50 protein-coding genes are annotated in these 51,426 nt (G+C 62.4%); 17 read left to right on the top strand and 33 right to left on the bottom strand.

The window, feature by feature from the left end; translation table 11 throughout:
• Positions 1 to 214: 214 nt before the first annotated feature.
• Genes VL202_RS07640 through VL202_RS07630 form a run of 3 tightly spaced genes read right to left on the bottom strand, consistent with a single transcriptional unit; the run spans position 215 to position 3,620 of the window.
• On the bottom strand, positions 215 to 964 hold the full coding sequence (locus tag VL202_RS07640) for an electron transfer flavoprotein subunit beta/FixA family protein (RefSeq protein ID WP_325463529.1): 750 nt from the start codon (positions 962 to 964) through the stop codon (positions 215 to 217).
• Positions 965 to 975: 11 nt separating this feature from the next.
• Positions 976 to 1,581, bottom strand: a complete 606-nt coding sequence (locus VL202_RS07635) for a dimethylsulfonioproprionate lyase family protein (protein ID WP_325463528.1) — start codon at positions 1,579 to 1,581, stop codon at positions 976 to 978.
• Between the two features lie 2 nt (positions 1,582 to 1,583).
• Positions 1,584 to 3,620, bottom strand: a complete 2,037-nt coding sequence (locus VL202_RS07630; RefSeq protein WP_325463527.1) for an NADH:flavin oxidoreductase — start codon at positions 3,618 to 3,620, stop codon at positions 1,584 to 1,586.
• Positions 3,621 to 3,768: 148 nt separating this feature from the next.
• Between VL202_RS07630 and VL202_RS07625 the strand changes: the two genes are divergently transcribed.
• The 7 genes from VL202_RS07625 (at position 3,769) to VL202_RS07595 (ending at position 9,681) form a co-directional block, all read left to right on the top strand.
• Positions 3,769 to 4,398: a TetR/AcrR family transcriptional regulator gene (locus VL202_RS07625; RefSeq protein ID WP_325463526.1), complete on the top strand. Its 630-nt coding sequence runs from the start codon at positions 3,769 to 3,771 to the stop codon at positions 4,396 to 4,398.
• Positions 4,379 to 5,203: a pyrroline-5-carboxylate reductase family protein gene (locus VL202_RS07620; protein WP_414692820.1), complete on the top strand. Its 825-nt coding sequence runs from the start codon at positions 4,379 to 4,381 to the stop codon at positions 5,201 to 5,203. Before VL202_RS07625 ends, VL202_RS07620 begins: the two co-directional genes overlap by 20 nt.
• A 150-nt stretch (positions 5,204 to 5,353) precedes the next feature.
• Positions 5,354 to 6,271, top strand: coding sequence for an ABC transporter substrate-binding protein (locus VL202_RS07615; protein WP_414692819.1), 918 nt, complete (start codon positions 5,354 to 5,356; stop codon positions 6,269 to 6,271).
• 231 nt (positions 6,272 to 6,502) lie between these two features.
• Positions 6,503 to 7,390 carry a proline/glycine betaine ABC transporter permease gene (locus VL202_RS07610; RefSeq protein ID WP_325463523.1) on the top strand — a complete coding sequence of 296 codons (888 nt, stop codon included), beginning with the start codon at positions 6,503 to 6,505 and terminating at the stop codon, positions 7,388 to 7,390.
• On the top strand, positions 7,383 to 8,441 hold the full coding sequence (locus VL202_RS07605; protein WP_325463522.1) for a glycine betaine/L-proline ABC transporter ATP-binding protein: 1,059 nt from the start codon (positions 7,383 to 7,385) through the stop codon (positions 8,439 to 8,441). Before VL202_RS07610 ends, VL202_RS07605 begins: the two co-directional genes overlap by 8 nt.
• Before the next feature lie 20 nt (positions 8,442 to 8,461).
• Positions 8,462 to 9,502, top strand: coding sequence for an Ldh family oxidoreductase (locus VL202_RS07600; protein ID WP_325463521.1), 1,041 nt, complete (start codon positions 8,462 to 8,464; stop codon positions 9,500 to 9,502).
• A 26-nt stretch (positions 9,503 to 9,528) separates the two neighbouring features.
• Positions 9,529 to 9,681, top strand: coding sequence for an AraC family transcriptional regulator (locus VL202_RS07595; RefSeq protein WP_325463520.1), 153 nt, complete (start codon positions 9,529 to 9,531; stop codon positions 9,679 to 9,681).
• A 48-nt stretch (positions 9,682 to 9,729) separates the two neighbouring features.
• Here VL202_RS07595 and VL202_RS07590 read toward each other — a convergent pair whose 3' ends face one another.
• Complete coding sequence (locus tag VL202_RS07590) at positions 9,730 to 11,031, bottom strand: D-tagatose-bisphosphate aldolase, class II, non-catalytic subunit (protein WP_325463519.1); 1,302 nt, start codon at positions 11,029 to 11,031, stop codon at positions 9,730 to 9,732.
• A complete protein-coding gene (locus tag VL202_RS07585) occupies positions 11,028 to 12,014 on the bottom strand; it encodes a tagatose kinase (RefSeq protein WP_325463518.1) in 987 nt (328 codons plus the stop codon). Before VL202_RS07585 ends, VL202_RS07590 begins: the two co-directional genes overlap by 4 nt.
• Positions 12,015 to 12,304: 290 nt before the next feature.
• Between VL202_RS07585 and VL202_RS07580 the strand changes: the two genes are divergently transcribed.
• The 5 genes from VL202_RS07580 to VL202_RS07560 all read left to right on the top strand — a co-directional run bounded on the left by VL202_RS07580 (position 12,305) and on the right by VL202_RS07560 (position 17,217).
• Positions 12,305 to 13,618: a sugar ABC transporter substrate-binding protein gene (locus VL202_RS07580; RefSeq protein ID WP_325463517.1), complete on the top strand. Its 1,314-nt coding sequence runs from the start codon at positions 12,305 to 12,307 to the stop codon at positions 13,616 to 13,618.
• 128 nt (positions 13,619 to 13,746) lie between these two features.
• Positions 13,747 to 14,517 carry an L-iditol 2-dehydrogenase gene (locus tag VL202_RS07575; RefSeq protein ID WP_325463516.1) on the top strand — a complete coding sequence of 257 codons (771 nt, stop codon included), beginning with the start codon at positions 13,747 to 13,749 and terminating at the stop codon, positions 14,515 to 14,517.
• Positions 14,518 to 14,528: 11 nt separating this feature from the next.
• Positions 14,529 to 15,539 carry a zinc-dependent alcohol dehydrogenase family protein gene (locus tag VL202_RS07570; protein ID WP_325463515.1) on the top strand — a complete coding sequence of 337 codons (1,011 nt, stop codon included), beginning with the start codon at positions 14,529 to 14,531 and terminating at the stop codon, positions 15,537 to 15,539.
• Between the two features lie 112 nt (positions 15,540 to 15,651).
• Positions 15,652 to 16,671: a LacI family DNA-binding transcriptional regulator gene (locus tag VL202_RS07565; protein WP_325463533.1), complete on the top strand. Its 1,020-nt coding sequence runs from the start codon at positions 15,652 to 15,654 to the stop codon at positions 16,669 to 16,671.
• A gap of 108 nt (positions 16,672 to 16,779) precedes the next feature.
• On the top strand, positions 16,780 to 17,217 hold the full coding sequence (locus VL202_RS07560; RefSeq protein WP_325463514.1) for a hypothetical protein: 438 nt from the start codon (positions 16,780 to 16,782) through the stop codon (positions 17,215 to 17,217).
• A gap of 35 nt (positions 17,218 to 17,252) precedes the next feature.
• Here the strand turns inward: VL202_RS07560 and VL202_RS07555 are convergent, their stop codons facing one another.
• The 9 genes from VL202_RS07555 to VL202_RS07515 all read right to left on the bottom strand — a co-directional run bounded on the left by VL202_RS07555 (position 17,253) and on the right by VL202_RS07515 (position 26,030).
• Entirely contained in the window at positions 17,253 to 18,383 is a 1,131-nt protein-coding gene (locus tag VL202_RS07555; protein ID WP_325463513.1) for an HPP family protein, read from the bottom strand.
• A gap of 89 nt (positions 18,384 to 18,472) precedes the next feature.
• Positions 18,473 to 19,399 carry a LysR family transcriptional regulator gene (locus VL202_RS07550; protein ID WP_325463512.1) on the bottom strand — a complete coding sequence of 309 codons (927 nt, stop codon included), beginning with the start codon at positions 19,397 to 19,399 and terminating at the stop codon, positions 18,473 to 18,475.
• A gap of 241 nt (positions 19,400 to 19,640) precedes the next feature.
• Positions 19,641 to 19,973 carry a cupin domain-containing protein gene (locus VL202_RS07545; protein WP_325463511.1) on the bottom strand — a complete coding sequence of 111 codons (333 nt, stop codon included), beginning with the start codon at positions 19,971 to 19,973 and terminating at the stop codon, positions 19,641 to 19,643.
• A 7-nt stretch (positions 19,974 to 19,980) separates the two neighbouring features.
• The gene (gene kduD / locus VL202_RS07540; protein ID WP_325463510.1) at positions 19,981 to 20,736 is read right to left on the bottom strand and encodes a 2-dehydro-3-deoxy-D-gluconate 5-dehydrogenase KduD; all 756 of its coding nucleotides are present in this window, start codon (positions 20,734 to 20,736) and stop codon (positions 19,981 to 19,983) included.
• Positions 20,733 to 21,575, bottom strand: a complete 843-nt coding sequence (kduI, locus tag VL202_RS07535; protein ID WP_325463509.1) for a 5-dehydro-4-deoxy-D-glucuronate isomerase — start codon at positions 21,573 to 21,575, stop codon at positions 20,733 to 20,735. The genes kduD and kduI overlap by 4 nt, the downstream gene beginning before the upstream one ends.
• Positions 21,576 to 21,605: 30 nt before the next feature.
• Positions 21,606 to 22,343, bottom strand: coding sequence for an ATP-binding cassette domain-containing protein (locus VL202_RS07530; RefSeq protein ID WP_325463508.1), 738 nt, complete (start codon positions 22,341 to 22,343; stop codon positions 21,606 to 21,608).
• Positions 22,343 to 23,290: an ABC transporter permease gene (locus VL202_RS07525; protein WP_414692821.1), complete on the bottom strand. Its 948-nt coding sequence runs from the start codon at positions 23,288 to 23,290 to the stop codon at positions 22,343 to 22,345. The genes VL202_RS07530 and VL202_RS07525 overlap by 1 nt, the downstream gene beginning before the upstream one ends.
• Before the next feature lie 142 nt (positions 23,291 to 23,432).
• Positions 23,433 to 24,383, bottom strand: a complete 951-nt coding sequence (locus tag VL202_RS07520; RefSeq protein ID WP_325463506.1) for a substrate-binding domain-containing protein — start codon at positions 24,381 to 24,383, stop codon at positions 23,433 to 23,435.
• 126 nt (positions 24,384 to 24,509) lie between these two features.
• The gene (locus VL202_RS07515; protein ID WP_414692818.1) at positions 24,510 to 26,030 is read right to left on the bottom strand and encodes an aldehyde dehydrogenase family protein; all 1,521 of its coding nucleotides are present in this window, start codon (positions 26,028 to 26,030) and stop codon (positions 24,510 to 24,512) included.
• Between the two features lie 137 nt (positions 26,031 to 26,167).
• Here VL202_RS07515 and VL202_RS07510 point away from each other — a divergent pair, with 137 nt between their 5' ends.
• Positions 26,168 to 26,866 (top strand): GntR family transcriptional regulator, encoded by a 699-nt coding sequence (locus tag VL202_RS07510; RefSeq protein WP_325463505.1) that lies wholly within the window; start codon positions 26,168 to 26,170, stop codon positions 26,864 to 26,866.
• A gap of 321 nt (positions 26,867 to 27,187) precedes the next feature.
• Entirely contained in the window at positions 27,188 to 29,101 is a 1,914-nt protein-coding gene (locus VL202_RS07505) for a diguanylate cyclase (RefSeq protein ID WP_325463504.1), read from the top strand.
• An 80-nt stretch (positions 29,102 to 29,181) separates the two neighbouring features.
• Here the strand turns inward: VL202_RS07505 and VL202_RS07500 are convergent, their stop codons facing one another.
• From VL202_RS07500 to VL202_RS07475, 6 genes are all read right to left on the bottom strand, one after another.
• On the bottom strand, positions 29,182 to 30,399 hold the full coding sequence (locus VL202_RS07500; protein WP_325463503.1) for an FAD-dependent oxidoreductase: 1,218 nt from the start codon (positions 30,397 to 30,399) through the stop codon (positions 29,182 to 29,184).
• A gap of 1 nt (position 30,400) precedes the next feature.
• Entirely contained in the window at positions 30,401 to 31,630 is a 1,230-nt protein-coding gene (locus tag VL202_RS07495) for an Atu1372/SO_1960 family protein (RefSeq protein ID WP_325463502.1), read from the bottom strand.
• 23 nt (positions 31,631 to 31,653) lie between these two features.
• Positions 31,654 to 32,316, bottom strand: coding sequence for an amino acid ABC transporter permease (locus tag VL202_RS07490; protein ID WP_325463501.1), 663 nt, complete (start codon positions 32,314 to 32,316; stop codon positions 31,654 to 31,656).
• Entirely contained in the window at positions 32,313 to 32,972 is a 660-nt protein-coding gene (locus VL202_RS07485; RefSeq protein WP_325463500.1) for an amino acid ABC transporter permease, read from the bottom strand. The genes VL202_RS07490 and VL202_RS07485 overlap by 4 nt, the downstream gene beginning before the upstream one ends.
• Before the next feature lie 9 nt (positions 32,973 to 32,981).
• Positions 32,982 to 33,734 carry an amino acid ABC transporter ATP-binding protein gene (locus VL202_RS07480; protein ID WP_325463499.1) on the bottom strand — a complete coding sequence of 251 codons (753 nt, stop codon included), beginning with the start codon at positions 33,732 to 33,734 and terminating at the stop codon, positions 32,982 to 32,984.
• A 72-nt stretch (positions 33,735 to 33,806) separates the two neighbouring features.
• Positions 33,807 to 34,688, bottom strand: a complete 882-nt coding sequence (locus VL202_RS07475; RefSeq protein ID WP_325463498.1) for an ABC transporter substrate-binding protein — start codon at positions 34,686 to 34,688, stop codon at positions 33,807 to 33,809.
• A 165-nt stretch (positions 34,689 to 34,853) separates the two neighbouring features.
• Here VL202_RS07475 and VL202_RS07470 point away from each other — a divergent pair, with 165 nt between their 5' ends.
• Entirely contained in the window at positions 34,854 to 35,903 is a 1,050-nt protein-coding gene (locus VL202_RS07470; RefSeq protein ID WP_325463497.1) for a GlxA family transcriptional regulator, read from the top strand.
• Positions 35,904 to 36,067: 164 nt separating this feature from the next.
• The gene (locus tag VL202_RS07465) at positions 36,068 to 36,727 is read left to right on the top strand and encodes a peroxiredoxin (protein WP_325463496.1); all 660 of its coding nucleotides are present in this window, start codon (positions 36,068 to 36,070) and stop codon (positions 36,725 to 36,727) included.
• A gap of 52 nt (positions 36,728 to 36,779) precedes the next feature.
• Here VL202_RS07465 and VL202_RS07460 read toward each other — a convergent pair whose 3' ends face one another.
• From VL202_RS07460 to VL202_RS07410, 11 genes are all read right to left on the bottom strand, one after another.
• Positions 36,780 to 37,601: a carbohydrate ABC transporter permease gene (locus VL202_RS07460; RefSeq protein WP_325463495.1), complete on the bottom strand. Its 822-nt coding sequence runs from the start codon at positions 37,599 to 37,601 to the stop codon at positions 36,780 to 36,782.
• Positions 37,598 to 38,461 carry a sugar ABC transporter permease gene (locus VL202_RS07455; protein WP_325463494.1) on the bottom strand — a complete coding sequence of 288 codons (864 nt, stop codon included), beginning with the start codon at positions 38,459 to 38,461 and terminating at the stop codon, positions 37,598 to 37,600. The genes VL202_RS07460 and VL202_RS07455 overlap by 4 nt, the downstream gene beginning before the upstream one ends.
• Positions 38,462 to 38,480: 19 nt before the next feature.
• On the bottom strand, positions 38,481 to 39,728 hold the full coding sequence (locus VL202_RS07450) for a sugar ABC transporter substrate-binding protein (protein ID WP_325463493.1): 1,248 nt from the start codon (positions 39,726 to 39,728) through the stop codon (positions 38,481 to 38,483).
• Between the two features lie 124 nt (positions 39,729 to 39,852).
• Positions 39,853 to 40,908 carry a sn-glycerol-3-phosphate ABC transporter ATP-binding protein UgpC gene (locus VL202_RS07445; RefSeq protein ID WP_325463492.1) on the bottom strand — a complete coding sequence of 352 codons (1,056 nt, stop codon included), beginning with the start codon at positions 40,906 to 40,908 and terminating at the stop codon, positions 39,853 to 39,855.
• A gap of 9 nt (positions 40,909 to 40,917) precedes the next feature.
• Positions 40,918 to 42,237, bottom strand: coding sequence for an alpha-glucosidase/alpha-galactosidase (locus VL202_RS07440; RefSeq protein ID WP_325463491.1), 1,320 nt, complete (start codon positions 42,235 to 42,237; stop codon positions 40,918 to 40,920).
• 14 nt (positions 42,238 to 42,251) lie between these two features.
• On the bottom strand, positions 42,252 to 43,196 hold the full coding sequence (locus VL202_RS07435) for an SIS domain-containing protein (protein WP_325463490.1): 945 nt from the start codon (positions 43,194 to 43,196) through the stop codon (positions 42,252 to 42,254).
• 12 nt (positions 43,197 to 43,208) lie between these two features.
• Entirely contained in the window at positions 43,209 to 44,060 is an 852-nt protein-coding gene (locus tag VL202_RS07430; protein ID WP_325463489.1) for a carbohydrate ABC transporter permease, read from the bottom strand.
• Entirely contained in the window at positions 44,060 to 44,962 is a 903-nt protein-coding gene (locus VL202_RS07425; RefSeq protein ID WP_325463488.1) for a sugar ABC transporter permease, read from the bottom strand. The genes VL202_RS07430 and VL202_RS07425 overlap by 1 nt, the downstream gene beginning before the upstream one ends.
• On the bottom strand, positions 44,962 to 46,212 hold the full coding sequence (locus VL202_RS07420) for an ABC transporter substrate-binding protein (RefSeq protein ID WP_325463487.1): 1,251 nt from the start codon (positions 46,210 to 46,212) through the stop codon (positions 44,962 to 44,964). Before VL202_RS07420 ends, VL202_RS07425 begins: the two co-directional genes overlap by 1 nt.
• 1 nt (position 46,213) lies before the next feature.
• Positions 46,214 to 47,155: an N-acetylglucosamine kinase gene (locus VL202_RS07415; protein WP_325463486.1), complete on the bottom strand. Its 942-nt coding sequence runs from the start codon at positions 47,153 to 47,155 to the stop codon at positions 46,214 to 46,216.
• Complete coding sequence (locus VL202_RS07410) at positions 47,152 to 47,940, bottom strand: DeoR/GlpR family DNA-binding transcription regulator (protein ID WP_325463485.1); 789 nt, start codon at positions 47,938 to 47,940, stop codon at positions 47,152 to 47,154. Before VL202_RS07410 ends, VL202_RS07415 begins: the two co-directional genes overlap by 4 nt.
• Before the next feature lie 109 nt (positions 47,941 to 48,049).
• On the opposite strand from VL202_RS07410, the gene VL202_RS07405 reads away from it, so the two are divergent.
• Positions 48,050 to 49,327 (top strand): D-tagatose-bisphosphate aldolase, class II, non-catalytic subunit, encoded by a 1,278-nt coding sequence (locus tag VL202_RS07405; RefSeq protein ID WP_325463531.1) that lies wholly within the window; start codon positions 48,050 to 48,052, stop codon positions 49,325 to 49,327.
• Between the two features lie 9 nt (positions 49,328 to 49,336).
• Here VL202_RS07405 and VL202_RS07400 read toward each other — a convergent pair whose 3' ends face one another.
• Positions 49,337 to 50,233 (bottom strand): DMT family transporter, encoded by an 897-nt coding sequence (locus tag VL202_RS07400; RefSeq protein WP_414692817.1) that lies wholly within the window; start codon positions 50,231 to 50,233, stop codon positions 49,337 to 49,339.
• Positions 50,234 to 50,310: 77 nt separating this feature from the next.
• Positions 50,311 to 51,327 (bottom strand): histone deacetylase family protein, encoded by a 1,017-nt coding sequence (locus tag VL202_RS07395; RefSeq protein ID WP_325463484.1) that lies wholly within the window; start codon positions 51,325 to 51,327, stop codon positions 50,311 to 50,313.
• Positions 51,328 to 51,426 lie beyond the last annotated feature (99 nt).

Below are 51,426 nucleotides of genomic sequence, written 5' to 3'. Positions count from 1 at the left end.
AGCGCCCTGGCGGTCTGGTCGGAGAGCGTCGCGTTGTCGTGATCGGCGAGAAGAAGAATGGTCATGATGTTTGATCCTCTTAAAGTGTCGGGTCGCGAAATCCGTCAGGCCCTGCCGAAAACGGTGGGGTGCGAGAACCGGAGCGGAGCGGACTTAAACGTCCGTGAGCACCGGAAGCGCAGCAACCCGCCGTTTGCAGGCGGGCCTGACGGTTTCACAGCACGCCGGCTTCGTTTTTCAGCTTGTCGACCAGTTCGGCGACAGACTTCACCTTGATGCCCGCCTTGCGGCCCGAGGGCTCCTCGGTCTTCAGCACCTTCAGCCGCGGCGCGGTATCGACGCCGAAATCGGCCGGGCTCTTCTTGTCGAGCGGCTTCTTCTTCGCCTTCATGATGTTCGGCAGCGAGGCATAACGCGGCTCGTTCAGACGCAGATCCGTCGTCACCACCGCCGGCAGCTTGATCTCGATCGTCTGCAACCCGCCATCGACCTCGCGCGTCACCGTCGCCTTGTCGGCGCCAAGCTCGACCTTGGAGGCAAACGTGCCCTGCGCCCAGCCGAGCAGTGCCGACAGCATCTGTCCGGTCTGGTTCGAATCGTCATCGATCGCCTGCTTGCCGACGATGATGAGGCCCGGCTGTTCGACTTCTGCCACAGCCTTGATGATCTTGGCGACCGCCAAGGGCTCGACCTGATCCTCGGTTTCCACCAGGATCGCGCGGTCGGCACCCATGGCCAGCGCCGTGCGCAGCGTCTCCTCGGCCTTGGCCGGACCGACCGAAACCACCACGACCTCGTCCGCCTTGCCCGCTTCCCGCAACCGCAAAGCCTCCTCGACCGAAATCTCGTCGAACGGGTTCATCGACATCTTCACATTGGCAAGCTCGACACCGGATCCATCCGACTTCACACGGATCTTCACGTTGTAGTCGACGACACGCTTGACGGTGACCAGGATTTTCATGGGCATTTTCCTCAATGGCTGGAGGGATCGGGCAGCAGGGCCCAGAAAGCAAAGAGCGGCTTCTCTCCGGAGCGCATGGCATGACGGATGCCCGGTATATTGTAGAACGAGCCGCCGATATCAGGCGAAAACCAGCCGGAATCGCCGTGCATGAATTCACCTTCGGAGAGGACCAGATAGATTTCCTCCGGTGCATGATCGTGATCCGGATACCGCACGTTCGGTGCCATCAATGTCGCGCCGAGCCAGACGTCGCGCCGGTCTTCCAGCGCGCCAGGCCCGATGATCATCGTATTGGCATGGCTTTCCGGGAAGTTTTCGCTCGCCGTGCCGTCATGGGCCGGGCGCAGCTTCCATTCGAGCGACGGTTCCAGCGCCTTGAAACGGTCGACCAACCGATCGAGTGCCGGGTCATTCATCGTCACCGCCAGTGCCGCGCCGAGATAGCGATCGCACACCGGAAGCCGTTTTCCGATATCCGGCCGCTCCGGTCTTGTCGTCTCCAGAAGCTCCGTGATCCGGGCGAGCGAGGCACGGGCCTGCGCGTCCCCGGCGCGCTCGCCGAATGCGGCGGAGGCCGCATCCAGAAAACCCTGCAAGGCCTCGCTTCGCGCCATGGTCAGAGATCCTTGGCGAGGCGCAGCGCATCATAGATGGCTGCGTGCGTGTTACGGGCGGCAACGGCGTCGCCGATGCGGAAGAGCTGGTAGGCCCCATCGGGATTGCGCTCGACCGTTTGCGGCGAACCGGCGATGAGGGCGTCATAGGCGACCTCGCCAAGGTTCTTCGAACCCGGCTTCAGCTCGAAATAGAGTTCGTCGAGCGGAATGGTACCGTGGTTCACGACGATCTGGTCGACCGTGCGCGTCTTCGACACACCGCCGTAATCGCTGCCGACATGGGCGATGAGTTGATTGCCGCTCTTTTCCGCCGCCTCCAGCTTGTAGGTGACGGTGAAGGTCGTATCGAGCTTCTGCAGCGAGCGCATGTAGGGCACGAGGTTCATGGCCATGACCTCCGGCGCGAAGGACCGGTCCGGCGTCATGATCTCGACCTTGCCGCCTGCCTTGGCAATGAACTCGGCCGCCTGCAGGCCGGCATGGTCGCCGGCATCGTCATAGATGAGCACGTTGGTACCCGGCTTCACGTCGCCGGAAATGATGTCCCAGGAAGAAACGACGAGATCGTTGCCCTTGGTCAGCACGGCAGTATGCGGCAGGCCACCGGTCGCGATAATCACCACATCCGGCTTTTCGGCAGCGATGGTACCGGCTTCCGCCCAGGTGTTGAAGCGGAAGGTAACGCCAAGCTTCTCGCACTGCCCCATGCGCCATTCGATGATGCTGATCATTTCGCGGCGGCGCTCGCTTTGCGCCGTCAGGCGAATCTGGCCGCCCGGATTGTTCGCCGCTTCGAAGACCACGACCTCGTGGCCGCGCTCGGCGGAAACACGCGCCGCCTCGAGGCCGGCGGGGCCGGCGCCGACGATGACGATCTTCTTGCGGATATCCGCCTTCGGGATCTGGTGCGGCATCGTCTCTTCACGGCCGGTCGCCGCGTTGTGGATGCAGAAGGCAAGGCCGCCCTGGTAGATGCGGTCGAGACAGTAGTTGGCACCGACGCAGGGACGGATGTCGTCCTCACGCTTCTCGATGATCTTGCGGACGATATGCGGATCGGTCATGTGGGCGCGGGTCATGCCGATCATATCGACCTTGCGAGCCGCGATCGCGTGACGAGCGGTGGCCACGTCCTGGATCTTTGCCGCATGAAAGGTCGGGAACTTGGTCGCGGCGCGAATATCGCCGGCAAAGTCCAGATGCGGCGCACTCGCCATGCCCTGGATCGGGATGACGTCGGTCAGGCCCGGGTCGGTATCGATATGGCCACGGATGACATTGAGATAATCGATCAGGCCGCTATCCTTGAGGCGGCGGGAGATTTCCAGGCCCTCGGCCTTTCCGGTCCCGCCGGGCAGACATTCGTCGGCGGTGTAGCGGACGCCGAGGATGAAATCGTCGCCGACGCGCGCGCGCATCGCCTTGAAGACGTCGAGACAGAAACGCAGACGGTTGTCGAGCGAGCCGCCATAGGGACCGTCGAGCTCATTGGTGAGCGGCGAGGTGAACTGGTCGATCAGGTGGCCATAGGCCTCGAGCTCGACGCCGTCCATGCCGCCCGCCTTCATGCGCTCGGCCGCGTCGGCGAAATCCTTGATGATGCGTTCGATATCCCAGTCTTCCAGCTTCTTCGGGAAGGAGCGATGCGCGGCCTCGCGGTGATGGGAGGGAGCGACGACGGGCAGCCAGTCGCCCTTGTCCCAGCGCGTGCGGCGGCCGAGATGGGTGAGCTGGATCATGATTGCCGCACCCGTCTCATGCACGGCATCCGTCATCTCGCGAACCCACGGAACGATCTCGTCCTTGTAGGCAAGCAGGTTGTTGAAGACCGGCGGGCTGTCCTTGGATACGGCGGCCGAACCGGCCGTCATCGTCAGCGCTACGCCACCCTTCGCCCGCTCCACCGTATAGGCGCGGTAGCGGCCCTTCGGCATGCCGTCCTCGGGATAGGCAGGTTCGTGCGAGGTGACGATGATGCGGTTACGGAGGGTCAGATGCTTCAGTTGAAAGGGCTGAAGCAGAGGGTCGTTCGACATGCGCCGGGCTCCGATATATGGGGACTTTGCCGTGAAAGCTAATCGGGAATGTACATATGTGTCAATGTTAAAAACAAGAGAGTCTGGAATATCGACATAGATGTACATTTTGCTTGTCACGCCGAAATGGATTTGTTAGGAACCAATCATGGAACAGGCGATGAACGACAGCGGCTGGCGTGGTTCCCAGGAGGGATGGCTGGAGGCTGCCTATGATGCCCTGCTCGAATCCGGTGTCGAATCGGTGAAGATCCTGCCGCTTGCCAAGCGGCTCAATCTGTCCCGGACCAGCTTCTACTGGTTCTTCAAGGATCGCGAGGAATTGCTCGGCGCGCTGATCGCACGCTGGCGGGACAAGAACACCGGCAACCTGGTGAAGCAGTCCGAGGCCTATGCGGACACGCTGGCCGAGGCGATGCTCAACGTCTTCGACTGCTGGATAAACAAGGACCTGTTCGACTCGCAGTTCGAGTTCGCAGTGCGCAGCTGGGCCCTGCAATCGCCGGAAATACAGGCGGAAGTGCATGAGGCCGACCAGACGAGAATGGAAGCGATCGGCCGCATGTTCATGCGGTTCGGACACGACGAAGCGGCGGCGGACGTTCGGGCGCGGACGACCTATCTGGTCCAGATCGGCTACATTTCGATGCAGTCCCGGGAAGACACGGCACTGCGGATGAAGCGCATCCCGGAATATATCGCGATCTACACCGGCGAAATTCCCCAAAAGCGGGAACTCGACCGCTTCTTCTCACGGCATGGATACAAACCGGAGTGACAAGGTGGCAGCAGGCAGGGGTTTGAGAATTGGCGTGATCGGCGCCGCCGGCTGGCTGGGTGGAGCGATTGCCACAGCCATGCTGGACGCCGGCATTGTAGCGCCCGAAGACCTCGCGCTCTCCTATCGCAGCGGACGCCCGGACCGTTTCCCCGGCGCCTTCTGGACCGCAGACAATCAGGCGCTGGCCGACCGCTCCGATATCATCCTCCTCTCCGTTCGCCCGGCCGACTGGACGCAGCTCAGGATCGATGTCACCGGCAAGCTCGTCATCTCCGTCATGGCCGGCATTCGCCTGTCGGCGCTGTGCGACAAACACAACACCCGCCGTGCCGTGCGCACCCTGCCGAATGCGGCGGCCGAAGTGCGCAAGTCCTATACGCCATGGATCGCTACCGGTGATATCACCGATACCGACCGCGCCATCGTTCGGGCGATCCTCGACGCCTGCGGCGTCGAGGACGAGGTCCGCTCCGAAGCGGAGATCGATTACCTGACCGGCCTTACCGGCTCCGGCCCCGCCTTCCCGGCACTGCTGGCCGAAGCCATGATGGCGGACGCGATCGCCCATGGCCTCGATCGCGCGATTGCCCAGCGGGCCGTCAACACAGTCCTGGTCGGCACGGGCCGGTTGCTGGAACAGCGAGACGACTGTCCGGCCGATACGGTCAGGACCTTCCTGGATTATCGCGGCACGACGGCAGCGGCGATCGAGACGATGAGGACGGCGGGCTTCGATGCCGCCGTCGCGCGCGGCCTGGCCGCCGCCTTCGAGAAATCGGTACGGATGGGGGAACCCTCCTGAACCCGGTCGGGCGGGGTCTGCGGTGTCCCGCCCGGCACCAACCAGCCGCACAAGATAAAGGGAACGGACATGAAGACTGTTATAGCATTGAGTGGATTGCTGCTGGGGAGTGTTTCTGGGGTGTCTTTGGCGCATGCGGAATGCGGCAGCATGACGATCGCCAGCATGAACTGGCAGAGCGCCGAGGTGATTTCGAACCTCGACAAGATTATCCTCAACGAAGGTTATGGCTGCAGCGCCGAGATCACCGTCGGTGACACGGTTCCGACCATCACCTCGATGGCCGAGAAAGGCGAGCCGGACATCGCGCCGGAAGCCTGGGTCGATCTACTGCCTGATGTCGTCAAGAAAGGCACCGAAGAGGGCCGCATCATCAAGGTCGGCTCGCCTTTGCCCGACGGCGGCGTCCAGGGCTGGTGGATCCCCAAATATCTCGCCGACGCCCATCCCGACATCAAGACCATTCCCGACATGCTGAAGCATCCCGAACTCTTCCCCGATACGGAGGATAGCTCCAAGGGCGCGATCTACAACGGTCCTCAAGGCTGGGGTGGCACGGTGGTGACTGCGCAGCTCTACAAGGCGTTCGAGGGCGAGAAGGCCGGCTTCAACCTGATCGACACGGGGTCTGCCGCCGGTCTCGACGGCTCGATCGCCAAGGCCTACGAGCGCAAGCAAGGCTGGGTCGGCTATTACTGGGCACCGACGGCCCTTCTCGGCAAGTACGAGATGGTCCGCCTCGACTATGGCGTCGAGAACGATCCGGCCGAGTGGAAGCGCTGCAACACGGTGGCCGACTGCGCCGATCCGAAGCCGAACGCCTGGCCTGTCGATACGATCGTGACGCTGGTCGCCAAACCCTTCTCCGAGAAGGCCGGTCCAGAGGTGATGGACTATCTGAAGAAACGCTCCTGGAGCAACCAGACGCTCGGCCAGCTGATGTCCTGGATGACCGACAACCAGGCAAGCGGCGAGGATGGCGCCAAGCATTTCCTCGAAGAGAACAAGGATGTCTGGAAGGCCTGGGTCACGCCGGCAGCCGCCGAGAAGATCGAGGCATCGCTCTAAGCCGGCATTCAGCCCATGCCGGTCTGCAAATGGCGCTTTCCCGCGCTTCCCGTGCTCACGTATTTAAGTACGCTGCGCTTCGGATCGCGGGAAATCACCATGTTCTACTCGGCCTGAACTGAATGCTGACGTTGCAACGTCGCATGCGGTGCGTCGCGTGGCGCACCGCATCATGATCACCGCCGATAGAATGATAAAAAACGGATCGGCTCTTTCGACAAGGGGAACGAAGTGGACTGGTTTTTTAAATTCCCGCATATGGACGACGACAGCCTGCGCAATCTCAAGAAGGCGATCGACGAGGGCTTTCGCGGCTTCACCCGCGCCTATGGAGACATGATCGAAGGGCTCTTCTACCCGCTGCAGCAGTTCCTGATCTATGCCGAACGCTTCATGCTGAAGACGCCCTGGCCGATCATCACGCTGATCGTCCTCGCCATCGCCTTTGCCGCAACGCGCAGCCTGCGCATCGTCGCAGGCTGTCTCGTCACCCTGCTGCTCATCGGCTATTTCGACATGTGGGACGACACCATGCGGACGATCTCGATGATCTTCGTCTGCACCGTCATGTCGATCGCCATCGGCCTGCCGATCGGCATCCTGATGTCCCGTTCCGACCGCGTCCAGCGCACGATCAGCCCGATCCTCGACGTCATGCAGACCATGCCGAGTTTCGTCTACCTCATCCCCGTCGTCATGCTGCTTGGCATCGGCAAGGTGCCGGGCCTGATCGCCGTCGTCATTTATGCCATCCCGCCGATGATCAGGCTGACCGATCTCGGCATCCGGCTGGTCGATCGCGACGTCTTGGAAGCCGCCGATGCCTTCGGCGCCGACGGCCGCCAGAAACTGTTCAAGGTGCAGCTGCCCTTGGCGCTGCCGACCATCATGGCCGGCATCAACCAGACCATCATGATGGCGCTCGCCATGGTCGTCATCGCCTCGATGATCGGTGTGCAGGGGCTCGGCCAACCCGTCCTCAAGGCCATCGCCAACCAGTATTTTACCCTCGGCATCTTCAACGGGCTTGCCATCGTCGGCATCGCCATCATGTTCGACCGCGTCAGCCAGGCCTATGGCAAGCGCCTGCAGAAGCACAGGGAAGTCGTCCATGGCTGATACCACCGAACACGCCTTTGGTGGCATCCAGATCCGCCATCTCTACAAGATCTTCGGACCCAATGCCGCCGCCCATGTCGAGGCGGTCAAGGCGGGCCTCACCAAGGCCGAGCTCAACGAGAAGCATGGCCATGTTCTGGGTCTCCGCGACATCAATATCGAGATGCCGTCCGGCTCGATCCAGGTGATCATGGGGCTGTCCGGCTCTGGCAAGTCGACGCTGATCCGCCATATCAACCGGCTGATTGACCCGACCGCCGGCGAGGTGCTGGTCGATGGCGTCGATGTCTGCCGGATGAACGAGACGGACCTGCGCGCGTTCCGCCGCCACCAGACCGCCATGGTGTTCCAGAAGTTCGCGCTGCTTCCCCATCGCAGCGTGCTCGACAACACCATCTTCGGACTGGAGATCCAGGGCATATCCCGCCAGAGAAGCCTCGACACCGCCATGCGCTGGCTGGAACGGGTCGGTCTCAAGGGCTTCGAGCAGAAATATCCCAACCAGCTGTCGGGCGGCATGCAGCAGCGGGTCGGTCTTGCCCGGGCGCTTGCCAACGACGCGCCGGTCCTCCTGATGGACGAGGCCTATTCGGCGCTCGATCCGCTCATCCGCATGGACATGCAGAGCGTGCTGCTCGACCTGCAGAGGGAGATCAAAAAGACCGTCGTCTTCATCACCCACGATCTCGACGAGGCGCTTCGTCTCGGCGACCAGATCGCCATCCTGCGCGACGGCGAGATCATCCAGCAGGGCACAAGCCAGGACATCGTGCTGCGCCCCGCCGACGACTACGTCGCCAATTTCGTCCGCGAGGTCAACCGAGGCCGCGTCATCCATGTCGAAGCCGTCATGGACCCGATCGACCAAGCCACAACAGGCCAAGCCACACTCGGCCCGACGATGCCCGCCGACACCACCATCGAGGACGCCGTCCGAACACTCTCCGCAGCAAACGCAACAACCGCAATCGTCACGGACCAGGCCGGAAAAACTGTCGGGACAGCGCGTTTCCAAAAACTCGTCAATGCGATGGTCACACCAAGGCACTGAACCTCCCTTCGGAGAATGGAATGTCTGAAACGGTCGAACTCGGCCAAGCCGAGGCGGAAGAGCTGGCCATGAAGGCCTGCCTTCACGCCGGAGCCAATCGGCCCAGCGCCCGCTCGCTCGTCGATGCCACCCTGTCGGCGGCGCGCTTCGGGCCGCCGACGCTCGGTTTTCCGCATATGGTGGATTACCTCAACAGCTTTCGCGAGGGGCGGATCAACGGCAACCCGCAGCCTAAGCTCGACCGCCCCTTTCCGGCCTATCTCTCCTGCGATGCGGATCGGGGCGTCGCGCAGCTCGGCTTCGATCTCGCCTTCGAGGACTTGGTCGCGGCCGCCGGCACGTTCGGCATCGCCATCTTCACCCAGACCAACAGCTATACGGCCGGCGAACTCGGTTATTTCGTGCGCCGTCTCGCCGACCGGGGGCTGGTCGGACTGGCGGCGACGAACGCCAATCCCATGGTCGTCGCCAAGCCCGGCGGCCCGAAGGTCTATAGCACCAATCCGCTCGCCTTCGGCTTCCCCCTCGGCGACGACTTGCCGCCGATGATCATCGACCAGGCATCGAGCGCGACGGCTTTCGTCAACATCGTCGCGGCCGCATCGGAGGGGCGCCCCATTCCCGAGGGCTGCGCCGTGGATTCCGAAGGCGTCGATACGCTCGATGCGCACAAGGCGCTGGCAGGCTCCCTCCTTCCCTTCGGCGGCCGCAAGGGCGCCAATGTTGCGCTGATGGTGGAAATGCTCTCGGCCGGCCTGTCCGGTGGCCCTTGGTCGCTCGACGTGGCCGATTTCCGCTCCGGTGACCGGTCGCCCGGGATCGGCCTGACGGTGCTGGCGATGATGCCCGGCACCATCGAAGAGGGCCGCATCGAGCGCGCCCGCGAACAGGCAGAGCGCCTGAAGGATCTCGGCGTCTACATTCCTGGCATGAGCAGAGGCGAACTTGCAGGGCTAAGGTCCAGGACGTTCAAGATGCCGCGCAGCATCTATGACGCCGTCTGCTTCTTTGCGTCGGGAAGCGGCACCGCCGGGAACGCTCCGCTCACCCCTCCGCGCTGATCCGCATGCCTTCGGGCGTGGCATGCATGATGGTGCTCAATGGCGATCGGTCGATCGCCCAGATCGCCTATGAATGCGGCTTTACCGACAGCGCCCATCTGGTGAACTGGTTCAAGCGCACCTATCACGTCAGCCCGGCCAAGATGCGCCGTTCGCATCGGGAATTTGGCCTGCGCTAACGCCCGCTTTTCCGGTCGACAGTTTCAGGTGGTCCAGCCGGCTGCCGATCACGTGGGCATTGCAGGGCGGCTTTGCGAGATGTCTTGATGGACCGCCCGGTCGTAAATCCCCAGCACGATATCCACCGCTGCGATCAGGATATCCTCGACGGATCGTCCGCTGAGGTCGCGCGCATCAAACTGCGGGAAGTATTGATGAATCAATGTTTCCGGGATTGGCGCATTCTCAAGCGCGCGAAACAGTGAATCGACGGCGGCGAGCGCCTCCGGCCTGTTCCAGTAGTAACGAATGCGATCGCTATAGCTGTAATGGCGCTGCAGCCGCAGGGCCGCCTCGTCGCCGTGGTAGTGACCTTGCCAGTCCTGCGGATGCCCGGTCATCAGCGCTTCCATCGCCTTGTGCAGCGAACGTTCCCCATAACCGGGGACCAGGTCACCGGCCAGCATGTCAAGAGCATAGAGCGCTTCCCGATAGGCGAAGGTGACGCCGGGGCCGACCTTCAGGATCGGAAAACCGTCCCGCACCAAGCTGGCGAGCGCCGTCTCGGGCTGGTAATCGGTCGAATGAGCCTCGAAGACCAGATTGTCGTAATTATCGAGTACCGCCGCCAGCAGCGCGGCCTTGGGCGGATCGTAGGCGATGACATTGTCGCTGCCGAACTCGACGCCCGGCTGGACGACGAAGGCGATGGTGCGGGTAAACGCATCCTGCAGGCCGGCGGCTTCGAAGATGTCGCGGTGGATGGCGATCGTCGATATCGCTGCATCCGGCGATGTCGGCTCCACCATATCGAGGACATGATCGGCGCCACCGGGAACCGGAACCTCGGTTCCGAGGACATAAACCGGAAGCGGACGCGCGCTTGTCCGTGCTGCAGCCTCCGCCACCTGACAGAGGGCCGCCGCTCGCCCGGCGATCGTCCGGTCGTCAAGCGCGGCGGGATCGCCGGCGCAGGCCATCGATGCGTCGAGGTGGATCTTGCCGAAACCCGCCGCGACATAGGCCTCGACCATCGTCTTGGCCTTTTCCATGGCGATGTCGGGTGCTTCGTTGCGCCACGGATTCGGGCCGAGATGATCGCCGCCGAAGATCAGCAGGTTGCGATCCAGCCCCTCCTCCCTGGCGATCGTCTCGACCAGACTGACGAAATCGACCGGCGTCATGCCGGTATAGCCGCCGAGATGATTGACCTGATTGCAGGTCGCCTCGATGAGCACCGGACGCTGTGTCGCGGACGCACGGCGGATGGCGGCGCGCAGCACGGTCGGATGGGCGGAGCAGACCGAGGCAATGCCGAAGGGCCGGCCTGCGCACCTGGCCTTGGTCAGATCCAAAAGAAGCGTGCTCATAACGAAACCTCCGATCGGGTCGTTGCGATGAAGTGATCGAGTTCGAAAAAGGATGACGTGCCTTCCATCGGTCCCTGCTTCGTGACATTGCGCGCGCCGGCCGCATTGGCGTAGCGCAGGGCTTGTTCCGGTGAATGCCCCTTGCGGCGGCAGGTGAGATAGGTGGCGCCGAAACAGTCGCCGGCGCCGGTCGGATCGATCTCTTCGACAGTGAAGGCCGGTGCATGAAGCGCGCCATGAGTTCGGCTGTAATGCGACGAGCCTTCGCGTCCCCGCTTCAGGACGATTTCCGAAATGCCGCGCGACAGGAGGCTGTCGATCGCCCCGGCTTCGCCGTCGATACCGGCGGCCAACGAAAGCTCCTCGCCGGAGGGCAGCAACAGGTCGGTCACCGCAAGCATGTCCTCAAGCTGCCTTTTGCCCTCCCCGCCCATCAGTTCCTTGCGAATATTGGGATCGAAGGAGACTGATCCGCCGCGCGCCTTCACGATCGAAACGGCATCGAGCAGGATCGGCGCGATACCGGGAATGGCGAAGGCAGAGCCCATGACATGCACATGCCCTGCCCGCGCGATCAGGACGCGGGCGGCCTCCGTCATGGTCGTGCAGCCTGAGGCGGACTTGGCGATGTTGAAGACGAAGTCGCGGGCGCCGTCCGGCCGGTAGCGGACGAAGGCGCTGCCGGTCGGCATGTCCGGCAACACGGCGATCGCGGAGACATCGACCCCGTCGCGCTCGAGCCGCTCGACATTCAGGCGGCCGAAATCATCGTCGCCGACGGCCGAGACGATCCCGCAGGCGCCACCGAGCCTGGCGACCTGATCGATGAAGATGGCCGGCGCGCCGCTCGGGAATGGCCCGATCAGCGACTGGGCCTCGCGGAACCCGTCGCCGACCGTTGTCGCCATGATTTCCACCAGAATCTCGCCGATCGTGATCGTCGGCCCAAAGGATTCCGGCGCGAGCGTGTGACGACTGTTCATCCATTCCTCCGAAACCACCCTGATATGAACGACGGAATTATCGCCGGCAACAAACGATGTCAATCGTTGAATTTACGCGCGTAAATTTTCTGGAAAACCGTTGGCGCATATCGCAATGCTGAAGATACGCACTTGTGGACTATGTCGAGCTAAATCGCCTTAAGTTTCAGCACGCTGCACCTTAGGCGGCAGATCGGCAACTTCGTCGCTTGACAAAGGAGCAGGCTTTTAGGATAAAAAGTTTACTCATGTAATAAAATGCGGGAACATTTGAAAAGGAGGAGATTTTCATGAGTAAATATGCACGTATGCTCTCGTCGTCCGTCCTCGGTGTCGGCCTGCTGGCCGGCATGGCCCAGGCGGAGGAGATCAATGTCGCGACCGTGAACAACGGCGACATGATCATCATGCAGAAGCTGTCGGCGGCCTGGGAGAAGGAAACCGGAAACAAGATCAACTGGATCGTGCTCGAGGAAAACGTCCTGCGCGAACGCGTCACGACGGATATCGCCACCAAGGGCGGCCAGTTCGATGTCCTGACGATCGGCGGTTATGAAGCGCCAATCTGGGGCAAGGCCGGCTGGCTGACGCCGGTGGATGATCTCGGCGACGACTACGACTACGCCGACCTGCTTGACCCGATCAAGGCCGGCCTGACGGTCGACGGCAAGCTCTATGCCGTGCCCTTCTATACCGAAAGCTCGTTCACGCTGTACCGCAAGGACCTGTTCGAGGCGGCCGGCCTGACAATGCCGGAACAGCCGAGCTACGACCAGATCAAGGAATTCGCGGCCAAATTGACGGATAAGGCCAACCAGCAATACGGCATCTGCCTTCGCGGCAAGCCGGGCTGGGGCGAAAACATGGCCTTCCTCGGCACCATGGTCAACAGCTATGGCGGCCGCTGGTTCGACATGGACTGGAAGCCGCAGCTGAATTCCGAGCCCTGGAAGAAGGCCGTGACCGACTACGTCCATATCCTCAACGAATATGGCCCTCCGGGCGCAACGGCCAACGGCTTCAACGAGAACCAGACGCTGTTTGCCACCGGCAAATGCGCCATGTGGATCGACGCCACCTCGGCTGCCGGACGCGTCTTCGATCCGAAGCAGAGCGAGGTCGCCGACAAGATCGCCTTCACGCGCGCCCCGGTCGCGGTCACCCCGAACGGCTCCTCCTGGTCCTGGTCGTGGGATCTCGCAATCCCCGCGACGTCGCAAAAGACCGAAGTCGCGAAGTCGTTCCTCAAATGGGCGACGTCCAAGGACTACGTGAAGATGGTCGGCGAATCCGAAGGATGGGTCGCGGTTCCCCCGGGCACCCGCAAGTCCACCTACGCCCTGCCGGAATACCAGAAGGCCGCTCCGTTCGCGGCAACGGTCCTCGATGCCATCATGTCGGCCGATCCGTCCAAGCCGACCAAGGATCCGGTTCCGTACACCGGCGTGCAGTTCGTCGCCATTCCGGAATTCCAGGCGATCGGCACCTTCGTCGGCCAGCAGGTCAGCGCTGCCCTGTCGGGCCAGCAGTCCGTCGACAATGCACTCAATGCAGCGCAGACGCAGACTGAACGCGACATGACCCGCGCCGGCTACATCAAGTGAACCAAATGTCCACGCCTTGAGCGTGGACCCTCCCGGGGGAGTCCGGCCATTGCGCCGGGCTCCTCGCGCATCCGCCAGATCCAATATATCATGCGGCGGCAAAGGCCCCGGCCGCGAAGGAACCCACCATGAGATTGCAGAACAAGACCGCCCTGATCACCGGTGGCGCGCGCGGGATCGGCCTGGGCTTTGCAGAAGCCTTTGTCGCCGAGGGCGCCAAGGTCGTGATCGCCGACATCAACATCGACCGCGCCGCCAAGGCCGCTGCGTCGATCGGCCCCTCCGTCACGGCCGTCCGGCTGGACGTCACCGATCTTTCCAGCATCGACGCGACCGTCGCCCAGGTAGACAAGGATTTTGGCGGTATCGACATTCTCGTCAACAATGCCGCCATCTTCGACATGGCGCCGATCAACGACATTACCGAAGACAGCTATGATCGCGTTTTCAACGTCAATCTGAAGGGTCCGCTGTTCATGATGAAGGCGGTCTCCAACGTGATGATCGCGCGCGGTCGCGGCGGCAAGATCATCAACATGGCAAGCCAGGCCGGCCGCCGCGGCGAGGCTCTTGTGACGTTGTACTGCGCTTCCAAAGCGGCAATCATCTCGGCCACCCAATCGGCCGCTCTCGCTCTGGTCAAGCACGGCATCAATGTCAACGCGATTGCGCCCGGCGTGGTCGACGGCGAACACTGGGACATCGTCGATGCCGAATTCGCCAAATGGGAAGGCCTGGCACCGGGCGAAAAGAAGGCGCAGGTCGCGAGATCCGTGCCGATCGGCCGCTTCGCCACGCCTGACGACATCAAGGGCCTGGCCGTATTCCTCGCCTCCGCCGACAGCGACTACATTCTGGCCCAGACCTACAATGTCGATGGCGGCAACTGGATGAACTGAGGGACACCGGCATGAAGGCGATCCAATTCGTTGAAAAGGGCAAGGCGACGATCGGCGAGGTTCCCGTCGGCGCCCTGCCGCCCGGCCATGCGCTCATCCGCGTGAAGGCAGCGGGCCTTTGCCATACCGATATCGACGTGCTGCACGCCCGCTATGGCGCCGGTGCCTTCCCCCTCGTTCCCGGCCACGAGTTCGCCGGCGAAGTGATCGAGCTCGCGTCCGACGTTAAAGACCTTAAGACGGGAAGCCGCGTTGCCGTCGATCCGAACCTGCCCTGCGGCACCTGCCCATCCTGCCGCAAGGGCCTGACCAATCTGTGCCGCGACCTCAAGGCCTATGGCGTTTCCCATAATGGCGGCTTTTCCGAGTTCAGCGTCGTGCGGGTCGACCACCTGCACGATATCGGCGACATGCCCTATGATCTGGCGGCGCTCGCCGAACCGCTTGCCTGCGTCCTCAATGGCCTTGGCGCCGCCGGTGTCGCCGGTCCTTCGACCGCGCCGTCCAATGGCCTGATCTTCGGCGCGGGCCCGATCGGTCTCCTGCTCGGCCTCGCGCTGAAATCCGCAGGCGTGGGACAGGTTGCCTTCGCCGATATCAACGAGGGACGGCTGGCATTCGCCGAGAGCCTCGGCTTCATGCCGATCGTCTCCGGGTCGCGGGAACTGCTTGCCAGCGAACGGGCCTATGATTTCGTGGCCGACGCGACAGGTATTCCCGGCGTCGTCGAGGGCATGCCGGATCTCGTCGCCGATGGCGGCACAGCACTTCTGTTCGGTGTGTGCGCGCCGGATGCGCGGGTTTCCATTTCGCCGTTCCAGATTTTCCGGCGCCAGTTGAAACTGGTCGGCTCCCACTCCCTCAACCGCAACATTCCCGAAGCCCTATCCGTCCTGTCCGGCGACAGGGAGCGGATGTCGCGGCTGGTCACCCACCGGCTGCCGCTTGAAGAGATGGTGCCTTATTTCCTGTCCAAGCCAAGCGATCCCGCAACCATGAAAGTGCAGTACTTCGACAACTGACGGCGAACGGCGGACAAGACCATCATTCCGGCTTTTCTAATAGAGACCGAACGTCTAAGACGTTGACAAGAAATTCGACGGAGCATGTGGATTGGCCAAGACGATAAAGACGATGGAGGACTTTTCGGGTTTCGTCGGCCTGTCGCGGCCAACCGTCTCCAAATACTTCAACGATCCTGCCTCTGTTCGCAAGAAGACGCGTGATACGATCGAGGAAGCGCTGAAAAAGTCCGGCTTCCGGCCGAACATGTTCGCGGTGAACCTCAACCGCCGCCGCAGCAACATTATCGGCATCGTCATTCCCAACACGCTCGATCCGTTCTTCATGGCGCTGACGCGGCGGATCGAGATTATCGCCAATGAAGCGGGCTTCCTCGCCTTCGTCCTGTCGTCGGACGGAAAGCCGGACATCGAGGAGGAGGCAATCAAGACCTTCCGGTCGATGAATGTCGCCGGTGCCATCATTGCCCCGATCGGACGGGAAACCGGAAGCTCGACGCTGGAACAGCTTGGGCGCGACATTCCGCTTGTCTACGTCGATACCCCGGCCGATGGCGGAGCCTCGTATGTCGGCACCGACAACCGCCAGAGCTTCGGCCTCATCGTCGATTACCTCTGCCGGTCGGGCGAGCCGCCCTGCTATTTCGGCATGCCCGAGGTCAACATCAACGCGGTCGAGCGGCGCAATGCCTATGTCGAGGCGATGACGGGCTTCGGCCTGACGCCGGAGCTGATCCCGTTGTCCGCCGTCGCCACCTGGGATTTCGAGCGTTTTGCCATGGACGAGGCCTCGCGCCTGTTCGGTACGCTTTCACGACTGCCGACCCGCACGATCGTCTGCGCCAACGATCGCCTCGCCTTTGGCGTGATAGCGGCCGCTTGGGCGAAGGGCCTGAAGGTCGGCCATGGTCCAGGCTACGACATCCGCGTCGCCGGCCATGACGATCATCCCCTGTCGCAATATACCTGTCCGCCGATCACCACCGTTGCCCAGAATTACAGCGAAATCGGTCGCCTCGCCATCGGCCTGCTGTTCAGGAAACTCGGCGAGGAAACGCAAGGCGACGATATGCTGCTGACGCAGAATCGCATCCTGCTCAAGGCGGAACTGATGCTACGGAAATCCGCCTAGGCGTTTGCCGACAGACGCTGCCGATCCGTCTTTGGAACCAAAGGCCCCGCTCTCCGTTGACTCCCATATTCAACCGGTCCGTTCCGGGCCGTGCCTCAGGAGGGTCAGATGCAAGTTATCGGCAAGCAGGTGCATGACGAGAAATCGGCTGTCATCGTCGAATTCGTCGGAGAAGGCGGCGACGTCGTGTCTGTCCACTTGCAGAAGGACGACGAGGGACGCCTGAACCGGATGAATGCCGAGGAAAAGGCGAAGGCTGTGATGATGCAGATCGCCACCTTCGAAAGCAATGTCGGGCGAGATTCCGCAGCTGGATGGAGTTCCTCCCAGGACCAAACCAGTTCTGTCGACATGGAAATACCAGCGAAAACGGAAAGCAGCGAGTCGGCCGCCGTGACATCGCTCAAAAGCGCGCGTGCCGCACAGGATACCGATACACTGGAAGAGCAGCTTGAAGAGGGTCTGGAAGGCTCGTTCCCCGCGAGCGATCCGGTGGCGGCGACCGTCAGCACAATTCCGAGCGGTCACCCGGGTACGAAGAACTGAGCGGGTGCGCTGCGGTCAGCGCGCGCTGACAGTATTCAGGCAACCGCCGGCACTGTGGCCGGATCGGTCGGCAGAAGCCGCGCGATCGCGCTCAACAGGTCCGTCTGCGAAATCAGGCCGTGGATGCGGTGGTCGGCATCGACGATGATGACCGCATGAGTGCGCCCGTCCGTCAGGATCGGAAGCAGCGACAAGGCCGGATCGGAAGCCGATGCAATCGCGGGTTTTGACAATACGGGCCGGATCCGCTCCGTCGCCTCGAACAGTTCCCGAAGACCGACGGTGCCGATCAGGCGGCCCCCGTCATCGGTGACCGGCAGGGTGCGGATATTGTGTTTCAGCAGAAGACGGCGGGCATGGTCCGGGCTATCGTCCTCATTGATGCCAATGACATCCCGCGACATGATATCGGCGCAGTCGATGCCGGCATTGGCACGGATGATCGCGTGCAACTCGACCTGCCGCAGCAGCCGGCTGAGGTCGCCCCGGTCGATATCGAAGGTCTCTTGGGCCGCCTCGAGGGCCGCATCGATGTCTTCCTCGCTGAAGCCGACGCGCTGCGACGACGGCGGGTCGATCGTCTGGTGCGTGTTTTCCACGGGCTTGGGCGCGACATGCGGATAGTTGCGCCGGGACAGCTTATGGAAGACCAGGCCAAGCCCGACAAGAATGCAGGAATTCAGGCCCACCGGCACGAACGGAAACAGGAAACCCCAGGACGCGACCACCGGGCCGCCGAGAACGGCCGTCAGCGCGGCGGCGCCGCCGGGCGGATGCAGGCAACGCGTGAACGACATGGCGCCGATCGCCAGCGAAACACCGACGCCGATCGCGATGATCGGATCGGGAATGAAATAGGCCGCGACAATCCCCATCAGCGCCGAGATCGTATTGCCGCCGATGATCGACCAGGGCTGTGCCAGCGGGCTGGCCGGCACAGCGAAGAGAAGCACCGCTGAAGCGCCCATCGGCGCCACGATCAGCGGAAGATACGGCCCCTGCCCGAACAGGTAACCACTGATGAGGCCGGTGAGGCCGATACTGACCAAGGCGCCGATACAGGCGACCAGGCGTTCGCGCAGGGTAGCGCCGGCAAGAATGGGCGAAAACAGGCGGAAGCGATGGGCAGGTTTGGAGCCCGCCTTGGAGGACACAGGAGACTGCATGATGAACCGATTGCTGGATGAAATGTTTCGGGGCGAAGCGGACGGTGACGGCTACTGCATATTTAAAGTGTTACAGTGACCTTTGCGCGTCATGTTTGACGCGCGGCGCTGTGGTGTGTCATCGCTTTGGCAGCCCCGTTCCTGGTGGTGTTGAGAACCTCGCGAAACGCCGCAAATGCGCTGGAGCGGCTATCCTTGCGGGAGACGAGCAGCGTCTCGACGGAGCCAACCTGATGCGTCTCGACATTCGTCGGCCAGTGCATGAGGTCGAGAACCGATTTCGGCATCACGCCGGCCGCCTCGCCCGTCGCCACGCTGGCGAGGATCGCGTGATAGGACCCGAACTCTCTGGTGTCGGGACCGCTTGACTGCCTCGCCCAATGTTCGGCAATCCGGCGATAGGTGCAGCCCGGCTCAAGGGCGGCCAGCGATCCCACGTGAAGATCGGCAGCGGAGTTGATATGCGGATGTCCCGATGGCAGGACGATCAGCAGGTCCTCGACGAACACCGTCTCGGTATCCAGAAGATCGAGTTCCGTGTCGAACTGCTCGTCCTGTTCCAACAGAGGGCGCGGCGGACGGGCGATCAAGGCGCAGTCGAGCGCATCGGTCAGCACATCATGCGTCAAGCTGCGGGAAGCGCCCATGGTCAGGCGAAGCGAGACATCCGGCCACATCCGGTTGAATTGCGTCAGCGCCGCCGGCAGGCGGCTGGCCGCCGTGCTTTCCATCGTGCCGACCCGCAAGGTGCCGGTCGGGGCGAGCGGCTTTACCGCCTGGCGCGCCTCCAGCGCCAGTGCGACCAGTCGCTGGCCGTAGGAGAGAAAGGTCTCGCCCTCGCGCGTCAGTGTCATCTTCTTGCCATCACGGCAGAACAGGACGACGCCCAGATTTTCTTCCAGTTGCCGGATGCGCGTCGTCACATTCGATGGCACGCGCCCGATGGCCCTTGCCGCCTTGGTGACACTGCGGTCGCGTGCCACGGCAAGGAATATGTCAATCGACGAAAGGTCCAACGAAAGTATCTCGATTTCTGAATGATGACGTCATTTCGTTCTCCATACAGAAATCAAGATCCTGGCTCAAGCGGCTTTCGGTAGTGTCACCAGCCTGCGACAATCCGCCCGAATGACAACCGCCATCGACCGGTAGCGACACGCCTGTGATGAATGGGCTGCGGGTTAAGCGAGAAACAGAGCGGCCTGGTCTTTTCGCCGTCCATGATACCTGAGCATGAAAAACGCGGCCGGAATTTCGCTACAGGAAATCATCCCGACGTGGCGTGAACGTGTCGATCAGCAGCCCCTCCTCCAGCGCCACGACGCCATGGACAAGGTTGGGAGCGACGATGAAGCTGCTGCCCGTGGGCAGGGTCGTCGTCACGCCATCGACGGTGACCTCGAAGCTCCCTTTGGCCACATAACTGACCTGCGTATGCGGGTGGGAATGCAGCGCACCAATCGCGCCCTTGTCGAAGCTGAAGGCGACCAGCATCATTTCCGGACGCTGCGACAGCACGGCGCGGCGGTTGCCGGGCGATGTTTCCGTCCAGGTCAGGCCTTCGGGAAGGCTATAGAAATCAGGCATCATAACTCCTCTATCGTGCCAGCCATCCGCCATCGACGGGCAGGATCGTACCATGCACATAATCGGATGCGCGGGATGCAAGGAAGACGGCGGCACCCGCCATATCGTCCGCGCGTGCCCAGCGCCCGGCCGGAATACGTTTCAGGATATCGGCATTGCGCTCGGTATCCGCCCTCAGCGCCGTGGTGTTGTTGGTTTCGACATAGCCGGGAGCGATTGCGTTGACATTGATGCCACGCGCTGCCCATTCATTGGCCATCAGCCGCGTCAGCCCGGCCAAACCGCTCTTGGCCGCCGTATAGGACGGCACGCGGATGCCGCCCTGGAAGGACAGGAGCGAGGCGATGTTGATGATCTTGGCGGGCATCTGCTCCGCGATCGCCATCTTCGCGAAGGACTGGCAGAGAAAAAACGCCGCTTTCAGATTGGTATCCATGACGGCGTCCCAATCCTCCTCGGTGAAATCGATGGTGTCGGCACGGCGGATGATCCCGGCATTGTTGACCAGGATATCCGGGTGCGACCGGATGGAGGAGGCACGCTCGATGACGGCGCGCACCTCCTCCATCCGCGAGAGATCGGCCTGAAGCGAATGGAAGGTTCGGCCCGTTGCCGCCACCTGGCCAGCCGTTTCGTCCATCGATGAGCGGCCGACACCGATGATATCGGCGCCTGCAACCGCGAGACCGACCGCGATCGCCTGACCGATGCCGGTATTGGCGCCGGTGACGATGGCGCAGCGGCCGGAAAGATCGAAAAGGCTCATCGCAGACTGTCCATCGGCACCTTGTCCATGTCGGTAAAGCTCATGTTGTCGCCGGCCATCGCCCAGATGAAGGAGTACCGACCGGTGCCGGCACCGGAGTGGATGGACCAGCCAGGCGACAGCACCGCATCATGGCTTTTCAGCACGAGATGCCGCGTTTCATGCGGCTCCCCCATGAAATGGAAGATCCGCGTCGATTCTTCCATGCCAAAATAGAGATAAACCTCCATGCGCCGGTCGTGGACATGCGCCGGCATGGTGTTCCAGACGGAGCCCGGCTCGAACATGGTCAATCCCACCAGAAGCTGGCAGCTTTCGCAGACATCCGGATGGACATACTGGTTGATCGTGCGGGCATTGGCCTCCTCGGCCGAACCGGTGCGCACCTTCTTGGCCATATCCAGCGTAATGAGCACGGTCGGGCAGGAGCGATGGGCGGGCGCGCTCAGCACATAGAATTCCGCCGGCTTGCCGGGGTCGTCGCTTCGGAAGATCAGATCCCCCTCGCCCATACCGACATAGAGCGCCTCCTGGAAACCGAGGGCATATTCGGTTTGGCCGACGAGAACCTTGCCGCTGCCGCCGATATTGAGGATTGCTGCCTCGCGCCTTTCGAGAAACCGGTCGGTGCCGGTTTCCTTGACCTGGCCGATCGTCAGGTCCTCGCCCGCCGGAACGACGCCACCAACGATCATCCGATCGAGATGGCTGTAGGTGAGATTGACACGACCCTTTGAGAACAGCCCCTCGATCAGGAACCCGTCGCGCAGGCCGTTGGTATCGCGCTTCGCAGCATCTTCGGGGCCAACGACCTGGCGCACATTTACGGAAATTGTCACGGATTTGCCTCTTGGCGTTTGATGGGATTGTCAGGTGAGGACGACGTATTCAGTCAACTGACTGATCGTCGTATCGGCCTTCTTCACGTCGAAAACCTTGGTTCCATGGCTCATGATCACGAACCGGTCGCAGACCTGGTAGGCGTGATAGAGATTGTGCGTGACGAGCACGCTGGAGACGCCCTCTGCCTTGAGTTTCAGCACCTGCGACAGCAGCGCCTCGGTTTCGCGGACGGAGAGAGCGGATGTCGGTTCGTCGAGCAGCAGCACCCGCCGCTTGAAGAAGACCGCGCGCGCGATGGCGACCGCCTGCTTCTGCCCGCCGGAAAGATCGCCCACCAGCTTGTCGGGGGAGTCGATGCCGGAAATATGGACGGCCTTCTCCAGCACTTCCATGGCGATGTCGCGCATTTCCGCCTGTTTCAGGAAACCGAAGGCATTGGTGCGCTCGCGTCCCATGAAGATGTTGCGGGTGATCGACAGCGAATCCACCAGAGCGGTGTTCTGGTAGATGGTCTCGATGCCTGCATCGGCGGAGTCGGACCGGCAGGTGAACAATGTCTTCTGCCCATCGACACTGAGGTGGCCGGATGTCGGCTTATGGATGCCGGAGATCAGGTTGACCGTGGTCGACTTGCCGGCGCCGTTGTCGCCGAGAAGGCCGACAACCTCGCTTGGGCCGACGTGAAAGGAGAGATCCCGCAGCGCCGTCAATGCGCCGAAGCTTTTCGAGATATTGTGCAGTTCCAGAAGATTGGGTGCGGACATCATGCAGCCCCCCGGCGTTCGATGAGATGATTGAAGGCGGCGGCGACCACGATGAGAGTTGCTATGAACATGTCAAGGTAGAAGCCCGGGGCTCGAAGCAGCAGAAGCACGTCGGTGATGGTGTGGATCAGCATGACGCCGAGGAAGATGCCAATGATCGAGCCGCGGCCACCACGGAGCGACAGCCCGCCGATGACGCAGGCGGCGATCGCCTGCAGTTCGAGACCGGCGCCTTGCCCCGGCTGGACACTGCCGACACGGGCCGTGGCGATGATGCCGGCGACAGCGGCCATGCCGCCAGCGATGGCAAACGCGATCATCTTGACGCGGTCGGTGTTGATGCCGATCGCGGTTGCCGCCGCGGGATTGCCGCCCGTAGCGAAGACATGGTTGCCGAACTTGTGACGGTGCAGCAGCAGATAAAAGCCGATAACGAACAGGACAATCCAGATGAAGGCAGCGTTGATGCCGAACAGCGTGCCGGCAAACAGGCCGGAAAAGGCAGGCTCCGGATCGAACCGCACCTGGACGGCGCCGTTGTAGAGCAGCACGGCACCCCGCCAGAACAAAAGACCGCCGAGCGTCACGATAAAGGACGGCAGGCCGAAGCGCAGCGTGATCGTGCCATTGAGCAGGCCGATCATCACGCCCAGCAGAATGCCGAGCGGCGCGGCGATGAAGGCGCTCAGGCCGCCATCGACAAGGCTCGCCATCAGCACGGCCGTCAGGGTGTAGACGGAGCCAATCGACAGATCGAACTCACCGGCGATCATCAGCACGCCGGCGCCGAGCGCCAGGCAGCCGAGCACCGGAATGGCCTTCATCAGAATCGTCAGGTTCTGTGGCGAAAGATAGCGGAAATCGTCGGGATAGGCGAGCGCACCGGCGATGCAGACGATCTGCAAGGTGGCGAAAACCAGGAGAATGGCCCCGGCCGGCATGGTCATGATCTGCTTCAGCAGCGATTGTTTTTTCGTGCGCGATTTCGGCACGGCACTGTCGGTCATGGCGTAGGTCACTGTCGTTACTCTGTTCAGGGGATCGCGGGGACCTTCCGGCAAAATGCCGGAAGGTCTTCAGGCGTCACGCTTACCGGTAGCTGCCGATCAGCGGCTTGACGGAGCTGATGCGCGATTTGTCGAGAAACGCGCCCTGACCGGTATCGACGTCCGTCGGTGTCAGGCCGTATTTCTTTGACAGAGCGATCTGGGCGATCGGATAGTAACCCTGCAGATAAGGCTGCTGGTCCATCGTCGCGAACATGGCACCGGATTCCACCGCGTTGACGATCTCGACCGCGAGGTCGAAGCCACCGAACGGAATGTTGACGCCGGCATCCTTGATGGCGCCCGCACCGACCGTCGAGGTGACGGAGCCGGTGCCGAAAAGAGCCTTGGTGGTGGGGTTGGCGATGAGGAACTGAGCAAGAATATTCTGCGCTTCGGCCGGATCGAGACCGGACTTGACCGTCTCCACCTTGATGCCATGTTCCTTCATCGCCTTTTCGATGCCGCCGCCACGCGCGACGGCGAAGCTGGCTTCCGGAATTTCGCGCGGGTTGAAGACCATGTCGCCTTCCTTCAGACCGAACTGCTCGATCATGCGATTGCCGAGTTCGTAGCCCGAGGCGAATTCGTCCATGCCGACATAGGCCTGGCGGCAATTGCCCTTGGCGCCTTCCAGGTCGTCATTGTTGAAGCCGATGACGATGATGCCGGCCTTGACCGCCTTGCAGATGCTGTCGTCGAAAGCGTCCGACGAGGAAATGGCAACGGCGATGCCGTCAACACCCGTTGCAGTGGCGCTCTCGATCAGGTCGTTCTGGCGCACCGGATCGTTGTTGGCATATTGCACGTCGAGATCGACGCCGAACTGTGCCGCGGCATCTTGTGCGCCTTTGACGACGGGGTTAAAGAACTGGACACTCGGATCAAGGTAGATGATCATCGTCGCCTTGACATCGGCCGCTACGGCGGATGATGTGAAAGCCATAGCTGCGCACGCCGCAAGCATTGCGGTTTTCAGTCTGGTCAATTTCATTTTGCGTATCCTCCCTTTGGATGTGCAATGCGGGGTCGAAAGACCCATGTCTCGGCTGGCGAGCTCCGACCAAAGATCGCGCCAGCCGAGATTTTCCTCCTCTGCCTCAGTCTCCGGTGAGCACCCTCACCCGAACCAAGGATCCGGCCGGCCCAAGGTCACGTGGATGCCCTTGAACTGCGAATATTCATCAAAGCCGTAGCGGCCGAGTTCACGCCCGAGACCGCTCTTCTTGTAGCCGCCGATCGGCAATTCCGGCGCACCATCGATCACGCTGTTGATCCAGCAGCGCCCGGCCCGGATGCGGCGGATGCTCTGCAGCGCGTTTTCGAGATTGCTGGACCAGACGCTGGCCGACAGGCCGTATTCCGAGGCGTTTGCCATCGCGACCGCCTCGTCGGCCGTCTTGAAGGTCAGGGTCGACAGGACCGGGCCAAAAATTTCCTCCCGGGCGATCGACATGTCGGCGGTGACGCCGGAAAAGACGGTGGGCGCATAATAGAGCCCTGAGCCCTCGCCGACCCGCGATCCGCCGAGCAGCAGTTCGGCCCCGGCCGACTGTCCTGCCTCGACATAGGAATGCACCTTGGCGGCATGCGCCTCCGAGATCATCGCGCCGATCTTCGTGCGCTCGTTCAGTGGATCGCCGAACGTGACCTTGCGGGAAATGTCGAGCAGGCGCTCGAGCAGCGCGTCTCGGATACCCTCCTGCACCAGCAGCCGGCTGCCGGAAATGCAGCACTGGCCGGCATTGTGATAGACACCATAGGCGATGCCGTCGGCGGCCGCTTCGAGGTCCGCGTCGGCAAAGACGATCTGCGGACCCTTGCCGCCAAGCTCGAGACCGACGCGCTTGACGCTGCGGGCGGCGATTTCACCGAGCTTGACGCCGACACGGCCCGAACCGGTAAAGGCGATCATGTCCGTACCCGGATCCTCCGCCAGGACCTGTCCTGCCGGGTCGCCGTAGCCGGTGACGACATTGAAGACGCCATCGGGAATGCCTGCTTCGCGGGCCAGTTCCGCCATGCGGATCGATGTACCTGAGGTGAACTCGGATGGCTTCAGCACCACCGTACAGCCAGCACCGATCGCCCACGGCACCCGCTCGGATGCGATGATGAAGGGGAAGTTCCAGGGCGTGATGATGCCGACGACGCCGACGGGCTCGCGCAGGACGAGGCCGAGACGGTTGTCACCGATATTGTTGTGGGTCTGGCCTTCGAGCGCGCGGGCCTGTCCGGCCGCATAGGACCAGAGATCTGCGCAGAAGGTGATTTCACCGCGCGCCTGGGCGATCGGCTTGCCGACCTCCAGACTTTCGATCAGGGCGATTTCCTCGACATTGGCGAGAATGAGCTCGGCTGTCTTGAACATCAGCCGGGAGCGCTCGGCGCCCGACATGCGCGGCCAGGGGCCGGTATCGAAGGCGCGGCGGGCGGCGGCAATCGCAAGGCGCACGTCGTCGGCAGACGCGTCGGGCCAGGTTCCGACGACCACACCGGCATGGCCCGGACTGACGCGGTCGATTGTTTTTCCCGATGCCGCATCGACAGACTTGCCATCGACCAGCATCTTGTAGCGGGATTTACTCTGCAGACGCGGATCACTAGAATCCGGGCTTATGAAATTGGAATGTATCGTCATCAACTGACCGGGATTTCACGTCCCGGCTCCTCCATCCTGGCTTGGCGTTTGACCGCCGCGCTTGTGCTGTCGTCAAGTTGTATGGTACTGTATGGTGGTTATAAACAAATGTCAACGAGACCGTGGCGGCGAAAAGCATGAACCTTGAAACTTTGAAGATCGACCCGTTGAAGATCGAGACCGGGGAAACGACGGCGGCCCAGGTCGAGCGTGACCTGCGCGAGGCGATCATTCGCCTCGAACTGGCGCCCGGCTCTCGCCTGTCGGAGCAGGAAATCGCCTCCCGTCTCGGCGTTTCCCGCCAGCCGGTCCGCGAGGCTTTGATCGCGCTTGGAAAATCAAAGCTCGTTGAAATCCGCCCCAATCGTGGAACGGTCGTGGTCCGCATCTCGGCGCGCCAGATGATGGAAGCCCGCTTCGTGCGCGAAGCGATCGAGGTGGCGGTCGCACGGCGCGCCAGCGAAAGCTTCGATACCTGGACGCGACGCAAGATCGACGACATCCTCGGCCGGCAGCGGGCCGCCGCGAACCAGCACGATCACAATGCCTTTCGACGGGAAGACGAGCAGTTCCACATCGCCATTGCCGAAGGCGCCGGCTGCGGTCTCGCCTGGAATGCGATCTCGGACATCAAGGCGCATATGGATCGGGTCTGCAACCTGCAACTCCGCAATCCCACCTCGATGAACAATCTCATCGAGCAGCACGAAAAGATCGTCACCGCCATCGATTCACGAAACGCCGATGCGGCGGCCGATGCCATGCGGGCGCATCTCAACGGCATTCTGAACGACCTGCCGCAGATCGAATCGGACAATCGCGACCTGTTCGAATAGCAGCGGCACGTCTTCGAACTTGGTGGCGGAGACGCAAAAAGGTCTGTCCATGGGTTGACTTTGAGGACGCTGGCCCGAGCCCCATGGGTAATTGGCCACATTGCCAATTGGAAAGAGGTGCGAGACCCGCGCCAAACAGCAGGTCACAATAAGCTTAAATAAGTCTTGAACCCGCCATCCCCAAATTATCCTCGCTGGCGCACGGCCGAATGCCTTGCTCCTTGGGCTTTCGGCCACATCGTTAACGGAAACTTTTCCATGCCGGGCGATGGTATCCGCACCGTTCGGCCGGTTTTCAGTTTGTGCCGGGGGAGGACTTGTTTGAGTAGCGCCTGGTATGAACTTCTCGCCAATCTGGCGATCCTGTCGATGCTCGTGCTGATCTGGAGCAACGCGCGGCTGCCGCACATCGATTGCCCGCAGATCATCCGCCAGTTCGCCTTCGGATTGCTGCTTGGGCTGGGCGCCATTATCGTCATGATGCGTCCTTTCGAGATCGGAAAAGGCGTATTCATCGACTCGCGGGCGACGCTGGTTGCGGTCTCTGGCCTGTTCGGCGGCCCAGTTGCCTTGATCGTCACCGCCTTCTGCGCCACGGCTTTCCGGGTCTATCTCGGAGGCGCAGGCGTCGTTGCGGGACTGACGGGGATCGGTATTGCCGCTGTCGTCGGTGTTCTCGGCCATGCGCTCAAGAAGAACGAGCGCCCCTCCACATTCGGCATCATCATATTCTCCGCCTGTGTCGCCGCGGGCGGCCCCTTGAGCTTTCTCGTTATGCCGCAGGCGAGCCTGTCGACGCTCCTGTCCAGCACGATCGCGCCAATCGCCATAATCGCCTTTGCGGCGACGCTACTCGTCTCGCTCGCCGTCGCCAATGAGATACGTCGGCGTGACGCGGTCATGAGGAACCACGTCTACAAGACGGTCATCGACAGCCTTCCCGATTGCCTGAACGTCAAGGACATGGAAGGCCGGTTCATTGTCGCCAATCCGGCCACCGCCATGCTGATGAAGGTAGCGAACCCCGACGCCCTGCTCGGCAAGACCGATTTCGATTTCTACCCGTTCGATATCGCCGAGGGTTTCCGGGCAGATGAACAAAACACCCTGCTGCACGGAACGTCCGAAGTGATCGAACAGCAGGTGACACACCGCGACGGTTCGACCGCGACCCTCTCCACGCTCAAATCGCCGGTTCGCGACAGTTCAGGCCGTGTGACTGGCCTCATCACCCACAATCGCGATGTCACCGCCAAGGTCAAACTGGAGGCAGCGCTCGCCGAAAGCGAGCGTGTCGTCACGGCCGCCCTGACGAACATGGCCGATGGCCTCATCATGTTCGACAAGGATCTCCGCGTCGTCTTCTGCAATGAACAATATCGCACGATGTTTCCGCTGACGGCGGACTTGCGCGTGCCCGGAACACCTGCCGCATCGATCCTCTATGCCTCGATCGCGCGTGGCGAACTGATCAACATTCCCACTGACAACGTCACTGACTGGGTGAATGCCGCCTGTTCGAGATTGCGCCAACCCGGCACCGTCCAGTTTCCACTTTACGACGGGCGCTGGATCGAATCCCGCACCAGCCCGGCGGCCGATGGCACCTGCTTCGTTGTTTGTTCCGACATCACCAAAGGCAAGCAGAGCGAACAGGCCCTGCGCGATCTGAATATGCGTCTTGCGGAATTGGCCGAAACCGATGGACTGACCGGTCTTCTCAACCGGCGCGCCTTCGATGCCGCGCTGACGGAAGAAGTAGCGCGCGTCGGACGCGGCGAAGGCGCGCTGAGCCTTCTCCTGCTTGACGTCGATCGCTTCAAGGCCTTCAACGATACCTATGGCCATACGGCCGGCGACGATTGCCTGCGGGCCATCGCCGAATGCATGCGCGCCGTGGCACGGCGTTCCGGTGACCGCGCCGCCCGCTATGGCGGCGAGGAAATGGTGCTGATCCTGCCCAATACGCCGGAGGAAGGGGCGGTCGCCTTGGCACATGAACTGCGCAACCGCATCCGCACGCTCCAGATCGCCCATACTGGCAGCGAAAAAGGCATCGTCACGGCCAGCATAGGCGTCGCGACGCTTGCCAATCATACGATGGGACCGGATGCCGGGCGACTGGTTGTCCGCGCCGACGAGGCGCTTTATCTTGCCAAGGCGTCCGGCCGCGATCTCGTGCGAACCTGGGAACCTGCCAAACCGAAACTGGTCAGCGGAAAATCCGGCGGCTGAAGAAAAACTCAGCCGCCGCCCCTGTAGCACTTTAAATATGCTGTATAATTTTAGCCTTGAACCGATTCCGATTTAAGGAATTACGCAGTAGCAACCAGGTCAAGCAGAAACTGCGCCGATCCAAGACACAGGGTCCAGCCCAGCGTGCCATGGCCAAGATTGAGATAGAGCCCCTTCATCCGGCCCGGACGGATGATCGGTCGCGACGACGGCGTGCAGGGCCTCGCGCCGGACCATGCGCCGATTTCACCGACCTTGTGCTCGAAAGCACCGCCGAAGGCCTCGATCGACGCGGATCGGAACATGTCGAACCGCTCGTCCGAAAAACGCGGGCGCGCCGCGCCGATATCCGCAAGACCGGCAATCCGCACGTCGTCGCCGAGTCTGGCAAAGACGAGCTTGCGCTTGAGGTCGGTGATCGAAACCCGCATCGCGGCCGGACTGGCCGCCGCGGTCATCGAATATCCCTGCACCGGCCAGATGCCGCCAACCGGACGATCCGTCCATGGCAATATGTCGAGCGCGGCTCCGGTCGTCGCGACAACAAGATCGCAATCAAGCTGCTCGCACGTGGAAAAGGACAGGCCGGTCACCCGCCCCTTGCAGCTTTGGATGCCACGCACCTCCTCACCAAACAGGGTCCGCAAGCCGTAGCGCCGGACAAGCCCGTCGACCAAACCGGTACAGAACCGGTCGGGTCGGCCGGCCGCATCGTCGGGACTGTAGACGACCCGGTCGATGGAATCGGGATAAAGCGTCAGCGCCGGTTCGATCGCCGTCGCTTCGGAACGATCCAGAACCTCCTGTCGGATCCCCATCGATTGTTTTAGCCGATGTACAGCCGCCCCGGCCGCAAAGGCTTTTGCCGTCGAATAGAGGATCATCTTGCCCGAGACCTGATAATCGAACGACAAGTCGAACTCGACGAGCACATCCTCCAGCAGCCTGCGCGTGGCGAAGGCAAGCTTGAGCAAATGTTGCGTATTGGCAAGCGAGCGCGTCGGCAGGCATTCGGCGAGGAACCGCAGGCCCCAGATCAGAAACTCCGGATCGGTCTGCAGTTGGACGCGGTAGGCCGGATCGCGCCGCAACAGGATATGAGGCAGATGCCGCAGCAATGACGGCGACCCGAGTGCGTCGCCATAGGCATAACTGAGCTGGGCGCCGTTGGCACGGCTCGCACCCAGGGCAGGGCCCTGGTTCCTGTCGACCAGCGTGACGGCATAGCCTGCCCGGCAGAGCAGATAGGCGCTCGCCACCCCGGCGACACCCGCCCCGACGACGGCAACGCGCTTCATCTCAGCACCCCCCCGCGATGGTCGCCGACAATTCGATTTCCACCGGCACGCCACGCGGCAGGGACGACACGCCGACGGCCACCCGCGCATGCATCCAGCGATCCGGGAAGAGATCGCGAAGCAGTTCCGAAGCGGCATCGACCACCTGGCCGTGACGGGTGAAATCCGGGGCCGCACTGACATAGCCGGCCAGCCGAACAAAGCCGGTAACGCGATCCAGCCCGCCCGCAATCTTTTCCAACTGAACCAAGCCGTTCAGGAGAGCCCAGCGGGCGCTGTCGCGTGCCTCGTCGATCGAGACCGCGCCACCCACCTGCCCCGTGCAGACGACCTTGCCGTCGCGCAGCGGCACTTGCCCCGATACGGAGACGACATTGCCGGTCCGGATCGCCCCGACAAAGGCACCCGGGGGCGTAGAAGCTTCCGGGAGGGCCAGCCCGAGTTCACTGAGGCGTGCCTCGATCAATGAATTGCGGCTCGGGCGCTGCGGTCCCGATCGGCGCTCCGCGCATTTCGCCACAAATCCCTTGAATATCTGGCGATCGAGCGCCGTCAGCCCGTATTCCGGATGCCATTGCACGCCGAGGCAGAAGGTGTCGCCCGGGGCCTCGAACGCTTCCGTCACCCCGTCGGGTGCGATCGCAAGTACGTCGAACCGGCCAGTACCCGTCAACGCATGACGATGCAGGCTGTTGACCCTGGCGGTGGTTCCACCCTGCCATGTCGCAAGCAGGCTGCCGGGCGTGAGGACAATCTCGTGCGCAAGACGATCCGGCACCACATGCGGCAGGTGCGCCGTCGTCTCGCCGGCAAGGTCAGGCAGGTCCTTCGCGAATGACCCACCGAGATATTCGCCGATCAGCTGCATTCCATGGCAGATCCCCAGCAGCGGTTTTCCCGCCGCCAGGGCCTCATGCACCAGCGTCCGTTCAAAGGTGCTGCGTCTGGCGGGAACCTCCGCGCCCGGTTGCGTACCCGTCACGAGGATGCCGTCGCACAGGGCAAGCGCGTCGGCGATCTGTTCACTGTGATACGGCAGGATCAATGCAAGCCCGCCAGCCTCGCTGATCGCCTCGGCATAGTTTGTGCGCACGGCATATTCATGCTCGGTCTCGGCCTTGTCATTCGGCAAGAAATCCGGGGTAATCAAGATTACCGGCGGGCGTGAAGGGTCGGTATCGGCAAGGGGATGGGCGCGGCTTTCACCGCCACCTTTCGGTTGCGTATCCATGTCTATGACTTTCTTTTGAAGGGTCAGCGGGCGGCGGGCGCGGCGAGGCGCCGGGAGAGAATGGAAAATGGCCAGCCGATCATGAAGTAGCAGAGACCCACCGCGACATAGATCTGCAACGGCAGGAAATATTCGGTTGCCATCGCCCGCCCGGTCAGCACCAGTTCGTTGACGGTGATCAGCGAGGCAAGGGATGAGTCCTTCAGGAGCGAGACGAAGGTCACGATCATCGGCGAGAGGATGACCCGCACCACCTGCGGCAGGATGATGAAGGTGAAGCTCTGGGCAGGCGTGAATCCGGCCGCCATCGCCGCCTCCCTTTGCCCCTTCGGGATCGCTTTCAGTCCTGCCCGCAACAGCTCCGAGACCTGGGCGGCAAAGCAGAGCGAAAGCCCGAGCACCGCCGCCGTGAAGGCATCGAAGGTGATGCCGACACCCGGCAGGCCGAAATAGAGCAGAAACAGGACGGCCAGCAGCGGCACGCCGCGCACAGCGGTCACATAGACCGCGGCAAAGCCGCGCAGCGCTCTCGAACCGGAGGTCTGGCAGAGGAGCAAGGCGAGGCCGAACACCACTGACAAGGCAAAGCCGGCGATCGAAAGCAGCGCGGTATTGAGCATCGCCTCTGCGAGCAGCGGCCACCACTCGCCACCATAATCGACATAGGGCTGTAGAAATCCGGTCATCCCTTGAGCTTTCCATAATGGCTTTCCAGGACACGCACGCCTTGCATCAGCGGCAGGCTCAGCACCAGGTAGAGGCCTGCAGCCGTTGCGTAGATCAGCGTCGTCTGGAACGATGAGGTAACCATGGAGCGGGCAAAGAACATGATTTCGGGCGCGGCGATGGCCGACACGACCGATGTGTCCTTGACAAGCTGCACGGCGTAATTGCCCAGGCCCGGAATCGCGATGCGCATGGCCTGCGGCGTGAGGATGGAGAAGATCGTCTGGCTCGGTTTCAGCCCGACGGCGAGCGCTGCCTCTATTTGCCCCTTCGGCAGCGACCGAAAGCCAGCCCGGAAGATGTCGCAGGTCACGGCTGCGCCGATCAGCCCGAGGCCGAGGATGGCGGCTGTGATCGAGGACAACCGGAGACCGAGGCTGGCAAGGCCGAAATAAAGGATGAACAGATGCGTCAGCGCCGGAATGTTGCGCAGCAGCTCGACATAGGCGTCAATGGCGAAATGCACCGCCTTTATCCGGGTAAATTCCCTGAGGAGACACAGGCAAAAACCGAGGACAAGGCCGATGACGAGTGCCGCGACTGCCACCAGCACGGTTACGCCCAGCCCCGCGAAAAGGCCTTCGAGAACGAGGCGAAAGGTTGAAAGATCGGGCATCGTCGATCCTCAATGCCTGATCTGCTTGAGGAAGCCACGGGTCCGCTCCTCACGCGGCGTGTTGATCACCGCGCCTGCAGGCCCCTCCTCGACGATCACGCCGCCATCGAGAAACATCACCCGGTCGGCAACGTCCCGTGCAAAAGCGATCTCGTGGGTGACGAGCAGCATCGTGCGCCCCTCGTCCGCCAGTTCCTCGATCACGGTCAGCACTTCGCGCACCAGTTCCGGATCGAGCGCCGATGTCGGCTCGTCGAACAGCATCAGCCTCGGTTTCTGGGCCAGTGCCCGGGCAATCGCGACACGCTGCTGCTGGCCGCCGGACAGCTCCAGCGGTGAGGCATCGGCACGGTGCGCCATATGCACCTTGGCGAGCATCTCCAGCGCCAGGTCGCGGGCTTCCTTCGCCGGGAGCCCCCGCACCTTGCGTACGGCAATCGCGACGTTCTCGGCAACGGTCAGATGCGGCCAGAGATTGAACAGTTGGAAGACCATGCCCATCTCGGCGCGTTGCGGCGCCAGTTGCCGGTCGTTCATCAGTCGTCCGTCACGCATGCCGATCCGCTCGCCATCGAGCCGGATCTCGCCTGCTGTCGGCGTTTCGAGAAAATTCATGCAACGCAGGCAGGTCGATTTTCCTGATCCCGAAGGACCGATCAAAGCGATCTTCTCTCCAGCCTTGACGGAGAAATCGATCCCCTTCAGCACCTCGACCGACCCATAGCTCTTGCGCAGGCCCGCGACACTCAAAAGTGCGTCCATCAGCATTCCCCGTCTTTTCGTTTGTCGGATAGAAGGAGGACTGCCGATCGGCAGCCCTCGCGATGCCGCGGATCAGCCCCCGGCCGCGCAGGACGGCAGCTTGTAGTCGGCGGGGCGATCAACGCCCGCCCGGAAGTTTCCTCCGGCCGGCTGGTACCAGACATCGGCGGAAAGGCCGTAGCGCTCGCCGATCGCCTTCATCTCGCAGGTCTTCCACATGTCGGCGATAACAGCGTCCATCTTCTGGCGCAGGTCGTCGTTCTTCCTGTTGAGGCCGTAGACCACCTGGCCGAGGCCGGTCAGCAGCGGAAACTGCGGATTGGTGTCGGTGAAGGCGAGGAACTGCATGTTCCAGTCCGGGTTCTGCTTGATGGCAAAAGATACCACCGGCGGATCGCCGATCACGGCATCGATACGGCCGGCGATCAGGTCACGAACAGCGGCGTCGGAAGTATCATAAAGCGAAAGCTGCAGATCCTTGATCGCCTTCAGTTCCGGTACGAAGGAAAACCCGGTGATCGTGCCGACCTTCTTGCCTTCGAGATCAGAAAGCTTGTCCCAACTGGTCTTGGTCGATTGCATGATGCCGTTCTTGAAGTAATGGATCGGCTCGGACAGGCTCATGATCTTGGTGCGCTTCTCGGTCCAGCCCATGGTGCCGAGCATGACATCGACGCGGCCGGCCTCGATGGAGGCGATCGTGCCCGACCATTCCATCAGCGCCGGTTCGATCTTGAGACCGAGCTTGTCGGCGATGCGCTGCATGATCTCGCCGTCATAACCGGTCATCTTGCCGTCCTGCCAGCCGGAGCCAGGCATGTCGCCGGTAAAGGCGACGGTCAGCGTGTTTTCCTGGGCAAGCTCGAAGGCGCCGGCCGGCGAAAATGCTGTCAGGCCCGTTGCCGCCGCCAAAAGGGCGTGCATCACCAGCCTTCTCGAAAGAGAAAGTTTCATCGTTCATATCCCTGTTTCTGGTTCCCCGATCCGGAGTTTCGCCGCCGGACTGTCGTGTTCGACAGGACAAACTGTGGCAGCAAAAGCGCTGGCTGAATTTTAAAAATCGGACATAATCTTTGAAAAATCGACGCGCGACGTCGTGCGGTCGTATGGGAGACGCCGATGGGGCAGGAAACAGAAGTGCCGAAGGAAGGCGGCGATGATTATGTCCACTGGCTGGATGGGCTGTGGAAGGAACGCTTGCTGACGGCGCGCGACCGCAAGCCGGATCTCTCCATCGGCATTCTTCTCTGGCCAACCTTCCCGATGATGTCGCTGACCGGCATCGTCGAGCCCTTGCGTCACGCAGCCGATTTCGCCGACAATTCACGTCCGCTCTATTGCCGCTGGTCGATCATGGGTGAACCCGGCCAAAGCGCGGTGGCAAGCTGCGGCATTCGCGTCCAGGCCGATGCCGCCTACACCAACCCCAACGACTTCGATTATATCGTGGTGATCGGCGGGCTCCTGCCGCATCTGCGGGCAGCGCCTGCCCGACACCGTGCCTATCTGCGCGTCGCCGCCTCGGCCGGCGTGCCGATCATCGGTGTCTGCACCGGGGTCTTCGTGCTGGCCCAGGAAGGACTGCTGGCGGGTCACAAGGCCACCGTCCATCCCTTCCACGGCGAAGACTTTCGCATGGCTTTTCCCCGGCTTGCCTTTTCGACACGCGACGACTTCCTGATTGACAAGGCGCGGATCACGGTGCCGGGCGGAATTTCGGTCCTGTCGCTGATGACCGACCTGATCCGTACGCATTGCGGACCGGACCGGGCCGCCAAGGTGGTGCACCAACTGTCCCTGACCGAACAGAAGACCATGAGCGCCTTCGATCAGGAACGGGCGACGGTCTACCGCAATTTCAGCGACACCCGCATCCAGCGCGCCGTGGTGCTGATCGAGAGCCGGAAGGGCCGCGACGTTTCGCCGGAACAGGCCGCCCAGGCCGTCGGCCTGTCGCCGCGCCAGTTCGCCCGCCTGTTTCAACAACACATCAACATGACGCCGAAGCGCTTCATTCTGGAAACCCGGCTGCGTTATGCCCGTTTCCTGGTGGAGAACACGACTATGCCGATGACCTCGATCGCCTTCGAGACCGGATTTTCCGATTCCGCCCATTTCGCCACGGCCTTTCGGACGCGCTATGGGGTAACACCCAGTACCTTGCGCTGAAATCACCGTCGCGCTGCCGATTCAGGCCGGCGCCGCCATATTTCTACAAGAATAATAGAAATTGACATCGCCAAGTCAGCGGTTATTTTTTGTCCGGATTACAAGACGATGCCGGAAATACCCGCCCGTGATCCTGGCATCGGCAACACAAAGTGGATGGAATTATGAGCCTTCGCATCAATGACATCGCCCCGGATTTTACCGCCGACACGACGATCGGCAAGGTCAGCTTCCACGACTGGATCGGCAATGGCTGGGCCGTGCTGTTCTCGCATCCGAAGAACTTCACACCGGTCTGCACGACCGAACTCGGCGCCATGGCGGGGCTTGAACAGGAATTCCTGAAGCGCGGCGCCAAGGTCATCGGCATTTCAGTCGATCCGGTCGAAAGCCATAGCAAGTGGAAGCAGGACATCAAGGTCGCCACCGGCTTCGACGTCAACTATCCGCTGATCGGCGACAAGGAACTGAAGGTCGCCAAGCTCTATGACATGCTGCCCGCCGCCGCCGGCGACACGTCGGAAGGCCGCACACCCGCCGACAATGCGACGGTTCGCTCCGTCTTCGTCATCGGACCCGACAAGAAGATCAAGCTGATCCTCACCTATCCGATGACGACCGGCCGCAACTTCGCGGAAATCCTGCGCGCGATCGATTCCATCCAGCTGACGAGCAAGCACCAGGTGGCGACGCCGGCCGACTGGCAGCAGGGCGACGATGTGATCATCACCGCCGCCGTCTCGAACGAGGACGCCATCACCCGCTTCGGCGCTTACGAGACCGTGCTGCCCTACCTGCGCAAGACCAGGCAGCCGGCCGCCTGAGCGGCTTGACCGCATCGCGGCATTGAACATGCCGACGGGAAATACTTTCCCGTCATTTCAATCCGGTCATCGCCATGCCCGACACGAACTGCTTCTGCGCCATGAAGAAGGCGATCACCACCGGTGCCATCGAGATGACGGAGGCGGCCATCATCAGGGTCCAGTGACCGGAATATTGCTGCTGGAACAGCGTCAGCCCGACAGTCAGCGTCGTCTTGTCGACATCCGACGGCAGATAGATCAGCGCCGAGAACAGGTCGTTCCAGGAGACCATGAAGGCGATGATGGCGAAGGCTGCAAGTGCGGGCTTGGCGAGCGGCAGGTAGATCGTGAAGAAGATCCGCGCCAGCGACGCGCCGTCCATCCGCGCCGCCTCCGCCAGTTCGAGCGGAATGGTGCGGAAATACTGCCGCATCAGGAAGGTGCCGAAAGCGCCGCCGAGGAAGGACGGAATATAGAGCGGCGCCTGCGTGCCATAGAGGCCGAGCGTCTTGAAAATGATGAATTGCGGGATCGCCGTCACCTGCGCGGGCACCATCAGTGTCACGATCAGCAGCACGAACAGCAGATTGCGCCCCGGAAAACGGACGATGGCGAACATGAACGCCGCCATGGAGCAGGTCAGCAGTTGGCCGAGCGTCGAGATCAACGATATCTTCAGGCTGTTCCAGATCATCAGGTGAAACGGCATGATCTCGAACAGCCGCGTATAGTTGCCGAGCGTCGGCTCTAGCGGCAGAAGCCGCATGTCGAATTGTTCGGCCATCGGTTTCAGGCTGGTCGAGAGCAGCCAGATGAATGGCCCGAACATGGCGATCGCGCCCAGACAAAGCGCCAGGAACATTGCCCAGTCGCTGCGGCGGGTGCGCGTCATTGCTCTCCCCATTTCTTCTCGATGCGGAAATAGATGAGGGTCAAAAGCAGGATCATCGCCGTCAGCAGGATGGCCTGTGCCGCGGCATCGCCCATACGGAAGAATCGGAAGCCGTTGCGATAGATGGAAAAAACCAGCGTCGGCATGGTGGAATTGCCGTTGCCGCTGCGCGTCAACACGAAGATGTAGTCGAAGGCCTGGAAGGCGTTGATGGTCGTCAGCACGCTTTGGAAGAAGATGCTCGGCGCGAGCGCCGGCAGCGTCACGAACCGGAGCCGCTGCCAGATGGTGGCGCCATCAATCCGCGTTACCTCGTAGAACTCTTTCGGAATCGCCTGCAGCCCGGCCAGGAAGATGATCATGCCGCTGCCGATCGCACCCCAGACATTGACGATGACGACCGAATAGAGCGCCATGCGGGTCCCAAGCCAATTGACCGGTTCGGCGCCGATCATCGACAGTCCGGCATTCAAGACGCCGCTGTCCGGCGCATAGATCCATTGCCACAAAAGCCCGGTCGCGGTCGGCGAGCAGACGGCAGGAAGGAAGTACATCACCCGGAACCAGCCGATGCTGGCAATGCGGCGGTTGAGCCCCATCGCCACCAGCATCGACAACAGAACCGTCAGCGGCACGTAGAGACCGGCAAAGGCCAGCGTGTTCCAGAGCGACTTCATGAACAGGCGGTCGGAGGGCAGGTTCGCGTAGTTGCTCAGACCCGCCTTTACCGGCGGCGTCAGGAGATCCCAGTCCGTGAAGCTGAGGCCCAGCGTTGCCAGGATCGAGCCGAAACTCGCCAGCAGGAGGCCGGCGAGCGTCGGTGCGAGGAACGCCAGCACCCACCAGCGTTCCGCTCCCATCGGCCTCAGCGCCCCCATCCTACTTGTTCCGGGCGAGCACGTCGTCGCCGTTGGCGACCGCCTCGGCAAGCCCGTCGGCAACCTCCATCTCGCCCGACCAGATCATCGTCAGCGCGTCGCCGACTGCGCTCGACCATTCCTCGTATCCCTTGAAGACGGGCTTCGGCTTGGCATAGTCGAGCGCCTTGACGAACAGCGAATGGTCGATCCTGGTCGCCTGCTGCAAATAAGCTGGGCTTTCGGCGATCGCCTGGCGCACCGGGATCGCCAGCCCGATTTTGGCAAGCTCCGTCTGGCCCTTTTCACCGAAGGCGTATTTGGCGAAGGCCCAGGCCTCGTCTGGATGTTTGCTGTCCTTGGCAATCACGAAACCCGCCGAATTGACCGATGTCGTGCGGCCCGCCGGCCCCTTCGGCATCGGCGCGATATCCCATTTGAAGGCGAGCGGACGGTAGTCCGGCACGGTCCAGTGACCGGAAACCCCCATGGCCGCAATTCCGGCATAAAAGCCATCGGTGCCATATTGCTGAAGCTGCAACTGCGTCGGCAGGGACTTGTCGGTCAGCCACATGTCGGAGAGGAACTGGAAGGCAGCTGTCGCTTCCGGCGAGGAAATCAGCGTCTTGCCGGCTGAGGGATCGACGACGTCGCCGCCGAAAGCCCAGACGAGCGCGCCCCAGAGCGGTTCCATGTCATAGGCTTCGGCCCAGAAACCCCATTGGTCGGTCTTGCCATCGCCGTTCTTGTCGAGCGTCAGCTTGGCGGCGTTGGCCCGCAGGTCGTCCCAGGTCCAGCTCTCGGTCGGATAGGCGACGCCGGCGGCGTCGAACATGTCCTTGTTGTAGTAGAGCACGATGGTCTGGAAATCGCGCGGCAGGCCGAAATAACCCTCGGGCGTCTCGTAGGCTTTCAGGGTGACTGGATAGACACCATCGAGAATCCCCGGTTCCTTGTCGAGATAGGGCTGAAGGTTGAGCAGGACGTCGCGTGACTGCCAGTCCTTGAAGAGCGGCGCATCCATGGCGAAGACATCCGGCGGGGTGCCGCCTGCCATCTTGACCTTGAGCTTTTCCCAGTAGCTGTCCCAGTCGGAGGCCTCGACATTGACCTTGATGCCGGGATGTTCGGCTTCGAAGGAACGGGCGACGGCATTCCAGGCCTCCACCTCCTGGGGGCTGCCCCAGAACTGATAGGTGATCTCGGTATCGGCCCAGCTCGCGGGCGCCGATAACAATAGGGAAAGAACAGTTCCATACAATAATTTCATTGCGTTACCCTCCTTCTGGTTCCGAGCGACAACCCTTTTCCTCTGGGCTGCAGCCGGGATGTTTATCGTTCCTGTGCTCCTGCCGGTTTGCCTGTTTTTTCTGGCTTGAACCCGCGATTTCGTTTCAGTCGATGCGGACGCCGCGTTCCGCCTCGAAAAGATGCTGTTTGTCCAGGCGCGGCTTGAGGTGGATGACATCGCCCCGGACGAGGTTTGGCCGGTCCGTGAACAGCGCGGTCATGGCGACCCCGTCGGCCTCGCCCATCACGAAGGTCGCATGGCCGGTGCTTTCGACGGCGGCCACCCGAAGGTCAATGGCGCCCGGAGCTTCTGCCGGGACGAGGTCGAGATGTTCCGGGCGCACGCCCCAGATGACCGGACCTGTCGCCGCGACCGGCGACGGCACCGAAAGGTTTGGCGAGAGCCGGATCGAACCATTGGCCGCCTCGCCCTTGATCAGGTTCATCGCCGGCGAGCCGATGAAGCCGGCAACGAAGGCATTGGCCGGTCTGTCGTACAGCTCCAGCGGCGCGCCGGCCTGCTCCAGTCGTCCCGACCTCAAAACCACGATCCGGTCGGCCATGGTCATGGCTTCCACCTGATCATGCGTGACGAAGATCGACGTCGAGCCGAGCCGGTCATGCAGCGCCCTGATTTCCGCCCGCATCTGCACCCGCAGCGATGCATCGAGATTCGACAGCGGTTCATCGAACAGGAAGACGGCGGGCTGGCGCACGATTGCGCGGCCCATGGCGACACGCTGGCGCTGGCCACCCGAAAGTTGCTTGGGCATCCGGTCGAGATAATCGACAAGGCCGAGAATGCCGGCCGCCTCCCGAACGCGCGTTTCGATCTCTGCCTTAGGCGCGTTGCGCAGTTTCAGCGAGAAACCCATATTGTCGCGGACCGTCATGTGCGGATAGAGCGCGTAGTTCTGGAACACCATCGCCAGATTGCGCTCCTTCGGCTCCACGTCATTGACGACCCGCCCGGCGATGGAAATCGTCCCGCCGGTAATGTCCTCCAGCCCCGCGATCATCCGCAGGAGGGTAGACTTGCCGCAGCCGGACGGGCCGACCAGCGCGACGAACTCGCCATCGGCAACATCGAAGCTGACGCCGTGCATCACCTGCACGGTGGCATAAGCCTTGACCAGATTGTCTAGCGATACCTGAGCCATGGTTTTTCCTTAGTGATAGGCTGGCAAGTAATTGCCGTGGGCGGCAATCAGCTTGTCGCAGAGGGAGCGAATTTCATCGAGGGAGAGCTCCGCCCCGGTGTGCGGATCGAGGGCGGCGGCGTGATAGATGTGGTCGCGCCGGCCGGTGAGCGCCGCCTGCACCGTCAGTTCCTGAACGTTGAGCGACATCCGCATGATGCCGGCAAGCTGCGGCGGCACCGCGCCAACGCGAACCGGCTGGATGCCGTTGCGATCGACATGGCAGGGCACCTCGACGGCGGCATTGGCCGGCAGGTTGTCGATCAGGCCATTGTTTCGGACATTGCCGTAGATCAGATAATTCGTCCCCGTGACCATGCCGTGGATGATCGCCGAGGCGTATTCGTTGGAGCGGCAGACCTCGAGCGGCTTGCCGGCGTCCTCCAGTTCCTTGCGCAAGACATGCCAGTCGGCGATCTGCTCTTCGCAGCGGGTGATGTATTCGTCCAGCGGCAGCTGATATTCTGCCAGCAGGTCCTCGCGGCCGCGCTTGATGAACCAGGGCGTATATTCGCTGAAATGGATCGAGCTTTCGGTGACGAAATGGCCGAAATGCTTCATCGTTTCCCAGCGAACGGCCTCGTCCCTGTCGTAATCGCCGCTTTCCGCCTTGGCCCGCAGGCGCGGATAGAGGTCCTCGCGGCGGCCATCCTTGTGACGCTTCTCGAACCTGGTGAAAAAAGCCACATGGTTGAGGCCGGCGCAGCGGAAATCGATATCGGCGATATCCTCGCCGAGCGAGCGGGCGAGATAGGCCGATGTATCCTGCACCGAATGGCAAAGGCCGACATAGCGAATGTCAGGGAAAGCCTCAGCCATCGCCCAGGAGTTCATTGCCATCGGGTTGACGTAGTTCATCATCAGCGCGTCCGGGCAAACCTCGCGCATGTCGCGGGCAATGTCGAAGATCACCGGAATGGTGCGCAACGCCCGGAAGATGCCGCCGATGCCGAGCGTGTCGGCGATCGTCTGGCGCAGGCCGAACGCTTTCGGGATCTCGAAATCCGTCACCGTCGCCGGCTTGTAGCCGCCGACCTGCATCATCAGGATGACGAAATCAGCACCCTTCATCGCCGCGCGGCGATCAGTGAAGGAGGCGATCCGCAGGTTCTTCAACCCGAGCGCATCGCCGATCCGCCGGGCCATGATCTCCGATGTCGACAGCCGCTCGGCGTCGATATCCATCAGGGAAATCTCGCTGTCGGCGAGATCGGGATTCGACAGGACATCGGACAGGATGTTCTGGGCGAAAACGGTGCTGCCGGCACCGATCAGGCAGATCTTGGCCATGGATCAGTTCCTCTCTACTGGAGAACGACGACTTTGCTGAGGTTGCGCGGCTGGGCCGTATCCATGCTCTTCTGGTTGGCAACGCGCTCGCCGATGATCTGCAGCGCCGGCAGCAGTTCGAGCGCCCGCGCCGGACCGGTCTGCGTGAGCGGGATCGACAGGTCGCCGGGGCCGCCAAGACCGATGACATGCGCGCCCATGGCCTGCACTTCGCGGGCAACCTTGCCTTCGTCGTCCAGCGTCTCGGGCGAATAAAGAATGACGACCACCGACTGGCCGTCGATCAGGCTGATCGGGCCATGACGATATTCAAGCGGGTGGAAGGCCTGGCTATACGTGATCGACATTTCCTGCAGCTTCAGGCATCCCTCGGTCGCCATGCCATAGAGCGGCCCGGCGCCGAGATAGACGAAATGGGTGCGATCCTTGATCAGCGGAACAGCGGCTTCGGCGGCCGCAAGGGCCGCTTCAGCCTCCGCGACCGAACCAAGCGTGACGCCGGCCATGCGCAGCCCGGCAAGCAGCATCAGCGAGGCCGACACCGTCATGACGATACCCTCCTCGCCATGAGTCGGCAGGTAGACGGCAATGTCGGCGGCCTTGAGGATCGTCGTGTCCGGTTCGCAGGAAATGGCGATCGTCTTCATGCCGGCCTTGCGCGACGCCTCGATCGCCTGGACTGTTTCCGTCGTGGTGCCAGAGCGGGAAATGCCGATGACGCAGACGTCCGAGCGATCCACGAGATAGTCGCCGGGGCGCACCGCCCATTCGGCGCCAGGCACTGCGATGGCCGGACGGCCATTCTGGTTGAAGGCGACGGCGATCGTCTGGGCGAGATAGAAGGAGGTGCCGCAACCCGTCACGACGACGGTCTTGCCGGGCACATCCGGCAGCGATTGTGTCCGCGCCTTTTCCCAGAAGGGGAATTGTTCCTTGATGACTTTTTCGGTCAGATTCATGTCTGCAGTCCTTTATTTGCTCGCACCGGCCATCAGGCCCTGCACGAGGAAGCGATTGAGAAAGAGCACCAGCAGGGCGGGCGGCACGATCGCCACGATCCCGGCCGCGTTCATGAGGCCGTAGTCCACGTAGTTGCGGGTGACGAATTCGGGGATGAGCACCGTCAGCGGCTTGGTGCTCAGCGTCGGCGAAAAGACCAGCGGCACCATGAACTGGCCCCAGGCCGACAGGAAAGTGAGGATGGCGGTCGCCATCAGGCCCGGTCCGGCAAGCGGCAGGACGATGCGCACCAGCGTGTAGAGCTTCGACGCGCCATCGAGCCAGGCCGCCTCTTCCAGCGACAAAGGCATGGCCTGATAGACACTGCGCATCAGCCACAGCGCCAGCGGCAGGAAGGCGGAGACATAGATCAGCGTCACGCCGAGATAGGTATCCACCAGCCCTGCCCCGATCATGATCCGGTAGAGCGGGATCATCACCGTATAGGCAGGCACGCCGAGCGTTGCGACGATCAGCACGAACATCGTGTCGCGACCGGGAAAGCGAAGGCGCACGAAAGCCCAGGCGCCGAAGGCAGCGATCACCACCGTCACCACGGTGGCCAGCAGCGAGGTCAGCACACTGTTGAGCAGAGCGCGCGAAAACTGCGGCCAGACGGACTGGACTTCATTGCCCTGGCTGGTCGACGTCGCGCCGAACAGCTTGCCGTAATGTTCAAGCGTGATCTGCTGCGGCCAGAGCCGCAGGTGATCGCTGACCAGCGCGTTCGGCGGCGTCAGCGACGTCACCAGCGACCAGTAGACCGGACCGAGCGACCAGAGGATCAGGAGAGTGCAACCGAGATAGAAACCAAGCCGCCGCATCAATCGAACCTCGTCTCTTTGTAGACGCGCAGCACATAGAGTGCCGATACCGCCAGCGATGCGATCATCGCCAGGATCGACAGCGCCATGCCGAGCGAGAATTTCAGGTTCTGGAAGGCCATCATGTAGACTTGAACCATGATGCTGCGGGTATCCATCGAGCTGCCGTTCAAGATCCACGCCTCGTCGAACAGATTGAAGGCAAAGACGGTGGACTGGCTGAGCGCGATGGCGAGGCCACCGGAAATCAGCGGCAGGGTGATCAGCGAGAACTGCCGCCACGCCGTCGCGCCATCGAGCCTTGCGGCCTCGTAAAGGGTTGCCGGAATGGACTGCAGCGCGGCGAGCAGGATGATCGCGGTCAGCGGCATCATGCGCCAGGCATGCACGACCGAGACCAGCACCAGTCCCGTGAAGCGGTCGTTGAACCAGACCTGGTTTTCCGAGATCAGCCCGACGGACTGCAGGAGACCGTTGAGCAGGCCGTAGCTCGGATTGTAGATCCACAGCCAGATGATGGCGTTGACGACCGGCGGCAGGCACCAGGGCAGGATGACGATGGCGAGCAGCCAGCGGCGCGCGCTGCCGGAGCTGTTGAGCAGCAGGGCTGCAGCGAGACCGCCGAGCGTTTCGATTGTGACGGAAATCACCACATAGACCAGCGTATTGGTCCAACTCTGCAGCACGTTCGGATCGGTCATCAGGGTGAAGTAGTTTTTCAACCCGACGAACGGCGTTCCCATCTTCATCGGCTCGACGCGGAAGAAACTGTCGATGACGGTGACGATCAGGGGCAGGATAACCAGCCCGCCCATGATCAGGATGATGGGGGCGGAAAGCCACAGCCCCAGCCGCGCCTCCCGTCCCAGGAAGGCGCGCTTCGATACGAAGCTGGATGTCATTACTGCTGCGCCTCTTCCGCCGCGGCGGCGATCGCCTTGACGGCGTCACCCACGGAGGTCTGGCCCTTGGCAGCGGCATTCAGGTTGGTCGCGACGGCGCCGGAGAATTCCGGGTACCAGCCGGGCGTGCCACCAGCAAACAGCGGCTCGACGACACCGGCCTGCTCGATCAGCACGTCACCCTGCTTGAGCTTGCCTTCGTCGTTGAGCTGCTTGAGCACCGACAGGCGCGTCGGCAGATTGCCGAGCTTGACGTAATTGTCGATCATCGTGTCGGCATCCAGCATCCAGTTGATGAAGGCATGCGCCGTTTCCTTGTCGCTGGCCGAAACCGGCACGCCGAGCGCGCCCGGCAGGCCGATGGTCCGCGACTTAGGCCCGACATGCGGAACCAGCGCTGCGGCAGCATCCGCCGAGACCTGCGACTTGGCGGCGTCCGTATAGACGGCGAGATTGCCCGCCCATCCGGCGACATCGAAAGAGATCTTGCCGGACTTGAACAGTTCCTGGATCTCGACGTCCTTGAGCGAGGTCGAAGCCGGGTCGATCAGGCCGTCCTTGAGGGCGGCAACCTCGAACGCCATTGCCTTGTAGCCGGCACTTTCGGGATCGACGAACAGCGGCTTGAGATCGGCATCGAACAGGTCGCCGCCAAAGGCCTTGGTCAGCAGGTACCAGGCGGTCGCCGAGCCTTCGGTGGCCGAAAGCGGCAGGCCGATCGGATGTTCGGCAATGCCCTTTTCCTTGACCGCCTTGGCGGCCGCCAACAGTTCATCCGGCGTCGTCGGCACGCTCGCAATGCCAGCCTTGGCCAGATGATCCTTGTTGTAGATCATGACGCGAAAATCATTGTTATAGGGGACACCGATCAGCTTGCCGTCAAAGGTGAAGATCGAGGTAGTCGGCAGGTCTGCCTTCATCTCATCCGTCAGGACGCCCGAAAGATCGTCATACCAGCCGGCGCTGCCGAACTGGCCGACCCAGGACCAGTCCATTTCCGTCGCCGAAGCGGGTGCCTTGCTCGCCATCATCGAGGTAACGATCTTGGTCCGGATCTCGTCCCAGCCGAGTGTCTGGATATCGAGCGCGCCGCCGGTCTTGGCGGTGTATTTGTCGGTCATCTCCTTCGGGAGCGTGACCCATGGCGGCAGGAGGACGGGGAGCGCGTCCGCGGCAACGGCCATGACGGGGGTGAATGCGGTCGTGAGGCCGAGCGCAAGCGCGGCGGAAAGCAATGTGCGACGTTTCATTTCAGCTGTTCTCCTGTTTTGGTTGTTTGTTTTCCAAGCCTGCGGCAATTGATCCGGTGAAGCGGGAATTGGCCGGCCAGCCGGCCAATGCGGCCGCCCGCCAGAGCGCTCCCCCCACGGGTGGCAGTTTCGGCGCTGCCGGCGGTCCAAGCCGTCGTTCCAGTTCGTCCCGGATCAACCGCGAGCGAAAGACGCTGCCGGCATGGGACCAGGCGAGCGACGGCTGGCCAAAGGTATGCCGGGCGGCAAGGCCGAGGTCCGCCAGGAAACGTGCCGCCTCCGTCAGGATTTCAATGGCCGTCGCGTCGTCGGCATCGGCCAGCGCATCGACCGTGCGCGCCAGATCGGCAAATCCCGCTCGCGCATTGTCCTGGCCATAGGCCCAGGCGATCAATTGCCCCTGTTCGATGCCGCAAGCGGCAAGGATCGCGGCCGCAAATTCTGGCGCATCGCGGCGCCCATCCAGCGCCTGCGTCGCCATCGACAGGGCCTGCCGGCCGATCCAGTACGCCGATCCTTCATCCCCGAAGGCATCGCCCCAGCCGCCGCTGCGGAAACTCTTGCCGCCGACCTTCGCCCAGGCCATGCTGCCGGTTCCGGCAAGCACGAGCACGCCATCTTCCCCGGCAAAGGCGCCGTCACAGGCGACCTCGACATCGTTGAGCACCAGCTGCGGGCATTCGAAAACCGAGGCAGCCACGGCACGCTGCCGTTCGCTGATGGCCTCGACCTCGCCATGCAAGGGCAGCCCCAGAACCACGGCGGCGACCGACTGCCCCTCACCCAGAACGTCTGCGACAGTGCGCAGATGCTCGACCCACTGGTCGCCAGCCATCGGATCGAAACCGGGGCCAGTCCACTGCCGGAGCAACTGCCCGCTCTGATCCGCGATCGCGGCCAGCGTCTTGGTGCCACCGGAATCGAGTCCCAGAACGACGCTCATCGCACTGCAGCTCCATTCGGCTGCTCGGCCCGGCGTACCGAAACACCCATCGTCTCGATCCGCTCCATCCATTCCGGCGACATGTCGTCATCGCTAACAACGGTGTGCAAGTCGCTGAGCGGCGCGACGCGGTAGGTCAGTCGCTGGCCGAACTTGCTGCAATCGGCAAGCAGGATGCGCTGTTCGGAGCGCGCCAGCATCACCGAATTGAGGCGCGCCTCGTTCTCGTCGAGTGAACTGAGATAACCGTCCTCGGCGATGGCGCCGGCGCCGAGAAACAGCTGGCGGAACCAGAGGTGCTGCAGCATTTCCTCCGCCAGTGGCCCGACCATCGAGGAGTTTTCCTTGCGCAACTGCCCACCCAGCACCGTCACCTTGACGCCCTCGACATCGATCAGCATCTGCGCCGCCGGCAGGCAATTGGTGAAGACATTCAGGGGGATCGGGTTGACGCGGATGCGCCGCGCCAGCTGCAGCACGGTCGTGCCGGAATCGAGGAAGATCGAGGACCCCGGCTGCAGCATTTCATAGGCGAGATCGCCGATGGCGCGCTTTGCGGAAAGCGACTGCGCTTCGCGCTGCTCGAACGCCACTTCAACCTGGAATTCCTCGGCCAGCCGGGCGCCGCCATGAGTGCGAAGGATGACACCCTGCTCTTCCAGCATCGCCAGATCCCGCCGCAACGTCGGCACCGAGGCACCGACCGCCTGGGCGATCGTCGCGATCGGCGAGGAGCCGTTGGAAAACAGATATTGGCGGATGGCCTGAGCGCGATCGTTCTTCATGTCGGGCACTCTCTTCGTTCAACTTATCACGAAGATTGCCGACATAATAATCATTGTCAATCATATTTTTGATCGTTATTGATCGTTTTAATGATCACTTCGGGAGAGTCTGATGTCCACCCAACTGCTTCGGTCCCTGTCCACCCTGTATCGCGACGGAGCCTCCATCGGCATCACCTCGGTCTGCTCTGCCCATCCGGAGGTCATCCGCGCGGCGCTGTCGCTGGGACGCGACATGGGACAGTCGGTGCTGATCGAAGCGACCTGCAACCAGGTCAACCAGGACGGCGGCTATACCGGCATGACGCCAGCCGATTTCCGCACATTCGTCGAAGGGATCGCTGACGAAACCGGCTTCGACCGGTCCGGCCTGATCCTCGGCGGCGATCATCTCGGCCCCAATCCATGGAAGAACCTGCCGGCCGAACAGGCCCTCGAAAAGGCGCGCCAGATGGTCGCCGCCTATGCGCAGGCGGGTTTCGAGAAGATCCACCTCGATTGCTCGATGGGCTGCAAGGGCGAACCGCTGGCGCTGGACGACGAGGCAACCGCCTCCCGTGCCGCCGATCTCTGCAGCATCGCCGACGCCCATTGCCCGGGGGAACCGGTCTACATCATCGGCACCGAAGTTCCGGTTCCCGGCGGCGCGCTCGAAGAAGTGGAGCACCTGCAGGTCACCTCACCGGAGGCGGCCCTGACGACAGTCGAAATCCACCAGCGCGCCTTTGCCGCTCGAAACCTGCAGGCTGCCTTCGACCGTGTCGTCGGGCTCGTCGTGCAACCGGGCGTCGAATTCGGCAACCAGAATGTCGTCGGTTATGTGCCGGAAGCCGCCCGGTCACTCTCGGCAAGCCTGGCACGGATGCCCAATCTTGTCTTCGAGGCCCATTCAACCGATTACCAGACGCTGGGTGCGCTCGGCGCTCTCGTGCGCGATGGCTTCTCTATCCTGAAAGTCGGCCCGGGACTGACATTTGCCCTGCGCGAGGCGCTCTACGGGCTGGACCTGATCGCCGCCGAGCTCGACAACACTGCCCCGCAACTGAAGTCGGCTATGGAAGCGCTGATGCAGGCGGAGCCGGGTTACTGGGCGAACTACTATCCCGGCACACCGGACGAGCAACGCATCCAGCGGCATTTCAGCTATTCCGACCGTATCCGCTACTACTGGACCCATCCGATCGCGCAGCAAGCCGTGAGCGAACTTTTCGCCCGGCTCGGCAACAGACCATTGCCGGAAACGTTGATCAGCCAGCATCTCGCCGCCGCGTGGCCAGAAGTGATGGCTGGCGTCACCCGGCCCAGCGCAACGGCGCTCGCACAGGCTGCCGTCACGAGGATGCTAAGGACCTATGCGCTCGCTTGCGGCCCCGATGCGGCTGGTTGAAGCTGCGTCCTATTTTCGTCGCGCCTGGAGAATGCCGCAAAGGACGATCGCGCCGCCGATGGCCTGCAGGACGGTGACGTCTTCATTGAGCACGATCACTCCAAGGAAGGCGGCGACAACGGGCTGCAGAAGCAGGGTCAGGGAAGAGAACGCGGTCGGCAGATAGGCGAGCGCATAGGTGATCGCCACCTGCCCGCCCGCATGGCTGATCAGCGCCAGTCCGAGCAACATGGTCCAGCCAAAGATCGTGACCGGAAAGAACTGGGTCTCGGTGACCAGCACGACAGGCAAAAGGCAGAGTGCGGCCGACAGCGTGCTCCACACCATGACGCGCACCGTGTCGAAGCGCCCGCGCAGCCGCGCGACGCTCAGCATGTAACCGGCGTAGAAGAGGGCGGCGAGAACAGCCAGCGCATCGCCCGACCGGTCTCCAGCCGCAAGGCCGCTCACCCCACCCTTCAACACGACGATACCGGCAATCGCGACGGACAGGCCAACCAGGAAGGCGCGTGTGATCGACGCGCCGAAGAACATCCAGGCGGCCGCGGTCACGAAGACCGGTGCCAGGTTGGCGAGAAGCGTCGCATTGGCGACTGTCGTCACGTGGATCGAGGCATGCCAGGCGATCAGATCCGCCGCCAGGAACACACCCGGCAAAGTCAGGGCGAGCATATCGCGCAGACCCTCGGGCCTTTTCGCCTGATCCTGCCTGGTCGCACGGAAAACGATGAACAGCGGAAGGAAGGCCAGCGCCACCCGCCAGAAGGCGGTCGCCATTGGCCCGACCTCCGAAAGCCTGACGAAGATCGGCGAACCGCCAATGGCGATCCCGCCCAAAAGCAGCGCAGTCAAGGCGAGCCTGTTGCGGGAGGCGGATGCCGTGGCGGGAAAAATGGGCTGCGGCACGGCACTGTCCAACTGGCTGCGGATCGGGGTGGCGAAGCGTTAGACTTTAATCGCCAGCATCGCAAGATGGTCCAGCGCTATCTGAACCCGGTGAGGAAGGACGTCAGGTTGGCGCTCAGCTCATCGCAGAGATAGCCGCCTTCCTGGACGATCACCGCCGGCGGGCCCAGTCTCGCGATCGCTTCGCCGATCCGGGCAAAACCCGGCGTCGAGACGGACAGCCCGCCGAAGGGATCGCCCTCGAAGGCATCGAGACCCAGCGCCACGACGATCGCATCCGGCGCATAGGCTTCGATCCGGCCGCAGGCGATTTCCAGGGCCTCGAGAAATCCCGCATCCGCCGTCTTGCGCGGCAGCGGCAGGTTGAAATTATAGCCAAGCCCTGCCCCTTCGCCGCGCTCGTCGGCATGCCCCCAGAAGAACGGATAGAAACGCACGGGATCGGCATGCAGCGATACGGTCAGCACGTCGCTGCGGCCGTAGAAGATACCCTGCGTGCCGTTGCCGTGGTGCAGATCGACATCGAGGATCGCCACCCGCTTCGAGTGACCGAGCAGGTGCTGGGCGGCAATGGCGGAATTGTTGAGAAAGCAGAAGCCGCCGGCGACATCGGCAAAGGCGTGGTGGCCGGGCGGACGGCAGAGCGCATAGGCCGACCGTTCGCCGGCCAGCACCGCCTCGGCCGCCTCGACCGCGCTCCAGGCGCTCCAGCAGGCGCTTCCCCAAGTATCGGCGGAGATCGGGCAGGCGGTATCGGCCATGTGATAGCCGGCCTGGCCGACGGCTGACGCCGGATAGCGGCCGGTGCGCGCCAGCGGATGGATATTGGGGATGACCTCGGCTGAGGCGCCCTCGATCCGCTGCCAGCGCAGGAAGATGCTTTGCAGGAACTCGATATATTCCGGCGAATGCACGGCGGCGATCGGCCTCAGCCCATGATCACGCGGCCGGACGATCTCGCTACCCGCCGCCTTGGCGCCGGCGAGAAGCCGCTCGACCCGTTCCGGCTTTTCCGGATTGGGCTGCTGGGCACCGCTGGACAGGAACATGGTGGGATCATGTTTCCGCTGCTCGTCGGCAAAGAATGTCTTCATCGCTCAAACCCCGCCTTCGTGTTGTCCTGCCAGCGACTGGAACGCATCCCCATAGGCGGCGTGAATGCGCTCGTCCCTCGACCAGGCAAGCCCCATCCG

Source organism: Pararhizobium sp. (assembly GCF_035497515.1).
Lineage (GTDB): Bacteria > Pseudomonadota > Alphaproteobacteria > Rhizobiales > Rhizobiaceae > Pararhizobium.
Note: the sequence above shows the minus strand (reverse complement) of the source record. Positions and strands in the feature narration are given on the sequence as shown.

Coding starts and splice junctions, on each gene's coding strand:
- VL202_RS07595 (WP_325463520.1), top strand. CDS start 9,529: ATGATGGTGCTCAATGGCGATCGGTCGATCGCCCAGATCGCCTATGAA.
- VL202_RS07600 (WP_325463521.1), top strand. CDS start 8,462: ATGTCTGAAACGGTCGAACTCGGCCAAGCCGAGGCGGAAGAGCTGGCC.
- VL202_RS07430 (WP_325463489.1), bottom strand. CDS start 44,060: ATGCGGCGGCTTGGTTTCTATCTCGGTTGCACTCTCCTGATCCTCTGG.
- VL202_RS07615 (WP_414692819.1), top strand. CDS start 5,354: ATGACGATCGCCAGCATGAACTGGCAGAGCGCCGAGGTGATTTCGAAC.
- VL202_RS07620 (WP_414692820.1), top strand. CDS start 4,379: ATGGATACAAACCGGAGTGACAAGGTGGCAGCAGGCAGGGGTTTGAGA.
- VL202_RS07515 (WP_414692818.1), bottom strand. CDS start 26,030: ATGACGATACATTCCAATTTCATAAGCCCGGATTCTAGTGATCCGCGT.
- VL202_RS07455 (WP_325463494.1), bottom strand. CDS start 38,461: ATGGGAGCGGAACGCTGGTGGGTGCTGGCGTTCCTCGCACCGACGCTC.
- kduD (WP_325463510.1), bottom strand. CDS start 20,736: ATGAGCCTTTTCGATCTTTCCGGCCGCTGCGCCATCGTCACCGGCGCC.
- VL202_RS07560 (WP_325463514.1), top strand. CDS start 16,780: ATGCAAGTTATCGGCAAGCAGGTGCATGACGAGAAATCGGCTGTCATC.
- VL202_RS07470 (WP_325463497.1), top strand. CDS start 34,854: ATGGGGCAGGAAACAGAAGTGCCGAAGGAAGGCGGCGATGATTATGTC.
- VL202_RS07605 (WP_325463522.1), top strand. CDS start 7,383: ATGGCTGATACCACCGAACACGCCTTTGGTGGCATCCAGATCCGCCAT.
- VL202_RS07545 (WP_325463511.1), bottom strand. CDS start 19,973: ATGATGCCTGATTTCTATAGCCTTCCCGAAGGCCTGACCTGGACGGAA.
- VL202_RS07395 (WP_325463484.1), bottom strand. CDS start 51,327: ATGAAGACATTCTTTGCCGACGAGCAGCGGAAACATGATCCCACCATG.
- VL202_RS07465 (WP_325463496.1), top strand. CDS start 36,068: ATGAGCCTTCGCATCAATGACATCGCCCCGGATTTTACCGCCGACACG.
- VL202_RS07490 (WP_325463501.1), bottom strand. CDS start 32,316: ATGACCGGATTTCTACAGCCCTATGTCGATTATGGTGGCGAGTGGTGG.
- VL202_RS07635 (WP_325463528.1), bottom strand. CDS start 1,581: ATGGCGCGAAGCGAGGCCTTGCAGGGTTTTCTGGATGCGGCCTCCGCC.
- VL202_RS07555 (WP_325463513.1), bottom strand. CDS start 18,383: ATGCAGTCTCCTGTGTCCTCCAAGGCGGGCTCCAAACCTGCCCATCGC.
- VL202_RS07445 (WP_325463492.1), bottom strand. CDS start 40,908: ATGGCTCAGGTATCGCTAGACAATCTGGTCAAGGCTTATGCCACCGTG.
- VL202_RS07500 (WP_325463503.1), bottom strand. CDS start 30,399: ATGAAGCGCGTTGCCGTCGTCGGGGCGGGTGTCGCCGGGGTGGCGAGC.
- VL202_RS07420 (WP_325463487.1), bottom strand. CDS start 46,212: ATGAAACGTCGCACATTGCTTTCCGCCGCGCTTGCGCTCGGCCTCACG.
- VL202_RS07580 (WP_325463517.1), top strand. CDS start 12,305: ATGAGTAAATATGCACGTATGCTCTCGTCGTCCGTCCTCGGTGTCGGC.
- VL202_RS07570 (WP_325463515.1), top strand. CDS start 14,529: ATGAAGGCGATCCAATTCGTTGAAAAGGGCAAGGCGACGATCGGCGAG.
- VL202_RS07590 (WP_325463519.1), bottom strand. CDS start 11,031: ATGAGCACGCTTCTTTTGGATCTGACCAAGGCCAGGTGCGCAGGCCGG.
- VL202_RS07410 (WP_325463485.1), bottom strand. CDS start 47,940: ATGAAGAACGATCGCGCTCAGGCCATCCGCCAATATCTGTTTTCCAAC.
- VL202_RS07525 (WP_414692821.1), bottom strand. CDS start 23,290: ATGACCATGCCGGCCGGGGCCATTCTCCTGGTTTTCGCCACCTTGCAG.
- VL202_RS07480 (WP_325463499.1), bottom strand. CDS start 33,734: ATGGACGCACTTTTGAGTGTCGCGGGCCTGCGCAAGAGCTATGGGTCG.
- VL202_RS07425 (WP_325463488.1), bottom strand. CDS start 44,962: ATGACATCCAGCTTCGTATCGAAGCGCGCCTTCCTGGGACGGGAGGCG.
- VL202_RS07485 (WP_325463500.1), bottom strand. CDS start 32,972: ATGCCCGATCTTTCAACCTTTCGCCTCGTTCTCGAAGGCCTTTTCGCG.
- VL202_RS07415 (WP_325463486.1), bottom strand. CDS start 47,155: ATGAGCGTCGTTCTGGGACTCGATTCCGGTGGCACCAAGACGCTGGCC.
- VL202_RS07450 (WP_325463493.1), bottom strand. CDS start 39,728: ATGAAATTATTGTATGGAACTGTTCTTTCCCTATTGTTATCGGCGCCC.
- VL202_RS07520 (WP_325463506.1), bottom strand. CDS start 24,383: ATGAAATTGACCAGACTGAAAACCGCAATGCTTGCGGCGTGCGCAGCT.
- VL202_RS07625 (WP_325463526.1), top strand. CDS start 3,769: ATGGAACAGGCGATGAACGACAGCGGCTGGCGTGGTTCCCAGGAGGGA.
- VL202_RS07495 (WP_325463502.1), bottom strand. CDS start 31,630: ATGGATACGCAACCGAAAGGTGGCGGTGAAAGCCGCGCCCATCCCCTT.
- VL202_RS07565 (WP_325463533.1), top strand. CDS start 15,652: ATGGAGGACTTTTCGGGTTTCGTCGGCCTGTCGCGGCCAACCGTCTCC.
- VL202_RS07630 (WP_325463527.1), bottom strand. CDS start 3,620: ATGTCGAACGACCCTCTGCTTCAGCCCTTTCAACTGAAGCATCTGACC.
- VL202_RS07475 (WP_325463498.1), bottom strand. CDS start 34,688: ATGAAACTTTCTCTTTCGAGAAGGCTGGTGATGCACGCCCTTTTGGCG.
- VL202_RS07510 (WP_325463505.1), top strand. CDS start 26,168: ATGAACCTTGAAACTTTGAAGATCGACCCGTTGAAGATCGAGACCGGG.
- VL202_RS07585 (WP_325463518.1), bottom strand. CDS start 12,014: ATGAACAGTCGTCACACGCTCGCGCCGGAATCCTTTGGGCCGACGATC.
- VL202_RS07460 (WP_325463495.1), bottom strand. CDS start 37,601: ATGACGCGCACCCGCCGCAGCGACTGGGCAATGTTCCTGGCGCTTTGT.
- VL202_RS07530 (WP_325463508.1), bottom strand. CDS start 22,343: ATGTCCGCACCCAATCTTCTGGAACTGCACAATATCTCGAAAAGCTTC.
- VL202_RS07575 (WP_325463516.1), top strand. CDS start 13,747: ATGAGATTGCAGAACAAGACCGCCCTGATCACCGGTGGCGCGCGCGGG.
- VL202_RS07640 (WP_325463529.1), bottom strand. CDS start 964: ATGAAAATCCTGGTCACCGTCAAGCGTGTCGTCGACTACAACGTGAAG.
- VL202_RS07440 (WP_325463491.1), bottom strand. CDS start 42,237: ATGGCCAAGATCTGCCTGATCGGTGCCGGCAGCACCGTTTTCGCCCAG.
- VL202_RS07435 (WP_325463490.1), bottom strand. CDS start 43,196: ATGAATCTGACCGAAAAAGTCATCAAGGAACAATTCCCCTTCTGGGAA.